Origin of the sequence: Thioclava sp. F28-4, assembly GCF_002020045.1 — a bacterium.
Taxonomy (GTDB): Bacteria; Pseudomonadota; Alphaproteobacteria; order Rhodobacterales; family Rhodobacteraceae; genus Thioclava; species Thioclava sediminum.
The window spans coordinates 1-55745 of sequence record NZ_MPZQ01000012.1 but is presented as its reverse complement, the minus strand read 5'-3'; the positions used below and the strand labels follow the sequence as shown (position 1 = coordinate 55745).

At 60.4% G+C, this 55745-nt stretch carries 51 protein-coding genes and 3 pseudogenes (1 of these 54 running past the window's edge); 27 read left to right on the top strand and 27 right to left on the bottom strand.

What is annotated here, in order from left to right:
- Nucleotides 1-622, bottom strand: the 5' portion of a protein-coding gene (locus tag BMI87_RS18840; protein WP_146681684.1) for an ABC transporter substrate-binding protein. Its footprint begins 287 nt before the window's first position; the window shows 622 of its 909 coding nt (coding positions 1-622); it begins with the start codon at nt 620-622; its stop codon lies off the left edge, out of view.
- The gene (gene pedF, locus BMI87_RS18835; protein WP_078523084.1) at nt 622-1305 is read right to left on the bottom strand and encodes a cytochrome c-550 PedF; all 684 of its coding nucleotides are present in this window, start codon (nt 1303-1305) and stop codon (nt 622-624) included. Before pedF ends, BMI87_RS18840 begins: the two co-directional genes overlap by 1 nt.
- 206 nt (nt 1306-1511) lie before the next feature.
- Between pedF and BMI87_RS18830 the strand changes: the two genes are divergently transcribed.
- From BMI87_RS18830 to BMI87_RS18820, 3 genes are all read left to right on the top strand, one after another.
- Nucleotides 1512-2489 carry an ABC transporter substrate-binding protein gene (locus BMI87_RS18830; RefSeq protein WP_078523083.1) on the top strand — a complete coding sequence of 326 codons (978 nt, stop codon included), beginning with the start codon at nt 1512-1514 and terminating at the stop codon, nt 2487-2489.
- Nucleotides 2490-2711: 222 nt separating this feature from the next.
- Nucleotides 2712-3323 carry an ABC transporter permease gene (locus BMI87_RS18825; RefSeq protein ID WP_371326893.1) on the top strand — a complete coding sequence of 204 codons (612 nt, stop codon included), beginning with the start codon at nt 2712-2714 and terminating at the stop codon, nt 3321-3323.
- Nucleotides 3320-3931 carry an ATP-binding cassette domain-containing protein gene (locus BMI87_RS18820; RefSeq protein WP_078523081.1) on the top strand — a complete coding sequence of 204 codons (612 nt, stop codon included), beginning with the start codon at nt 3320-3322 and terminating at the stop codon, nt 3929-3931. Before BMI87_RS18825 ends, BMI87_RS18820 begins: the two co-directional genes overlap by 4 nt.
- On the opposite strand, the gene BMI87_RS18815 is transcribed toward BMI87_RS18820, so the two are convergent.
- From BMI87_RS18815 to BMI87_RS18795, 5 genes are read right to left on the bottom strand one after another with little or no spacing between them, the layout of a single operon-like run.
- Nucleotides 3904-4680 carry an ABC transporter permease gene (locus tag BMI87_RS18815; protein ID WP_078523080.1) on the bottom strand — a complete coding sequence of 259 codons (777 nt, stop codon included), beginning with the start codon at nt 4678-4680 and terminating at the stop codon, nt 3904-3906. The two genes, BMI87_RS18820 and BMI87_RS18815, sit on opposite strands and share 28 nt — an antisense overlap.
- The gene (locus BMI87_RS18810; protein ID WP_078523079.1) at nt 4677-5402 is read right to left on the bottom strand and encodes an ATP-binding cassette domain-containing protein; all 726 of its coding nucleotides are present in this window, start codon (nt 5400-5402) and stop codon (nt 4677-4679) included. Before BMI87_RS18810 ends, BMI87_RS18815 begins: the two co-directional genes overlap by 4 nt.
- On the bottom strand, nt 5395-5832 hold the full coding sequence (locus BMI87_RS18805; RefSeq protein WP_078523078.1) for a hypothetical protein: 438 nt from the start codon (nt 5830-5832) through the stop codon (nt 5395-5397). Before BMI87_RS18805 ends, BMI87_RS18810 begins: the two co-directional genes overlap by 8 nt.
- Nucleotides 5833-5843: 11 nt before the next feature.
- The gene (locus BMI87_RS18800) at nt 5844-6806 is read right to left on the bottom strand and encodes a YVTN family beta-propeller repeat protein (protein ID WP_078523077.1); all 963 of its coding nucleotides are present in this window, start codon (nt 6804-6806) and stop codon (nt 5844-5846) included.
- On the bottom strand, nt 6803-7978 hold the full coding sequence (locus tag BMI87_RS18795) for an ABC transporter substrate-binding protein (protein ID WP_078523076.1): 1176 nt from the start codon (nt 7976-7978) through the stop codon (nt 6803-6805). The genes BMI87_RS18800 and BMI87_RS18795 overlap by 4 nt, the downstream gene beginning before the upstream one ends.
- Nucleotides 7979-8139: 161 nt before the next feature.
- Here BMI87_RS18795 and BMI87_RS18790 point away from each other — a divergent pair, with 161 nt between their 5' ends.
- The 6 genes from BMI87_RS18790 to BMI87_RS18765 all read left to right on the top strand — a co-directional run bounded on the left by BMI87_RS18790 (nt 8140) and on the right by BMI87_RS18765 (nt 15520).
- On the top strand, nt 8140-8697 hold the full coding sequence (locus BMI87_RS18790; protein ID WP_078523075.1) for a tetratricopeptide repeat protein: 558 nt from the start codon (nt 8140-8142) through the stop codon (nt 8695-8697).
- 174 nt (nt 8698-8871) lie between these two features.
- Complete coding sequence (locus BMI87_RS18785) at nt 8872-9252, top strand: cytochrome c family protein (RefSeq protein WP_078523074.1); 381 nt, start codon at nt 8872-8874, stop codon at nt 9250-9252.
- 197 nt (nt 9253-9449) lie between these two features.
- Nucleotides 9450-11216, top strand: coding sequence for a PQQ-dependent methanol/ethanol family dehydrogenase (locus BMI87_RS18780; RefSeq protein ID WP_078523113.1), 1767 nt, complete (start codon nt 9450-9452; stop codon nt 11214-11216).
- A gap of 185 nt (nt 11217-11401) precedes the next feature.
- On the top strand, nt 11402-12109 hold the full coding sequence (locus tag BMI87_RS18775; RefSeq protein ID WP_078523073.1) for a response regulator transcription factor: 708 nt from the start codon (nt 11402-11404) through the stop codon (nt 12107-12109).
- Nucleotides 12110-12131: 22 nt separating this feature from the next.
- On the top strand, nt 12132-13301 hold the full coding sequence (locus BMI87_RS18770) for an FIST N-terminal domain-containing protein (RefSeq protein ID WP_078523072.1): 1170 nt from the start codon (nt 12132-12134) through the stop codon (nt 13299-13301).
- Complete coding sequence (locus tag BMI87_RS18765; protein ID WP_146681678.1) at nt 13298-15520, top strand: PAS-domain containing protein; 2223 nt, start codon at nt 13298-13300, stop codon at nt 15518-15520. The genes BMI87_RS18770 and BMI87_RS18765 overlap by 4 nt, the downstream gene beginning before the upstream one ends.
- Before the next feature lie 78 nt (nt 15521-15598).
- Here BMI87_RS18765 and BMI87_RS18760 read toward each other — a convergent pair whose 3' ends face one another.
- Nucleotides 15599-15886 (bottom strand): dihydroxy-acid dehydratase, encoded by a 288-nt coding sequence (locus BMI87_RS18760; RefSeq protein ID WP_168175238.1) that lies wholly within the window; start codon nt 15884-15886, stop codon nt 15599-15601.
- Nucleotides 15880-15990: pseudogene (locus BMI87_RS22600) on the bottom strand (IS5/IS1182 family transposase); the annotation flags it as partial. The gene BMI87_RS18760 and the pseudogene BMI87_RS22600, both read right to left, overlap by 7 nt.
- Before the next feature lie 44 nt (nt 15991-16034).
- On the opposite strand from BMI87_RS22600, the gene BMI87_RS18755 reads away from it, so the two are divergent.
- The 3 genes and pseudogenes from BMI87_RS18755 to BMI87_RS18745 form a co-directional block, all read left to right on the top strand.
- A complete protein-coding gene (locus BMI87_RS18755; RefSeq protein WP_078523111.1) occupies nt 16035-16670 on the top strand; it encodes an IS607 family transposase in 636 nt (211 codons plus the stop codon).
- A complete protein-coding gene (locus BMI87_RS18750; protein ID WP_210402492.1) occupies nt 16660-17931 on the top strand; it encodes an RNA-guided endonuclease TnpB family protein in 1272 nt (423 codons plus the stop codon). Before BMI87_RS18755 ends, BMI87_RS18750 begins: the two co-directional genes overlap by 11 nt.
- Before the next feature lie 18 nt (nt 17932-17949).
- Nucleotides 17950-18558, top strand: a pseudogene (locus tag BMI87_RS18745) (Glu/Leu/Phe/Val dehydrogenase); the annotation flags it as partial.
- Nucleotides 18559-18733: 175 nt separating this feature from the next.
- Here BMI87_RS18745 and BMI87_RS18740 read toward each other — a convergent pair.
- Nucleotides 18734-19927, bottom strand: coding sequence for an ROK family transcriptional regulator (locus tag BMI87_RS18740; protein WP_246832744.1), 1194 nt, complete (start codon nt 19925-19927; stop codon nt 18734-18736).
- 162 nt (nt 19928-20089) lie between these two features.
- Here BMI87_RS18740 and BMI87_RS18735 point away from each other — a divergent pair, with 162 nt between their 5' ends.
- The 6 genes from BMI87_RS18735 to BMI87_RS18710 all read left to right on the top strand — a co-directional run bounded on the left by BMI87_RS18735 (nt 20090) and on the right by BMI87_RS18710 (nt 26195).
- On the top strand, nt 20090-21328 hold the full coding sequence (locus tag BMI87_RS18735; protein WP_078523068.1) for an extracellular solute-binding protein: 1239 nt from the start codon (nt 20090-20092) through the stop codon (nt 21326-21328).
- 122 nt (nt 21329-21450) lie between these two features.
- Nucleotides 21451-22335, top strand: a complete 885-nt coding sequence (locus BMI87_RS18730; protein ID WP_078523067.1) for a carbohydrate ABC transporter permease — start codon at nt 21451-21453, stop codon at nt 22333-22335.
- Nucleotides 22335-23180 (top strand): carbohydrate ABC transporter permease, encoded by an 846-nt coding sequence (locus tag BMI87_RS18725; RefSeq protein ID WP_078523066.1) that lies wholly within the window; start codon nt 22335-22337, stop codon nt 23178-23180. Before BMI87_RS18730 ends, BMI87_RS18725 begins: the two co-directional genes overlap by 1 nt.
- Nucleotides 23177-24199, top strand: a complete 1023-nt coding sequence (locus tag BMI87_RS18720; RefSeq protein WP_078523065.1) for an SIS domain-containing protein — start codon at nt 23177-23179, stop codon at nt 24197-24199. Before BMI87_RS18725 ends, BMI87_RS18720 begins: the two co-directional genes overlap by 4 nt.
- A complete protein-coding gene (locus BMI87_RS18715) occupies nt 24196-25119 on the top strand; it encodes a carbohydrate kinase family protein (RefSeq protein ID WP_078523064.1) in 924 nt (307 codons plus the stop codon). Before BMI87_RS18720 ends, BMI87_RS18715 begins: the two co-directional genes overlap by 4 nt.
- Nucleotides 25116-26195, top strand: coding sequence for an ABC transporter ATP-binding protein (locus BMI87_RS18710; RefSeq protein ID WP_078523063.1), 1080 nt, complete (start codon nt 25116-25118; stop codon nt 26193-26195). Before BMI87_RS18715 ends, BMI87_RS18710 begins: the two co-directional genes overlap by 4 nt.
- 383 nt (nt 26196-26578) lie before the next feature.
- Here BMI87_RS18710 and BMI87_RS18705 read toward each other — a convergent pair whose 3' ends face one another.
- The 3 genes from BMI87_RS18705 to BMI87_RS18695 form a co-directional block, all read right to left on the bottom strand.
- Nucleotides 26579-27631, bottom strand: coding sequence for a 2,3-butanediol dehydrogenase (locus tag BMI87_RS18705; protein WP_078523062.1), 1053 nt, complete (start codon nt 27629-27631; stop codon nt 26579-26581).
- A gap of 65 nt (nt 27632-27696) precedes the next feature.
- Nucleotides 27697-29496 (bottom strand): NAD(P)/FAD-dependent oxidoreductase, encoded by a 1800-nt coding sequence (locus tag BMI87_RS18700; protein WP_078523061.1) that lies wholly within the window; start codon nt 29494-29496, stop codon nt 27697-27699.
- Between the two features lie 141 nt (nt 29497-29637).
- Nucleotides 29638-31389 carry a sigma-54-dependent Fis family transcriptional regulator gene (locus BMI87_RS18695; protein WP_078523060.1) on the bottom strand — a complete coding sequence of 584 codons (1752 nt, stop codon included), beginning with the start codon at nt 31387-31389 and terminating at the stop codon, nt 29638-29640.
- Between the two features lie 345 nt (nt 31390-31734).
- Between BMI87_RS18695 and BMI87_RS22275 the strand changes: the two genes are divergently transcribed.
- Nucleotides 31735-32358 (top strand): hypothetical protein, encoded by a 624-nt coding sequence (locus BMI87_RS22275; protein ID WP_146681677.1) that lies wholly within the window; start codon nt 31735-31737, stop codon nt 32356-32358.
- Between the two features lie 138 nt (nt 32359-32496).
- Here the strand turns inward: BMI87_RS22275 and BMI87_RS18685 are convergent, their stop codons facing one another.
- Nucleotides 32497-33747, bottom strand: coding sequence for an SLC13 family permease (locus BMI87_RS18685; protein ID WP_078523058.1), 1251 nt, complete (start codon nt 33745-33747; stop codon nt 32497-32499).
- A 203-nt stretch (nt 33748-33950) separates the two neighbouring features.
- Here BMI87_RS18685 and BMI87_RS22270 point away from each other — a divergent pair, with 203 nt between their 5' ends.
- Complete coding sequence (locus BMI87_RS22270; protein ID WP_146681676.1) at nt 33951-34478, top strand: response regulator; 528 nt, start codon at nt 33951-33953, stop codon at nt 34476-34478.
- 327 nt (nt 34479-34805) lie between these two features.
- Here the strand turns inward: BMI87_RS22270 and BMI87_RS18675 are convergent, their stop codons facing one another.
- The 3 genes from BMI87_RS18675 to BMI87_RS18665 are packed head-to-tail and all read right to left on the bottom strand — an operon-like array spanning nt 34806 to nt 37746.
- Nucleotides 34806-36305, bottom strand: coding sequence for a tripartite tricarboxylate transporter permease (locus BMI87_RS18675; protein ID WP_078523056.1), 1500 nt, complete (start codon nt 36303-36305; stop codon nt 34806-34808).
- Nucleotides 36306-36318: 13 nt separating this feature from the next.
- Nucleotides 36319-36762: a tripartite tricarboxylate transporter TctB family protein gene (locus tag BMI87_RS18670; RefSeq protein ID WP_078523055.1), complete on the bottom strand. Its 444-nt coding sequence runs from the start codon at nt 36760-36762 to the stop codon at nt 36319-36321.
- A gap of 3 nt (nt 36763-36765) precedes the next feature.
- Nucleotides 36766-37746 carry a tripartite tricarboxylate transporter substrate binding protein gene (locus tag BMI87_RS18665; protein ID WP_168175241.1) on the bottom strand — a complete coding sequence of 327 codons (981 nt, stop codon included), beginning with the start codon at nt 37744-37746 and terminating at the stop codon, nt 36766-36768.
- Between the two features lie 344 nt (nt 37747-38090).
- Here BMI87_RS18665 and BMI87_RS18660 point away from each other — a divergent pair, with 344 nt between their 5' ends.
- The 3 genes and pseudogenes from BMI87_RS18660 to BMI87_RS22825 form a co-directional block, all read left to right on the top strand.
- Nucleotides 38091-38480, top strand: a complete 390-nt coding sequence (locus BMI87_RS18660) for an antitoxin Xre-like helix-turn-helix domain-containing protein (RefSeq protein WP_078523053.1) — start codon at nt 38091-38093, stop codon at nt 38478-38480.
- A gap of 788 nt (nt 38481-39268) precedes the next feature.
- Complete coding sequence (locus BMI87_RS22265; RefSeq protein WP_168175240.1) at nt 39269-40777, top strand: HNH endonuclease; 1509 nt, start codon at nt 39269-39271, stop codon at nt 40775-40777.
- Between the two features lie 364 nt (nt 40778-41141).
- Nucleotides 41142-41231 (top strand): annotated as a pseudogene (locus BMI87_RS22825) (IS5/IS1182 family transposase); the annotation flags it as partial.
- A gap of 77 nt (nt 41232-41308) precedes the next feature.
- Here the strand turns inward: BMI87_RS22825 and BMI87_RS22260 are convergent.
- The 4 genes from BMI87_RS22260 to BMI87_RS18640 all read right to left on the bottom strand — a co-directional run bounded on the left by BMI87_RS22260 (nt 41309) and on the right by BMI87_RS18640 (nt 45236).
- A complete protein-coding gene (locus BMI87_RS22260; protein ID WP_146681674.1) occupies nt 41309-42067 on the bottom strand; it encodes a hypothetical protein in 759 nt (252 codons plus the stop codon).
- On the bottom strand, nt 42064-42801 hold the full coding sequence (locus tag BMI87_RS18650) for a metallophosphoesterase (RefSeq protein WP_078523051.1): 738 nt from the start codon (nt 42799-42801) through the stop codon (nt 42064-42066). The genes BMI87_RS22260 and BMI87_RS18650 overlap by 4 nt, the downstream gene beginning before the upstream one ends.
- A 2-nt stretch (nt 42802-42803) precedes the next feature.
- The gene (locus BMI87_RS18645; RefSeq protein WP_078523050.1) at nt 42804-43361 is read right to left on the bottom strand and encodes a DUF6634 family protein; all 558 of its coding nucleotides are present in this window, start codon (nt 43359-43361) and stop codon (nt 42804-42806) included.
- A 1578-nt stretch (nt 43362-44939) separates the two neighbouring features.
- Nucleotides 44940-45236, bottom strand: coding sequence for a hypothetical protein (locus tag BMI87_RS18640; protein ID WP_078523049.1), 297 nt, complete (start codon nt 45234-45236; stop codon nt 44940-44942).
- 256 nt (nt 45237-45492) lie between these two features.
- Here BMI87_RS18640 and BMI87_RS18635 point away from each other — a divergent pair, with 256 nt between their 5' ends.
- The gene (locus tag BMI87_RS18635; RefSeq protein ID WP_168175239.1) at nt 45493-46398 is read left to right on the top strand and encodes a helix-turn-helix domain-containing protein; all 906 of its coding nucleotides are present in this window, start codon (nt 45493-45495) and stop codon (nt 46396-46398) included.
- Nucleotides 46399-46442: 44 nt separating this feature from the next.
- Here BMI87_RS18635 and BMI87_RS22255 read toward each other — a convergent pair whose 3' ends face one another.
- On the bottom strand, nt 46443-46787 hold the full coding sequence (locus BMI87_RS22255; RefSeq protein ID WP_146681673.1) for a hypothetical protein: 345 nt from the start codon (nt 46785-46787) through the stop codon (nt 46443-46445).
- A gap of 7 nt (nt 46788-46794) precedes the next feature.
- The gene (locus BMI87_RS18625) at nt 46795-46989 is read right to left on the bottom strand and encodes a hypothetical protein (RefSeq protein ID WP_075777083.1); all 195 of its coding nucleotides are present in this window, start codon (nt 46987-46989) and stop codon (nt 46795-46797) included.
- Between the two features lie 300 nt (nt 46990-47289).
- Here BMI87_RS18625 and BMI87_RS18620 point away from each other — a divergent pair, with 300 nt between their 5' ends.
- Nucleotides 47290-47499 carry a hypothetical protein gene (locus BMI87_RS18620; RefSeq protein WP_078523046.1) on the top strand — a complete coding sequence of 70 codons (210 nt, stop codon included), beginning with the start codon at nt 47290-47292 and terminating at the stop codon, nt 47497-47499.
- Between the two features lie 1131 nt (nt 47500-48630).
- Nucleotides 48631-49113: a hypothetical protein gene (locus tag BMI87_RS18615; RefSeq protein WP_078523045.1), complete on the top strand. Its 483-nt coding sequence runs from the start codon at nt 48631-48633 to the stop codon at nt 49111-49113.
- Nucleotides 49114-49883: 770 nt separating this feature from the next.
- Here BMI87_RS18615 and BMI87_RS18610 read toward each other — a convergent pair.
- The 4 genes from BMI87_RS18610 to BMI87_RS18595 form a co-directional block, all read right to left on the bottom strand.
- Complete coding sequence (locus tag BMI87_RS18610; RefSeq protein WP_078523044.1) at nt 49884-51239, bottom strand: cytochrome c; 1356 nt, start codon at nt 51237-51239, stop codon at nt 49884-49886.
- 13 nt (nt 51240-51252) lie between these two features.
- The gene (locus tag BMI87_RS18605; RefSeq protein WP_078523043.1) at nt 51253-53022 is read right to left on the bottom strand and encodes a GMC family oxidoreductase; all 1770 of its coding nucleotides are present in this window, start codon (nt 53020-53022) and stop codon (nt 51253-51255) included.
- Between the two features lie 3 nt (nt 53023-53025).
- A complete protein-coding gene (locus BMI87_RS18600; protein WP_078523042.1) occupies nt 53026-53727 on the bottom strand; it encodes a gluconate 2-dehydrogenase subunit 3 family protein in 702 nt (233 codons plus the stop codon).
- Nucleotides 53728-54030: 303 nt separating this feature from the next.
- Complete coding sequence (locus BMI87_RS18595; protein WP_078523041.1) at nt 54031-54456, bottom strand: Rrf2 family transcriptional regulator; 426 nt, start codon at nt 54454-54456, stop codon at nt 54031-54033.
- A gap of 156 nt (nt 54457-54612) precedes the next feature.
- On the opposite strand from BMI87_RS18595, the gene hmpA reads away from it, so the two are divergent.
- Nucleotides 54613-55745 (top strand): NO-inducible flavohemoprotein (gene hmpA / locus BMI87_RS18590; RefSeq protein ID WP_146681672.1); only part of this gene is annotated, 1133 nt, incomplete at its 3' end.

Genomic DNA, 55745 nt, shown 5'->3' with positions numbered 1-55745 from the left:
GATGCACCTTGTCCGCCGAAGGTCCACGGGTTACGTCGGTCATGTAGAAATCGGAAATCGAGTCATTCTCGACACCGATAGGATCATAACGGAAGACCGCCGGGGACGGCCCCTTATCGGGATAGCTCGCGGCGTCATAGGCGATGGCGATATGTTCCTCGCCGTAAATGCCGGTGAAAACGACCTGATCGAAGCGACAGGCGTAATCCACATCATAAGGAACATGCAGCATCACGTCGGAGACGCGGCCATTTACGACGGCGCCCTTGTAGACATAATTGCGCAAATCGGCGTCAAGCGTTTCACCTGCGGAGACGAGCCGGAAGCGCGGCTCGACGCCCAGAGCTCCCGCGATAATCTTGCCGATCTCGATATCGATCCCTTCGGCTTTTCCGGCGTTCTCGAAGGACCAGGGCGCATAGTCGTCATAGACAGCGAATTCGATATAGCCGTCCGTGGCAATCCTATCGAGATCGCGCCCGATATCCTGTGGCGAGGTATTCTGCAATTTCTGTTCTGGGGCCACGCCTTCGCATGCGGCAAAGGCGGGAATGGCTCCGACCATCCCGCCCAGAAATGCCAGCACGCCAAGCCCCGCGCGGGCCTGTGCGATGACGCTCATCATTCCGCAGCCGATATGCCGATCGAAAGCATATCCGCCGCTTCCTTCTGCTTGCTCGGATCCTTCTCCAGCTCATGTGCTGCGCGGGACGCAGCGCTGTCGGCGACAGGTGCTCCGGAAGCGGTATCGACCTTGCCGGAGATATCCTCGAGCGTCGCAATCACGGTGGGGACGTCGGCCTCTCCTGCGGCAAGCTGATCGCGGATCTTGTGAAGCTCATCCGAGTAGGGCTCCAATGCACCATCGTCAGGTCGCGTCTCGATATAGGTGCGGATTGCCCAGGCTGCTTTCTGACCGAGGATTTCCCCGAAGGCGGGCATCTTGGTGGTCCCGTTCTGGGTCATCCCATGGCGGAAGCGTTCAACAAACCATTCGTCGCCATATTCCTCGGCTTCGAGATAGCGCAGGTCCGGCGCCAGACCGCCCGAAACCGCACCCAGCCCGTGGCAGCGCGCACAGTTCTGATTGAAGCCGCTGTCGCCGATCTGGACGGCCTTGGCCCACACCTCATCACCGGCCGCCGCGGCGCGATAGGGGTTCTCGCTGAGCCATTCCTCGCCAACGTCGGGCAGGGCATCGGTGTTGACGGGCTGTGGGGTCACGTCGCCATGCGAAAAGGCGGTAACCGGCGCAAGTGCCAGCGCCAGAAGCGCGGCCATCAGGCCCTTACGGGTGTAGAGCATCTAAACCTCCCAAAAAGATCTCGCTTGTCTTCTGGATAACGCGAGGCTGCGTCGGGCCACCATTCGACCTTGGTATCAATCGCGGTCCCGCTGGCGGGGAGGGGCATTGTCCTTTGGTCGAATAGGCGCGCCGTCGCGACCTGATACTGTGGTCGCAAATGCGTGATCGCCGGAGGAGCGGCGGGGGGCGCAGATGGGAGGAACAGATGGCTTTTGACGGATGGAGCCGCGCAGCGGGCGCGGCGATTGCAGCTCTCGCAATGAGTGCAAGCGCATGGGCGGCGGACCTGCCAGTGCTGAAGGTGGCCGCGCTCGAAGGCGGAACCGTGAATTGGGAGCTGGACACAATCAAGCACTACGGTCTGGACCGAGAGAACGGCTTCACTCTCGAGGTGGTCCCCGTCGCAGGGAAGTCGGGCTCCGATATCATGCTGCAGGGCGGGGCGGTCGATGCCATCGTGACCGACTGGTTCTGGGTCGCGCGGATGCGCGCAACGGGCGAAGATTACCGCTTCATTCCTTATTCGAAAGCGGTGGGCGGGCTTTTGGTCGCTCAGGACAGTCCGGCAAAAACGCTGGCCGATCTCGACGGAAAGAAAATCGGCATCGCAGGCGGGCCGGTCGACAAGAGTTGGCTCATACTGCGGGCCTATGCCGAGCAGGCCGATGGCTTTGATCTGGCGGGCAAGACCGAGCAGGTTTTCGGCGCGCCGCCCCTTATCATGAAGGCGGCGCTCTCGGGCGAAGTCGATGGCGCGATCAATTTCTGGCATTTCGGTGCGAAGATGGAAGCCGCAGGGATGCGCGAATTGGTGAGCGTCGGCGATGCCGCGAGCGCGCTTGGTCTCTCTCCTGAGACACCGCTGCTCGGCTATGTTCTGTCGGGGGACTTGGTGGAGTCGAAACCGGAGCTAGCCTCGGGTTTGGTCGCCGCCTCGCGTGCGGCCAAAGGAAAACTCGCCACCGACGACGAGGCCTTTGCGCGGCTTCGCCCGATCATGAATGCCAAAAGCAACGCCCAATTCGCGGCGCTCAAGGCGGGATGGCTCGCTGGCGTCCCGGCACCCGGCCCGGTCGATGAGGCGGCTGCCGACAAGATGCTGCGTCTCATGGCGAAACTGGGCGGTGAGAAGCTGGTGGGCGGCGCGACATCGCTGCCCGAGGGCACATTCCTGACGAACTGAGCGATGGGCGCAATTTTGATCACGCAAGGGAAGAGATCTGGCGTGGAGACCGGGCGCAGCTTCGCTCTGCGAAACCGCGCCCGGCTCTGGCCCAACCTTCCTGTGGTCGTTGCCTCGCTCATGGCGCTCGTTCTGCTCTGGGCCTGTCTCGCTTGGTGGTTGGCCGATCCGCAGCTTGCTCCCGGACCACAGATAGTTTTCCCGACTCTCTGGACGGCATTGGTGAGCGGTGACCTTTGGCCAGACCTGAGCGCTACGCTCACACGGGTGACGGCAGCCTTCGGGCTGGCGATGGGCTTCGGCGTGGCGATCGGGATCGCACTTGGCGGCAGCCGTCGTGCGGATCGCTGGTTTGGGCCCTGGTTGACGGTCGCGCTGAATATTCCGGCGCTGGTGACCATCGTGCTTTGCTATCTCTGGATCGGGCTGAATGAGTGGGCGGCCATCGCGGCTGTGTCGCTGAACAAGATCCCAATGGTCGCGGTGATGCTGCGCGAAGGGATGGTGGCGCGCGACACCGACCTGTCGGACATGGCGCGACTTCACTGCATGGGCTGGTTCGCCCGGCTGCGCCACATTTTGATCCCGCAGCTCGCGCCGCATATCATGGCTTCGGCGCGCGCGGGGTTGGCACTGATCTGGAAGATCGTGCTTGTCGTCGAGTTTCTCGGCCGATCCAACGGGATCGGATTCCGCATTCATCTTGATTTCCAGATGTTCGATATCGCGGGCGTGCTTGCGAATGCGCTTGCCTTCGTCGCCGTGATGCTCGCGGTGGAATGGGGTCTCCTTGCGCCGCTTGCGCAACGCGCTGCACGCTGGAGACAAAGATGATCCGGCTGGAGCTGACAGAGAAATCCTTCAGTGGCATACCTGTGCTTGGACCTATGAAGCTCGATGTCGCGCGCGGCGAGGTGCTGGGGCTATCGGGAGCGTCAGGTGCAGGCAAGACAACCCTGTTGCGACTGCTGGCTGGGCTCGACCATCGTTTCGAGGGAAGCCTCAAGGTGGAGGGGCGCCGCGCAATGGTGTTTCAGAACCCGACCCTGATGCCTTGGCGCCGCGTGATCGACAATGTGACGCTCCCGACTTCAGCCACCGAGACACAGGCGCGTGCGATGCTGGATCGGGTCGGGCTGGCCGGCCTTGAGGATCACTGGCCCGGGCAGATTTCGGTCGGTCAGGCGCGGCGCGTGGGGCTGGCCCGGGCCTTCGTGATGCGCCCCGATGTGCTGTTAATGGACGAGCCCTTTGCCTCGCTTGACGATGCGAGGGTGGAAGGCCTGCTGGAACTGACCGCTGGCTTGATCGCGGAAACCCATGCGGCGGTGGTGATTGCGAGCCATGCGGCAGGCGAACTCGATGCGCTGGCCACACGGTTTGCCCGGGTCGAGGGACGCCCGGCACGGCTCGTTCAAGAGCGGGTGCGGGCGGGTTCGTAACCCCAGATCGCAACGGCGAAGAACACCAAGCTCGCCAATGCGGTCCAACCGAGAGCTGCGGGGTTCAGCTGGCCGTAGAGCGCGAAGCGGATCAATTCGACTGCTTGGGTGAAGGGATTGATCTCGCATAACCTGGCGAGAAGCGGAGAGCTCTCCTGCATTTTCCAAATCGGGTAGAGTGCCGAAGAGCAGAAGAACATCGGGAAGATCACGAAGTTCATGATCCCTGCGAAATTCTCCAGCTGTCTGATGCGCGAGGACAGGAGCAAGCCAAGCGCTCCCAACATGATTGCCGCAAGCAAAAGCGCGGGGACGACGGTCACATATCCCGTCGACGGTGCGCGCAATCCGAAGAGCGCCGCTATGGCAAGGAAGGCCGCGACCTGCACCATCCCGACCAGCGCGCCGGCGAGCAGTTTCGCGCCAAGCATGAACCATCGTGGCAGAGGCGCTGTCAGCATCAGCCTCATCGCACCATTCTCGCGATCGTGGACGAGGCTGAGAGAACTTTGCATTCCGGAGAACAGCAAGATCATCGCGCAGAGACCGGGCAGGATATAGGTCTCATAGGAAATATAGGTTCGGTAGGGGGGGATGATCGACAAGCCCAGTGCCGCCCGAAAGCCCGCCGCGAAGATGAAGAGCCAGACGAGCGGGCGCACGAGAGCTGCGAGGAACCGCTCGCGTTGCGTGAAGAAGCGAGCGAGTTCGCGCGAGGCGATGGCGGAGGCGGCGGAGAGCGCGCTCATGCCGTTTCGCCCATCGCCTGGGAGAACCAGTCAGCTAGGAGGCTGTTCTTGCTCAAGCCCCGGACGTCGCCTTGCTCTTTCACCTGACCTTTCTGTAGCACCACGACCTGATCCTCCGAGCGTAATTCATCGGCGAGATGGGTGGCCCAGAGCACGGCTATTCCGTCTTGGGCGAGTTGATGGACATGGGCGGTGATCGCGCTGCGGGCAGGTGCGTCGAGACCTACCGTCGGCTCGTCGAGCAAAAGGAGCCGGGGCCGATGAAGCAGCGCGCGGGCGATCTCCATCCGGCGCCGGTGCCCGCCATTGAGCGCGCGCAGTTTTTCTTCGGCACGTTCGGCCATGCCCAGACGGTCGAGCGCTTCCGAGATGCGACGATCGGCGAGTTTGCTGCCGAGCCCGTGTAGCGCTGCGAAATAGCGTAGATTTGCGCGAACCGAGCGATCGAGATCGAGAGTCGGCTGCTGGAAGACGACGCCGATCTCGGCCAGCGCCTTGCGCCGGGCGCGTGCCATGTCGTGACCGGAGATCGTGACCACGCCGGGGGCGGGCCGGATCAGTCCGGTCAAAACCGACATCAGCGTCGATTTGCCTGCGCCGTTGGGGCCAAGCAGTGCGCAGAAGCGCCCCTTCTCGACGCGGAACCCCACATCGCGCAGCGCGGGTTTGCGGCCCCAGTCATGGCTGAGGCCCGCAACATGCAGGGCAGGCGCGTCACTCAATCAAGATCTCCAGCCGCTGATCCTCACCGGTCGAGCCGGGTATGTGCAGGTCGTAGCGACCCGGCTTGATCGCGATGAACCCGATCTCCATCGTGCCTGCGCGGTCGAACTCGATGGAGGCGAGACCCATCGGGCGGACCTCCAGCCCGCGGATCACCACCTCGTCGACCCAGATCGCGCGGAAGAAGCCGTCGCTTTCGAGCCCGATTTCGCCCGACCCGTCGGCGGTGATCTCGACCTCGTAATATCTGCCCGATCGCAGCGTCCAGGGACCGCCCAGCGGCTCGCCCACCGAGAGGGTCACTTCGGGGAGGTCTTCCTTGTTGTGACCCGACAAAAGGCCCGCCAACGGGGCCGCATCGTCATCGGCCCAGGCGGGACCGGCGCAGAGCGCGGCGATCAAACTGACTTTCAGAATTTTTGAAAACATGGAAAGCCTCGTCATTTGGAGGTCGGGCGTGCGGCTGCGCCCCAGGGGAAGCGGCCGACTTTCACGGTGTCGATCGGCTCGAGCGTGGCGATATCGATCACCGTCACATCGCCAGAGACACCGTTCGTCGTGAACAGTTTCGTCTGATCCGGCGAGGTCGTCATGTGCCAGACACGGCGCCCGACGAGGATGTATTTTTCGACCTCGAGCGTCTTTGCATCCACAACTGCGATATGGTTCGCCGGCCCGAGCGCAATGAAAACCTTCGAGGCGTCGGGCGAGAACCGCATGCCGACGGGCTGGATCTTCTCGGGGCGCACGCCTTTGAGCGCGAAGGAGATCTTGCCGATCTCACTGTGGTCCGAGGTATCGAAGATCGCGACCGTGCCGCCGATTTCGGAGCTGACCCAGAGTTGCGCGCCATCAGGGCTGAACTCGGCATGGCGCGGGCGCGGGTCAACCAGAGAATTGGCGATGATCTTATGCGTTTCGGTGTCGATCCAATGCGCCATGTTGGTCGTTTCCGAGGTCGTCACCTGAACCTTCCCGTCGGGCGAAATACCCATGCCTTCGGGTTCGACGCCGACATCGATTTGCGCCACCACTTTTCGGGTTTGGGTGTCGACCACAGTGGTGATCGCGTCATCCTCGTTCGCGATGTAGAGAAGCCGGTCGTCCGGGGCGATCACGAACTGTTCGGGGTCTTCACCTGAAGGCAGATCGTGCAGGATCTCGCCGGTATCGGGGTCCATCACCTGCACCGCGTCGCTGTCCGAGGCACAGATATAGACTCGTTTGAAATCGCGGCTGAATGTGATCCCGCGTGGACGTTCCCCGGTCTCGTAGGTGTGCAGCACCTTGAAGGTCGATGCATCGATCACCGAGACCGTGTCGTCAGCTTCGTTGGTGACCCAGATTTCGTCCGCGAAGGCCGGACTCGCGAGCAGGGTCGTCAGAAGAAGGGCGCGGATCATTGGCTGTCTCCGAAGGCGGCGCAGGTGGATTCGGGGGCGTCGATGCCCAGTGTGTCGAGCTCGTTGGTTTGGTGCAGAAAGCCCTCGAGCGGGGCGAGCGCGGTCAGCGCACGCTCGGTCACCAACGGGATCGGCTGACGCAGCTGACCGTTCCAGTTGCGAAACGAGAGCGGTCGGCCGAGGAAACCCGCGAGGCGAAATTCGTCCGAGAGCATGTAGCGGCGCAGGGTCGCAGGGTCCGTCGATTGCGTGCGGGTGAAAGCCTCACCCAGAGCCGCAACCGCGACCCAAGCGGCGAAATCGCCCTGCGCCATCTCGCGGCCTGCGGCTTCGCGGAAACGGTTTTGCAGCTGCGCCGCGCCATATTGCTCGACCACGCCCGACCAGCCCACGGGCTTCAGCCCTTCGGAGCCCGCCAACGGGCGCGGAAGCCAGCTGTTATAGGCGATGTAACGCGCGAAATCGCCCGGCTCGTCGGAGACGAGAAGGAGGTCGTGATCGGGGAGGTCCTGCGTAAAGAGCGGCACCTCGGCAGCAGCCGCCCGGCGCATATCGGCATCGAAGGCCCATTCCTTCTCGCCCGCGAGCGTCAGGCCGAATTTGGTGAGCGCGCGTTTCAGTGCGGCAGTGAAGGCCAGGTCCTCGGGCAATTGCCCGGAGATCAGGGCCAGCTTGCGCCATTTCTTGAAAAGGATGAACTGCGCCAGCGCATCCGCGCGCATCGCATAGCTCGGTGCAGTATGCAGCACGTTCCCGCGGCAGTCATCACCACGCAGCGCATCGTCCTGCGTCGAGGCATCGAGGATAAGCACGTCCTTTGCTTCGGGCAGGTCGGCTAACGCCAGCAGGTCCGGGGCAGGGGCTTTGACGACGAGCACCTTCGCGCCGTTAGTCAGCACGGATTTCGCGGCACCCAGAAAATCGTCTTGGGGGGCGATGACGGTTACGTTCAATGCGTAATCCTGCCCGGTAAAGCGCCCGGTCGTGCGGATGTCGCCGATCGCAAGCTGCATGCCGTCGAGACCCAGAGTCTCGGGAACGGCCGCCATGTTCGAGAGAATCGGCGGCGGCGTGACCTGATGCTCCAGCCAGTCGATGCGCAACGTTTCCGATGACGCAGGCGCGCCAAGGAGCAGCGCGGCACAAACCCCGATGAGCCATTGGATTCGCAAAGATTTCCTCCCATGCCGGACTCCTCCGGCAACGCCATGCTGCGAAGCGGAGGTGCAAGGTGCAATACGACCAAGGTATAAGCCGCACCTGCGGGCGCACTCGCCGCGGCTATGCTAGGATCGTGCGAAGGAAGGTTTCATCGGAGCAGGAGGGGAATGCGATGCGCGCGATGATCTGCACGGCTATTCTGGTGGTGAGCCTGCCCCTTGGTGCCGTGGCCCAGCAATCGGATGAGGGCGGAGATCTCCACGGGGACCTGAACCCCGAGGAGTTGTCGCTCGACCGGGCGCTGCGCGACGTCGGGCGAGGTGAGACCTCGATGACCAATTGCGCGATGGGCTACCTGATCACCAAGTCGGGCCGTCATGCCGAGGCGCGTCAGCTCTTCGAGCGATGCTCGCGCGACGGTTGGACAGGGGCGATGACGTGGATGAGCCAGCTCGACGACAACGGTCTGGGTGGCCCCCTCGATCCGGGCGCAGCCGCTGACTGGGACAAGCGCGCCGCCGATCTGGGCGACCCGGTGGGGATGTTCAATCGCGGGCTCGACCTGATGCGCGGACGCGGCGTCGCGCGCGACGAGGCGGCGGGGCGGGCACTCGTGGATCGCGCGGCAAAGGCAGGTCTTCCCACGGCGCAGCGGCTTCAGGGAGCGGGTTACGACCTCGATGAAGTCACGCCCGATGCCGACAATTGGAAATACGCGCCGGTCTCTTGACCGGATGCGGGCGGCGGCCGGGTCTTCCTCTTCCCATACGCGACCCGGCTGCCCGAACCAGTGTGATCTACGACCAAGGTAGGGGGGTGAGCTTGATGCGGATCAAGCCCGCCGCTCGGAGACAGGGGCATTGTGCGGGGCGAAAGACAGTCGCAATGAAGAAGAGGTTCTCCGATGTTTCGCCCCGTCCTGGCCGCCACCGTCCTGATCTGCCTGAGCCTTCCGGCCGCTGCCGAGACCTATAAGAAGGTCAAGACAGATGCTGGTGGAGCTCTATTCGAGACCTCCTGCATGCGTTGCCACTCGGTCGATGCCGACAAGGCGAGCTACGGTCCGCTCTTGAGCGGTGTCGTCGGTCGTCGTGCGGGCACCTATCAAGGCTATCCATATTCCGAGGCGCTGAAGGCTGCGGGCTTTGTCTGGACGCCCGGCGCGCTGCGCGCCTGGATGGAGGACAATGACAAATTCGTCCCCGGCACCAAGATGCGCCATGTCGGGATCGAGGATCCGACAGTGCAGGATTTCATCGTCACCTATCTGACATCGTTGAATTGATCTCTTCCGCGTCGTCGTTCCTCCCGGCCGCGCGGTGGCTTTGACGGTCCGGTTCGGTCCGGGCGGGGTCGCACAGGGCGTAAGACCAATGGACAATATACGCCGCGATCCCGCCGTCGATACTTGAGCCGTGATGCATCGTGAGTGCGCGTGACCCCCGCGTCGCACCACGGGCGGGAGACCAAAGGGAGGACATGATGAACAGATTTGTATTGGCAGCCGTCGTTGCCATTTCCTGTCTCGGAACGGCTGTGAGCGCCGGTGTGACCGAGGAGGATCTGGCCAATGACCAGACCAGCACCGATAACGTGCTCACCAACGGGATGGGGCGCCATCTGCAGCGTTATTCGCCGTTGGAAACCCTCAACAAGGACAACGTGAAGAACCTCGTTCCGGCCTGGGCCTTCAGCCTTGGCGGCGAGAAGCAGCGCGGTCAGGAAAGCCAGCCGCTCGTTTATGACGGGGTCATGTATGTAACGGGTTCCTATTCGCGTATGTGGGCGATCGACCTGAAATCCGGCGAGGAGATCTGGCAATATGACGCGCGCCTCCCCGAAGGCATCCTGCCATGCTGTGACGTGATCAACCGCGGCGCCGCGATCTATGGCGACAACATTTATTTCGGCACGCTCGACGCGCGCATCGTGGCGCTCGACCGCAAGACCGGCAAGACGGTCTGGAACAAGAAGATCGCCGATTACAAGGAAGGGTATTCCTACACCGCCGCGCCCTTGATCGTTAACGGAATGGTCATCACCGGCAATTCTGGCGGCGAGTTCGGCATCGTCGGTGAGGTGCAGGCACGAGACGCCGAGACCGGCGAGCTGGTCTGGACGCGTCCGACAATCGAAGGCCACATGGGCACGCTCAATGGTGAAGAGAGCACCATGACCGGCACGCTCAACGCGTCCTGGCCGGGCGACATGTGGAAAACCGGCGGCGGCGCGACCTGGCTTGGCGGTTCCTATGACGCCGACACCGATACGCTCATCTTCGGGGCGGGCAACCCGGCGCCTTGGAACTCCTGGCTGCGCAATGCTGGCGAGAAGAATGACGGCAGCGGCGACAACCTGTATGCGGCTTCGCGTCTGGGCATCGACCCAAAGACCGGCGAAATCAAATGGCACTTCCAGACCACTCCGCGCGAGGGTTGGGATTTCGACGGCGTGAACGAAGTCGTGGCCTTCACGGACAAGGACGGCAACAAGCGTTTCGCCACCGCCGATCGCAACGGCTTCTTCTACGTGCTGAACCGCGACGATGGTAAATTTATTGCGGCCTATCCTTTCGTGAAGGATATCAACTGGGCGAAGGGCATCGATGAGAACGGTCGCCCGATCTATAATGAGGAAATGCGCCCCGGTGCGCCGAACACCAGCTCGGAGGATGGCAAAGGTCAGCAGGTCTTCGCGGTGCCTTCGTTCCTCGGTGGCAAGAACTGGATGCCGATGAGCTACAGCCAGAAGACCGGCCTGTTCTATGTGCCCTCGAACGAATGGGGCATGGATATCTGGAACGAGCCGATCTCCTACAAGAAGGGCGCGGCCTATCTGGGTGCGGGCTTCACGATCAAGCCGCTCTTCGAGGATTACATCGGTTCGCTCAAGGCGATGGACCCCGCGACCGGTGAGGTGAAGTGGGAATACAAGAATGACGCGCCGCTCTGGGGTGGCACGATGGCCACCGCGGGCGGTCTCGTGTTCTTCGGCACCCCCGAGGGCAAGTTCATGGCTCTCGACGACGAGACCGGCGAAGAGCTTTGGTCGTTCCAGACCGGCTCTGGGATTGTCGGTCAGCCGATCACCTGGGAAGAAGATGGCGAGCAATATGTTTCCGTCATGTCCGGCTGGGGCGGCGCGGTGCCGCTCTGGGGTGGCGAGGTGGCCAAGCATGTGAACTATCTCAATCAAGGCGGCATGGTCTGGACGTTCCGCCTGCCCAAGCAGTTGGCCTCGGCTAACTGATTGCTTTATCATCAACGAAATGCCTGGGCGCGAAGGGAAACCTTCGCGCCCTTTCACGTTCCATGCCGACTCTGTCGCGCGTTTCGGCGGGATAAGACTTTTTGCCAGTATGACAGGTCAGAGGGGCGCGATAGGCTAAAGAAAAGGCGGGCGAGGTTCCGCCACGCCATGCCGAAGGACGCATTATGAAGGATCGCGCTGTCAGTCCGAAGAGGGTCGAATTCAATGCGGCGATGATCGTCGAAGATCATCCGTTATTCTGCGACGCGCTGGCCATGACCCTGCAGGCCGTTGCGGGGATCGAGACAGTCGCACAGGCGGAGCGTCTGGGCGACGCGATACAAATGATTGAAGAGGGGGCCGCACCGGACGTTATCGTGCTCGACCTGAACCTGCCGGACGTTAACGGGCTCGACGGGTTGATGCGGCTCAAACAGGCTGCCCCGGACAAACCGATCGTCGTCGTTTCCTCGCTCGACGAACCGCGGGTGATCCGCTCGGCGATCCTCGCGGGTGCGGCAGGTTTCGTGCCCAAACATTCGCGGCGCGAGTTGTTCAGGGCCGCTTTCGCCGCAATCAGCCGCGGTGAGGTCTTCGTGCCGGAGACGAGTGGCGAGGCGCTGGCCGGGGGCAACGGTATTTCTCCTCAGGACGAGGCGATCCGACGTCTCAGCCAGCTCACCCGGCAACAGGCGAATATCCTCGAGCAGATCTGCGAAGGCAAAATGAACAAGCAGATCGCCTTCGACCTCGATATTGCCGAGACCACCGTGAAAGCGCATGTGACCGCGATCATGCGCAAGCTCGGCGTTTGCTCGCGCACGCAGGCAGTCCTGATCGCGCGCGAGGCGCAGAGTATGACGGGATTGCCCGAAGGCTGGAGGGCAGGCTAATCTTTCCGTTCAGGGAGGAGATATGCTGGATATTCACGACTCGCGCGCCGGCCCAGGCTGTCCGCGCTCTGCCTATGCGCCTGCGCAGGCGCCGGATTCACTGCGCCGGATCGCGGAAGATCTGGGTGAAGGCCCGTTTGCTCAGGTTTTTCTCTTTGTTGATCCCGGCGCCGATCTCGACAGTCTCGTGCAAGAAGGTCGCGCGCTCTTCCCTGGCGCTGAAGTCGTAGGCTGCACCACTGCCGGAGAGATCACCGGGAACGGCTACGATGAAGGCCAGATAGTGGGCTTCGCGCTACCGGTGAAGGGATTTTCAACTGAGACTCTGATCATCGAAGATCTAGACCGGCTTGATACGAAAGCGCTGGTGTCCGAGCTGTTGCGCGCCCGGCAAAGCCTCGGGCGTCTCGCGTTCGAGCGGGCGAATGAATTCGCGATCCTGTTGGTTGACGGCCTTTCGGGGCAGGAGGACCAGCTGGTTTCCGCACTTTCGGGTGGGCTCGGGCCGGTGCCAGTGTTCGGGGGGTCGGCGGGGGACGGCAACAAGTTCGAGCGTGCCGAGTTGTTTGCCCGCGGACGGCGTTTCGAGAATGCAGGAATCCTGACGCTTGTCCGTTCCGCCTGCGAGGTGAAGCTGTTTTCATTTAACCACTTGCAGCCCACCTCCTCGCGAATGGTGGTGACAACGGCCGATCCCGGCGCGCGTTCGGTGCTGCGGATCAATGACGAACCGGCAGCCCGCGAATACGCGAGGCTGCTGGGGCTCAGCGTCGCCGACCTTTCGCCGACAGTCTTTGCCGCGAACCCGATCCTCGTGCGCGTCGGGGGGCGTTATCACGCGCGTTCGATCCAGCAAGTCGGGCCGGGAGAATCGCTGATATTCTTCGCCGCGATCGATGCCGGCTTGGTCCTGACCCTGGGCCGCCCTGACGATATCTCCGCTCATCTGGCGCGCGAACTTGACGCGCTCTCGTCCAGTCGCAGACCTTCGGCCGTGCTGGGATTTGATTGCATCTTTCGCCGCTTCGAAGCTGAGGGCAAGCAATGCGCCCGCGCTGTTTCCGATACGCTGGCGCGCCATGGCGTGGTCGGTTTTTCGACCTATGGCGAACAGATCGGCGCAATGCATGTGAACCAGACCATGACTGGCGTGGCTTTCTTCCCGCCTGAACCATCGGGGATGGAGCCATGAGGCAGTCCCTGGCCGCTTCGCTGCTCGATCCCGGCGATACGTTGGAGCGTCAGAACGCGAAACTTCTGACCATCGCTGAGGCGCTGATCCAACATTCCGAGGAGATGAACGAGGACCGGGGAGCCGCCTTCGCCCAGTTCCAGCGCGCCGCAATGCTCGAAGAACAGGTCCGCGCGCGCACGCGTGATCTGGAACGGGCGCTCGATCTTCTCAACGTTTCGAATGCGCGATTGGCCGATGCGAACCGAGAGACCGAAACCGCGCGGCAAAACCTCGCCGCGGCGATCGAGACCGTTCAGGATGGGTTTGCGCTATTCGACGCCCAGGACGTGCTCGTGATGGCCAATTCGCGTTTCAACGCGCTTCTTGATGACGTGCGTGACGAGATCGTGCCGGGGATGCAGTTTGACGACTACCTCGAACTCGTGGCGGGATCGACGCATCTGCACATGTCCGACGGGATGAGCCGTGGCGACTGGATCGCAATGCGCCGCGCGCGCCATGCCGAGCACCACTTCATTTTGAACCAGCGGATGGGGGACGACCGCTGGATGCAGGTCAGCGAACATCGCACGCATGATGGCGGGACGGTTATCTTGCAGACGGAGGTGACGGATCTGATCCGCGCCGAAAGGGAGAAACGGGGGCGGCTCCTCGACGATCAGGCGAAAATCCTGCGCGCGACGCTGGAGCACCTGAAACTCGGCGTCTGCATCTTCGACTCGCGGTTGCAGCTTCTGGGCTGGAACGCGCGGCTTGGCGAATTTCTTCTTCTGCCGCGCAACCGGCTGCGCGAAGGGATGCATTTCGATGCGATCCTGGAACAGGTTCGCGACCAGTTCACCTTTCCCAACGGCCTCTCTGCGCATCGTCTCGGGGATTGGGTGCGGCGTGCGCTGCGCCGCGACCAGTTCGAGGTCGAGGTGACGCAGGAGGGCGGCAAGGTCTTCGAGATCTTTGCGCAGGAATTGCCTGACGGTGGCTTTGTCATGTCGCTCTCCGATGTCTCGGCGGAGCGGCACGCGATCGAAGGGCTGAGCCGCGTGAACGAGACGCTGGAGGCGCGCGTGACCGAGCGCACGCTGGAGTTGGAGGATGCGCTTGCCAGTGCCGAACGCGCCAACGCATCGCGCGCCCGGTTCGTGGCCGCCGCAAGCCACGACCTTCTCCAACCCTTGTCGGCAGCAAAACTCTATCTCGCATCGCTGGGCGAAGAGAAAACGTCAGATATCGCAGCGAGAACCGTCGAGAAGGCACAAAACGCACTCTTGTCGGTGGAAGGCATTCTCGGCGCGTTGCTCGATATTTCTCGGCTGGAATCGGGCCACGTCTCGGTCGATCTGGGGCCCGTTGCGCTGGGCCCGATATTCGCGGCGCTGCGCGATGAATTCGCCATGCATGCCCGTCTCAAGGGGCTCGATTTCCGTATCGTGTCGACTGACGCTGTCGTTGTCTCGGATCGCGCTTATTTACGGCGAATTCTGCAGAACCTGATTTCGAATGCGATCCGCTACACAGAGACCGGCGGCGTATTGATGGCTTTGCGCAACCGCCGAGATGAGCTTGTGATCGAAGTGCGCGATAGCGGAGCGGGGATTGCAGAAGATGATCAGGATAAAATCTTCTACGAATTCCATCGCCTGAACGCGAAGGCGTCCGCGTCGGAAGGCATGGGGCTGGGGCTCGCGATCGTGGAACGTGCTGCAGCGGTCCTGGGGCATCCGCTGACGCTGCGCTCGGCACCCAGGCGCGGTTCAACCTTCGCTTTGGGCCTGAAGCCCGCGCTTGGGGGGGCAGCACGGGCTGAAAATGACGTGGTGACACCGGTGCGCGACCCCGAGGGTGGCGATATCGTCGTGTTGCTAGTCGAGAACGACGCAGATCTCTCACGCGCGATGACACAACTTCTCGAGAAATGGGGAGCGACGGTGCTCGATGTCGATAGCGGCGAAGCGGGGCTGGAACTTCTCGAGGCAACGGGGCTAGAGCCGGACGCCTGCCTTATCGACTATCAACTCGGCGATGGAATGGATGGACTGCAGCTGATTGCCGCCTTGCGTCAAAAGATCGGCTCCGTTCCGATGCGCTTGGTTACTGCGGATCGTTCAGAAGAGTTGCGCAAGATGGCTGCGGCAGCGCAGGTCGAGATGCTCACCAAGCCAGTGCCGACTTCGCAGTTGGCGGCGTTTCTCTTCGGATCTCAGCGCCGCGCAGGCTGAGCGTCGCCGCGCTCGGTTGCATGGGCCAAAGGCTTCAAATGAGTCGGTATTGGCCCATGCATGGGGCGTTCCTGCGCCTCAGTGATTGTGCCGCGGCAGTCTCTTCGCAAGCTGGCGGAACTGCTCGGCGTCGCGGATCGTCGCACCGTCGGCCATCTGCGTGACGGTCTCGCGGTAGAGCTTCTGCCACGGGGTCGCTGCCTCCGGGATCGGCGGCAGGTCGCCAGCCTTGCGCGCTGCCAGTTCGTCGTCGGCAACGAGCATGTCGCAGCGCCCGGTGTTCAGATCGATCCGGATCGTATCGCCCGTGCGCAGCCATGCCAGCCCGCCGCCTGCCGCGCTCTCGGGGCCCCCCGTAGTCGGCACAGGGCGCGGCCAAGGCTTTTGGATGCGCGCAGGGCATCGTGTTGCGCGACGGCTCCGGCAGTGATGGTCTTCCACGGCTTTGCGTTTCTGCGGGGCTTTAACAGTTTCAATTTGACTTATTCTTTTCGTATCATATATCATCTAAATGATGAAGAAGCTTGTAAGTATTGGCGAGGCCGCAAAGGCCCTGGGCGTGACTCCGCTCACCTTGCGCAGATGGGATGAGAGCGGCAAGCTCAAACCCGACCTCGTAACCGAGGGTGGGCGGCGCCGCTATGACCTCGCCAAACTTCAGCCGGAGCTCCATCGGCAGCAGGATAATGCTGCCCGGCGCACGGTTGCCTACGCACGCGTTTCCTCCCATGACCAGAAAACTGACCTGGAGCGCCAGGCGCAGCTTCTCGAGGCCTATTGCGCCGGGCAGGGCTGGACCTACGAGGTGGTCACCGATCTCGGCTCTGGCATGAACTATCGCAAGAAGGGCCTCAAGCGCCTACTCGAAGACATTGTCGAGGATCGCGTCGGCCGACTGGTCATCACCCACAAGGATCGTTTGTTGCGCTTCGGCGCTGAGCTCGTCTTCGCGATCTGCGAGGCGAAGAACGTCGAGATTGTGATCCTGAACCAGGGCGAAGACACCAGCTTCGAAGAGGACCTCGCCCGGGACGTGCTTGAGATCGTCACGGTGTTCAGCGCACGGCTCTACGGTGCGCGCTCCCGCAAGAATGCGAAATTGATCGCCGACATTAAGGCCGCGGCCGAAGGAGGCGATGATGGCGCTTGATGGAGCAACGATCTCTACCCGGATCATGACAGTTCACCGCATCGCCCTCGATGTAGACAAGGCGCAGGACGCACTGTTCGCGCAATGCGCCGGCATCGCCCGGTTCAGCTGGAACTGGGCTCTCGACCGATGGAAATCCCAATATACGGCGCATTGCGAAAACAATTCCCTGCCCAAGCCTTCCGAGGCTGCGCTGCGACGCGAACTCAATGCCATCAAGCGGGCTGAATACCCCTGGATGCTGCATGCGCCCAAAGCGGTTCCACAGCAGGCGATCAAGAATCTTGGTGCCGCGTTCAAGGGGTTCTTCGAGGGGCGCACCCGCTATCCCAACTTCAAAGCAAAAGATCTCTGTCGTGAGAGCTTTCGGCCGGACAATGGCCCCGGGACATTCCGTGTCGAAGGGCGACGCCTGAAACTGCCGCGCATTGGCTGGGTGTCTATGCGCGAAGACCTGCGGTTTGGCTCTGAAGTGAATCCTACGCTGAAATCCGTCACCATCTCGCGGGAGGCGGGCCGGTGGTTCGCGGCGATTGCGGTTGAGATCGATCACAGCTTTACACCTCGCCCCGAAGGAGCGGTCATCGGCGTCGATCTCGGCGTTACGGATCTGGCCACCTTGAGCGACGGCCGCAAGTTCTCCGGTTCAAAATCCCTGGGTCGCAACCTGAAGCGGCTCGCACGACTGCAGAGATCGCATGCGCGAAAACAAAAGGGCGGAAAAAATCGGGCACGGTCTCGTGCCCGGATTGCAAAGCTCCATGCACGCATCCGCAACATCCGCCAGGATGGGTTGCACAAGCTCACGACCAAGCTGTCGCGTGAAGCCAGCACAGTGGTCATCGAGGACCTCAATGTCCGCGGCATGATGGCGAACCGGCATCTTTCCCGCGCCATTTCCGATATGGGGTTTTTCGAGTTCCGTCGGCAGCTGAGCTACAAGCTCGCACGTCTGGGCGGCACTCTTGTTGCCGCCGACAGGTTCTTTGCATCCAGCAAAACCTGTTCGGCATGTCATACCAAAGCGGAGGTTCTTCCGCTCTCGGTCCGCTCATGGACCTGCGCCAATTGCGGCGCGCAGCACGATCGCGACATCAATGCGGCGATCAACCTCAAGAATCTGGCCGGTAGCGAGGACCTCAAGGTCCGTCCGGTGTCAGCTTGTGGAGTGGAAGGCTCTGGCGGCGGGACTGATCCTGTCGTGAAACCGGCCACGATGAAGCAGGAAAATGGACCTGATCAGAAAAGATCAGGTCCATGAAAGCGGTTCGGGAATGTCGGCTTCCACTGTGCCAAGCTTCTTCATGCGGACGGGTATAAAATCGTCGCCATTTCGGATTCCCGCGGCGGCATCTACGATCCAAGCGGATTGGACCCGCTCGCCGTCATGCAGCACAAGCATGAGACAGGCGGCGTCAAAGGTGCGAAGGGGCAAGGCAAAACGAAAGAGATTTCAAACGCCGAGCTGTTGGAACTCGATTGCGATGTGCTGGTGCCTGCCGCGTCGGAGCGGCAGATCACGCTCGAGAATTGCGACAGGATCAGCGCCCGCATCACTCTGGAAATGGCGAACGGACCGGTCTCGCCCGAAGCCGACAAGAAGCTGACGGAAGCCGGGCGTATCATCGTGCCCGACATCCTCGCGAATTCCGGCGGGGTTACGGTGTCCCATCTGGAATGGGTCCAGAACAGATCGGGTTTTTATTGGGACAGCTCGCGCGTCCGGGATCACCTGAAGACGACGGTGGAGACCGAGACGCAATCGATCTGGACCTTGCACAACGAAATGGAGCTGTCGATGCGCGATGCCGCCTATATCCACGGCCTGCGGCGGATCGCGGAATCCGTGGAAGCGCGGGGCACGCCCGCTTATTTCGAGGGATCATGAGGGCCGATCCCGGCCTCAATCTGCACATCTAAAAACACGAAGTGGGATCAGCGACAGTCCATGTTGGCCCGTATCCTAACAAGGACTTGCCATTGAGTGACCCCGTTCCTCGTTTGGATAGATTGGCTGTCACTGGTTGCCCAGCGTGATATCGGCGCGGCAGTGAGCAAAGCGCTCAAGTCTTCAAAAGCGCCGAATAGTTCGGGTCGAAGCTTCTGCTGATGGGCTCCGCTGCAGCCCCGATGGCGACGATCCACGGGTCGCTGTGGCCCGTCAAAATCCTGAGACCGACCGCGCCGCCGTCAGACGTCTCGCGTATCTGGTTCACTCGCGAGACGAGCTCATCAAGCAGCGCTGCGGGCGACGTGCCGCACAGAATTATGGCCTCGGGATCAAAGATCAGCTCAAGGATCCTGGCGAGATGCGCCAGCCGATCTGCTGCCTCAGAAAGCCAGTCTTCTACATCGGAACGGCGATCGGTCAGCAGCTCCTCAATTTTGCCGAACAAGTCCTCGTCTGCATGATCAAGCCCAAATCGCGCGCAAAAGCCTCCGAGTGCCACACTTCTCTCCATGACGGCGCCGGGTGTGTTGGACGCAAGGTCGCTAATCATACCGATTTCGCCGGCATTGCCATGACGTCCGCCAAAGACTTCGCGATTCAGGATAAATCCCGCGCCAAGACCATAGCCGAGATACAAGCAGACGGCGTGACGAAGCCCATGCGCTTTCCCGGTCATTTTCTCTGCAGTGGCGGCAGCTGACGCATCGTTCTGGATACTCACGGGTAGCCCGATTGCCGTGGAGAGACGATCCACCAGCGGAAAGTCTTGCCAGCGCGCCATGGTATACTCGTCCTCGGCGCGATTTTTGAGGTCGGGGTCAAAAGGCCCGGGCATTGCGACGCCCAAGCCCACTGTCCGCTTGGCCGAGTTGGGATGCAGCTTTGCGAGATCGTCGCGAGTTTGCGCGATCAATTCGAGCAAGTGAGTGAGTCCCGCTTCAGGGTCGGTCGGACGAATGTTGGAATCTCGGCGCAAGACAATCTCGCCGACAAGGTTCATCACCGCAGTGCGCGCGACGTGGCGGTCAATCTGCAACCCGATCGAAAACGCACCATTCGGTGCAAGGTCGTAAGGTGTCGCGGGTTTGCCGCGCCCCGCCTTGACCGTTTCGCCTGCGATGACAAGCCCGTCTCTTTCCAACTCGTCGATGATGTTGGAAAGAGTCTGCTTTGCCAGTCGCGTGGCACGTGAAAGATCTGCACGCGACAGCGCCCCATTGAGGCGAATAGCGTCGATGACGACGCGTCGATTATGCACCCCCGCGGCACCAGCACTGGAGCCTGACAGGGCGCGAATTTCTGGCATTTTCGATCTCATGAAAAAGATATTGACAGGAGATGGTGCTCGCCGCAATCATTAAGTCCATCACTTGGACTAAATAGCCGAAGAGCTTTCGCCAAGCGATGTGATTCACTCAGGTCCTTTTCCGCATACTGCGGATGCGCCCTGATCCGACAGGAGAGAGAAATGAAATTTGCATTGCACGCCCCGCTTCTTGCCGCGACGGCATTGATGGGGATCACAGCCAGCGCAGCGCAGGCGGAAACCACGCTTAACGCCCTGTTCATGGCGCAGGCGGCCTACAGCGAAGACGACATCCGTTCGATGACCTCTGCCTATGAGGATGCCCATCCGGATGTGAAGGTGAACCTCGAATTCGTCCCCTATGAAGGGCTCCACGATAAGACAGTGCTCTCCATGGGCGCTGGCGGTGGATATGACGTGGTGTTGTTCGACGTTATCTGGCCCGCCGAATACGCTCAGAACAACGTGCTTGTCGATGTCACGGACAAGATCACGCCCGAAATGAAGGACGGAGTCCTGCCGGGCGCCTGGACCACTGTGCAGTATGACGGCAAGAGCTATGGCATGCCGTGGATTCTCGATACGAAATATCTTTTCTATAACAAGGCAATGCTGAAAAAGGCTGGGATCGATACGCCTCCCGCCACCTGGGCTGAACTCAAAGAGGACGCGCAGAAAATCAAGGATGCGGGAATCGTCGAGTATCCGATCGCCTGGAGCTGGGCGCAGGCCGAAGCCGCCGTTTGCGATTACACGACGCTCCTGAGCGCGTATGGCGGCGACTTCATCAAGGATGGCGCGCCCGACTTTCAGAACGGCGGTGGGCTCAAAGCTCTCCAATATATGGTCGATACCTATGACGCAGGTTTGACGAACCCGAATTCCAAGGAATTCCTGGAAGAGGATGTGCGCAACGTTTTCCAGAACGGCGACGCCGCTTTCGCGCTCAACTGGACCTACATGTATAACCTCGCCAACGACCCGAAGGAGAGCAAGGTTGCCGGGGATGTCGGCGTCGTGCCCGCGCCCGGTGTCGATGGCGTCTCCAAGGCCTCGGCAGTGAATGGCTCCATGGGCCTTGGTATTACCACGACGTCGAAGCATCCCGATGAGGCTTGGGACTACATCACCTTCATGACCTCGCAGAAAGAACAGAACGCCTATGCGAAGCTGAGCCTGCCGATCTGGAAGAGCTCCTACAGCGACCCGGACGTCACGAAAGGTCAGGAAGAACTGATTCAGGCGGCCCAAACCGGCCTCGCCGCGATGTATCCGCGCCCGATGACGCCGCATTACCAAGAGATGTCTATGGCGCTTCAGCAAGGCATCCAGGAAGCACTTCTCGGCACCAATAGCCCGGAAGACGCTTTGCAAGCGGCAGCGGAAAATAGCGGTCTCTGATTTCGCTTTTGCCCGTGAATGTGCCGCGCCAAGGTGCGGCACATTCCTTCCGCCTCGCTTCGACACTGCGACGCCACCATACGCCGTCGCGCACACTCTCCCTGACCACAAGGCTTGATGCCATGTTCACAGAACGCCTCTCTTTGCGTGTCTGGTTGCTTATGCTGCCGCTGCTTGTCGTGATGATGGCGGTCATCGGGTGGCCTCTGATCGACACGGTCCGACTGTCACTGAGCGATGCACGGCTTGTCGGAAGCGGCGGTCACTTCGTTGGCTTGCAGAACTTCACGAAAATGCTGTCGAACAGCTATTTTCACGCGGCTTTCTTCACGACCCTTAAATTCAGCGTCTGGTCGGTCACCATGGAACTGGTGATCGGGGTGCTCGTCGCCCTGTTGCTCAACCAACAGTTCTACGGTCGCACCTTCCTGCGCGCATTGATGATTTTGCCTTGGGCGCTGCCGACCGTGGTGAATGCGACGCTCTGGCGGCTCATTTACAACCCCGAATATGGCGCCCTGAACGCAGCCCTCACGCAGCTTGGTTTGATCGACGCCTATCGGTCCTGGCTCGGGCAGCCAGGCTCGGCGATGGCTGCGCTGATCGTGGCGGACGTATGGAAGAACTTTCCGCTCGTCTCGCTCATTGCGTTGGCAGCTTTACAGGCGATCCCGAATGACATCCGCGCCGCGGCAATTTCGGATGGTGCGAATGTCTGGCGGCGCTTCCGTCATGTCACTCTTCCCTACTTGCTCGGGCCGCTGATGGTGGCGCTGGTCTTGCGCACGATCGAAGCGTTCAAGGTGTTCGATCTGATCTGGATCATGACCCGCGGGGGGCCGGCCAACTCGACACGCAGCTTGTCGATCCTGGTCTACCAAGAGGCCTTTGCGTTCCAGCGGGCAGGGTCGGGCGCGTCGCTTGCGCTCATGATTACCCTGATGATTACGGTTCTTGCCGTGGCCTATCTGTTCATCATGCGGCGGCTTGCCGGGGAGGGCCGGTAATGGAACACCAATCGCCTGCTTTTCGCATTTTCATTCATGCTGCTGCCTTGCTGGTTGCACTTGTCATCCTCGCGCCGCTCGCATGGTTGTTCATCATGAGCGTGTCATCCAACGCCGACCTGTCCGCGAAGCCGCTGCACTGGTGGCCGGATACGCTCGATTTCTCCCGCTATGTTACGCTTTTCAGCCAGGCCGAGAACTCGGTCGGGGAAGCCTTCATGGCCTCGCTGGGCAACAGCATCAAAGTTGCAGGTATGGCGACGCTTGCGGCTCTGTCGGTCGGTATTCCCGCCGGTTGGGCGGCGTCGCGCCATCCTCAAATCGGCTGGACCCTCGGGGGCATCATCGCAACCTACATGTTGCCGCCCGTCGCGCTGTCGGTGCCGCTCTATCTGCTGCTTGCGAAATTCGGGTTGCTGAACAACGTTTTCGGCCTGGCGCTTGTCTATCTGAGCATCCTCGCGCCCTTCGTCACATGGCTGCTCAAGGCGGGCTTCGATCCGATCCCGCGGGAGTTGGAGCAGGCGGCAGCGATCGACGGGGCCCGTCTCGATCAGATGTTGCGGATCGTGATCCTACCGCTCGCGCTTCCAGTCATCGCGACGGCCCTGATCTTCGCATTCCTGCTTGCGTGGGACGAGTTCTTCTACGCGCTTCTTTTCACTTCAAACCAAGATGCCAAAACCCTGACAGTCGCGATCGCCGATCTGGCTGGGGGGCGGGTGTCCGACTACGGGCTGATTGCGACAGCGGGGGTTGTTGCCTCTCTGCCTCCCGTCGCCATCGGCATTCTCATGCAACGCGCCCTGATCTCTGGGCTGACCAACGGAGGTGTCAAAGGATGACCACCGCGCTCGAAACCCGCAACGAAGTGCTCGACGCTCTTTACGCAGAGATGGCCCGCCAAATGCGCGACAGCCGCGACAGCATCACGGAAAACGCCGAGCTGGCGCGGACTATCGCGGCAAGTATCAAGAAGAATCGCTCTCTTGTCCTTTTAGGGATGGGTGGCTCGCATGCTGTGGGGCGCGCGCTTGAACCCTGCTATCGCGCCATCGGGATCGATGCGGTCGCCGTGACGCTTTCCGAACAGCTTGATGCGCCTTTGCCGCTCGAACATCGCAGCGTAATCGTGACCTCGCAATCTGGTGAGAGCGCGGAAGTGCTACGGTGGTTCGACGAAGGGCATGCCCACGAGGACACGTTCGGCCTGACCATGGAACCGGCCTCTTCGCTTGCGAAACTCGCCCGTTGCTTAATTGGGGAAGGTGGATCCGAAATCCCATTTGCCGCAACCCGATCTCTCACGGTGACGCTGGCGCTTCACGCGGCTGTGTTGCGCGAACTGGGCTCCGATATCTCTGCCGCTCTCGAAATGATGGGCGCGGTCAGTCCCGTTGATGTCGCTCCAGCAATCGCCAAGCTTGCGAAGGTGCGAACCATCGTCACATCGGGTCGCACCCAGCAAGGCGTTGCGGAAGCGATCGCTCTTGGTTTGACCGAGCTATCCCGCCTTCCTTGTTTCAGCCTCGAGGGCGGCCAGTTGCGTCACGGCCCCGTCGAGATGCTTGCGTCGGATGTCGGGGTCGTCATGTTTCGAGACGCGGACGCTTCGGCGGGCTATGTCACCAGCCTTGCAGAATTCATCCTGACAACAAGCGACTCGCCCTTGGTGATCTTCGACGCCTCGGGTCTGGACCCAGTTCCCGGAGCGGAAACGATTGTCTGCCCGACCTCTTCCGGCTTGGCTGCCTGTTTCGCGCTTTTGCCGTCCGCGCAACGGTTCATGGTCGATTTCGCGGCCACGCGGGTGCCTGATGTCGGCACGCCAATTCGCTGTTCTAAAGTGACAAAGGTCGAATGAGCATGGGGACAGCGTTAGCGACCGTTGGCAACGTGAATGTGGACCTGATCATGGGGCCCGTCACACCGTGGCCGAAAACGGGCTCAGAGGTGATCTGCCCGAACAACGAATTGCGTGTAGGCGGTGCGGCCGGAAATGTCGCCCTCGCGTGGCAAGCAATGGGGCTTGATTTCCAATGCGCGGCCAATACGGGAAGCGATCACTTTGGCGACTGGCTCCGTTCGAATTTCGGGACCATCGCAGCGGGTTGGCCGCGGTGCTCTGAAAACACCACCGTCTCGGTAGGCGTCACCCATCCCGATGACGAGCGCACCTTTTTGACCACGACAGGACACTTGCCGAAGCTGGGTTGGTCCGAGGTAGATGCGCAGATCGACTGGGAGCATTTGCGCGGGGGCACGCTGGTCCTGTGCGGCAGCTTTCTCACGGAGCGCCTTAGTGCGGAATATGATCACCTCTTCGACCGGGCCGACCGGGCGGATGTCACGGTCGCGCTTGACACCGGCTGGCCGATCGCCGGTTGGACCCAGGAGGTCCGCGAACGTGCCCTGAATTGGGTGGCTCGCAGCGGCATCGTGCTGTTGAACGCGGTCGAGGCCACATGCCTGACCGATACGAATACTCCAGAGCAGGCGCTCGTCGCCCTTTCGGACCTTTTGAAATCAGACGGGGTCGCAGTGATCAAACTCGGCCCCGAGGGTGCGATCGCGCGAAAGAACGGACAGACCTTTCGCGCAAGTGCGCCGAAAGTGCCGGTGAAGGACACGATTGGGGCAGGTGACGTGTTCAATGCCGCTTTCAGCGCGGCGCTTTCGCAAGGCAGCATTTTACAAAAAGCGCTGGAGCAAGCCGTCGCGACGGCTTCTTTGGCGATCTCTAGCTCTCCGCGTCGCTACATCCCTGAGGAGGTTACCGTATGAGCACCCTCGAACTGCACGATATTCGAAAATCTTATGGCGTGTTGGAAACGCTCAAGGGGATCAATCTCTCTCTGGAGGCGGGCGAATTCCTCGTTCTGCTTGGCGCGTCGGGCTGCGGCAAATCCACATTGCTCAGCATCATATCGGGGCTCTCAGAACCAAGCTCGGGCGAGGGGGTTCTCGATGGACGCACGCTGAACGGCGTGCATCCCAAGAACCGCGATATCGCAATGGTTTTTCAGTCCTATGCGCTCTACCCCAACTTAACGGTTGCACGGAACATCGGCTTCGGTCTCGAGATGCGCAATGTCGACAAAGCGACCCGTGAAGACGCGGTTCGAAAAGCCGCGAAGATGTTGCAGATCGAAGCGTTGCTGGATCGCAAGCCCGCAGATCTATCAGGGGGGCAAAGGCAGCGCGTGGCGATCGGGCGTGCGATGGTGCGTGAGCCAAAGCTGTTCCTGTTCGATGAGCCATTATCCAATCTCGACGCCAAGCTGCGGATGGAAATGCGCAGCGAGTTGAAGCGCCTTCATCAAATGTTGGGCGTGACCATTGTTTATGTGACCCATGACCAAATCGAGGCGATGACTCTCGCCACCCGAATTGCCGTGATGAATGGCGGCAGAATCGAGCAAATCGGCACACCTTCCGAGATCTACAATCGACCCAACTCGCGGTTCGTGGCCGAGTTCATGGGCGCGCCGCCGATGAATATGCTTCCTGCCACCGCCTGCGACCAAGGGCTGCAGTTGGGTTCGATGCAAACCGTCTGGCCATGTCGCGCACCGGACGCGCGCGTCACGGTCGGCATTCGTCCCGAGGCGCTAAAGACCACCGAAATCACTGGAGGGCTCAGCCTCACCGGGACGGTCGATCTAATTGAGTTGACTGGGCCGGAGCAGATCGTCTCGCTGAATCTGGGCGAGAACAAACTCACGGCAACGCTTCCGGCTGAAGAGCCGCTATCTCTCGGGCAGTCTCTGACGGTTTACGTCGATCCGGCGCGGCTTTCAGTCTTTGATGCCGAGACGGGCGTCCGCGTGGAAGTCACGCCTGACGTTGAGCGTAGCTGAGAGCCTAAACTTGTAGCGAACATTCCCTAGAGAGAACTCGGTATTGCTTCTCTCGTCGGTTTCCGGTCACCAATCTCGATCGCGGAGGGGGGGCTCGTTTTGCTGTATTTCATAAACCCCGCTTCCAAAACATATCAATGGCTTACGGCGGGGTGGGGGAACTCGATAAAAGGTATGTCACAGCGCGAACCGCACACCCCTATGCATATTATCGAGCACCTGCACCCGCGGTGTTTTGCCTGCTCGATAATATGCATTCACAGTGTGAAACTGCATTTATCGAGCACCAAGGCTTCTCGGGCCAATAGGGCAACTTCTTGCTCTGGTGCGCTGCGCGCGCGTTTGGGGTTTTGCGTGCGCAGCGCGAAGAGGTTGTGGCTTCTTCAGTCTGGCGCTTCCACCAGGATCTTCACTTGGGATTTTTCGGCGACAAGCGCCTCGAAACCTTGCTCCACGATCTGATCGATCTTGATCCGCTTGGTCACCAGCTTGTCGGCGCTGAAATAGCCCTGCACCATCAGCTCCATCACCGCCGGGTAGACATTGCGGTATGCGATGGTGCCCTGCAGTTGGCGCTCCTTCAGAACGGCCGTATTGGGTTGGAAGGAAGCGTCTCCCTCCCAGATCGAGACGATCAGTGTCTGACCTTCGTGGCGGGTGCTGTCGATGCATTGCGGCAGAACGCGCGGCACGCCGGTCACTTCGAAAGCGACATGAACACCGCCGGTGGCGTCACGAATTTTCGCGACGGGGTCTTCCGCCGTCGGGTCTATGGCGCTGGTGGCGCCGAGTTCGAGCGCTTTCTCGCGGCGTTCAGCCGAGGGCTCGACGACATGGATCTGGGCCGCGCCCGCGACGCGCAGCGCCTCGACGACCAAAAGCCCGATCGGCCCTGCGCCGAAGACCGCAGCCGTGTCACCGGCCTTGATCTTCGACATACGCACCGCATGCAGTGCGACGGCGGCGGGCTCGACCAACGCGCCCTGTTCCATCGACAGCGCATCGGGCATCTTGTGAACCATTCGGGCGGGGACAACTGAGGTTGCAGCGAAACCGCCATGTCCCCCAGAGAGCCCGACAAAACCGAGACGGTCACAGAGGTTGTATTTGCCCTCAAAGCAGGCGGGGCAGGTGCCGCAGGCGAAGATCGGCTCGATCGCGACACGATCGCCGATGTTCAGTCCCGCGACTCCTTCTCCCAACTCCGCCACGGTCCCGCAATATTCGTGCCCCATGGTGATCGGCGCCTTATCATGGCTCAGCGGATGATCCTGCTCGACCGGGACGAAGATCGGTCCCGCCAGATATTCGTGCAGATCGGACCCGCAGATCCCGGTCCATGCGACCTTGATCGCGACCTCTCCGGGACCGGGGGTAGGGGTGTCGATTTCCTCGACGCGAATGTCTTTCACGCCGTGCCAACGTGCAGCTTTCATGGAATGTCTCCGTTCAATGGGGGAAGTTCTCCCGGCCCGTGAAGGGGCCGGGATAGGGGGCAGGGTCAGGAAAGGTGGTGGACCTCTTGGAGCCCGTAGACCGATGTCTCCAGCCCCTCGAGCCGCGCTTTCAGTTGCAGCGCGAGATAGAGCGAGTAATGCCGCGATTGGTGCAGGTTGCCGCCCATGAACCACAGATGCTCCTGTTGGGTCGGCTTCCACATATTGCGCTGCTCGCCTTCCCACGGTCCGGGGTCTTTCGTGGTGTCCGAGCCAAGCCCCCAGACCTTTCCGACCTTGTCGGCGACCTCTTGGCTGATCAGATCGGCGGCCCAACCGTTCATCGAACCGTAGCCGGTTGCGAAGACCACCAGATCGGCGGGCAAGCGCGTGCCATCGGCGAGCACCACAGCGTCTTCCTCGAAATGGTCGACCTGCCCCTTGGCCAGCTTCACCTCGCCATCGATGATTAGCTGGCTAGCGCCCACGTCGATGTAATAGCCCGAGCCGCGGCGCAGGTATTTCATGAACAGCCCAGAGCCGTCATCGCCCCAGTCCAGATCGAAGCCCGCCTTTTCTAGCCCTGCATAGAACTCCGCATCGCGCTCGCGCATCTGGTCATAAAGCGGGATCTGGAACTCATGCATGATCTTGTAGGGCAGGGAGGCGAAGATCATGTCCGCCTTCTCGGTTGTGACTCCGTTGGCGAGCGCCTCTTCCGAGTAGAGCGCGCCGAGCCCGATCTCCATCAGCGAGTCCGAGCGCACGATATGGGTGGAGGATCGCTGCACCATGGTGACATCTGCGTCCCCTTCCCAGAGCGCCGCGCAAATGTCATGAGCAGAGTTGTTCGAACCGATCACGACCACTTTCTTGCCAGTCCAGGGGTCGGGCCCCTCATGCTGCGACGAGTGTTGGATCTTGCCCTTGAAGTCTTCCATGCCGGGGAAATGCGGCATGTTCGGCTTGCCAGACATTCCGGTCGCGAGCACAAGCTGCGTCGGCTCCAGCGTCACCGTCTCGCCGTCACGATTGACCTCGACCGTCCATTTTCCGGTGGCTTCGTCGTAGCTGGCGCCGGTCACTTCGGACCGCGTCCAGTAATTGATCTCCATCACCTTGGTATACATCTCGAGCCAATCGCCGACCTTGTCCTTGGGCGTGAAGACCGGCCAATTGTCGGGGAATTTGATGTAGGGCAGATGGTCATACCAGATCGGGTCATGCAGGCAGAGCGACTTGTAACGGCTCCGCCACTGGTCGCCGGGCCGGTCATGCTTATCCAGAACGATCGCAGGCACGCCAAGCTGGCGCAGCCGCGCACCCAGCGCGATGCCCCCTTGGCCGCCGCCGACGATCAGCACATAGGGCTGAGTGCCATAGCCCAGATCCGCCTCTTCCGCCTCGCGGCGCTCCTTCCACGAGGTTCGGTTCTTGCGCGCGCCATGTTCAGCGCCCATCGGACGGCGCGTGCCGCGGTTTTCCTCGAAACCCTTGAGCTCCTGAAGCGCGGTCAGAAGCGTCCAGATGCGGCCATCTCGGATGCGCATCAGGCCCCAGCCGCGGCCCGACTTCGTCTCGAAAGTGACCCAGGCGGTGATCACGCCGCCCTCCTCGGCGGGGATCTCGCCCGACTGGATCTCAAACTTGCCGGGGCGGGTGTGCTCGAGCTGGTTTCTCAGCATGTCGGCCACGCCGTCCGGCCCTTCCACGGTTTTCAGGTTCCAGCTGACCGCAACGAGGTCGCGCCAGTAGCTGTCGGTTGCAAACAGCGCGGCCGCGCGGTCGATATCGCCGCTCTCCAGCGCGGCGTTGAGGCTGTCCAGCATGTCTTGGGTCTGGGTGTTGATGGTGGTGTCAAGCATCGCGTCTCCTCCTCTGCGCGTGTCTCTAAGAGGAGTATCGGCGCGTGATCGCTGAGCGATCCATGGTCGCGACGCGTGCAAAGGGAGGAAAAGCGCCTGCTGCGGCGCGGCATGTTGCGCGCGCAACAAGGGCGCAACAAATCACTCGGGCGGACGCAACCCGGCCTTGCGGATCCGACGCAAGATTGTCGAGCGGTTGACCCCGAGTCGCCGGGCGGCGCGCGCCATATTCCACTCGCAGGCATCCAGAACCTCTTCGAGCATGTCCCACGGGTCACTCGGTGCAGGCAGAGCCTTTTCGATATGTGGAGTGATTTCGACGGGGCTGGGCAGATCGAGCAGGTCGATCACCGATCCGACGCAGAGCGCCGCCGCCACGTCGAGAACCTGTTCGAGCTCGCGGATATTGCCGGGCCAGCTACGTCCCAGCAATTCGGCCCGTGCCGAGGGTGACAGCCGGACCGCGTCGCCCGCGTGGCGGCGCAGATGACGCGACATCAGCCAATCGAGATCACGCCGCATCCGCAGGGGCGGCACGGTGAGGACGCACCCTGCGAGCCGGTGAAACAGCGGGCGCGGCAGCGCGATCTGGCTGGGCTCAAAGCAACTCGTCGCCAGCGTGCGCAATTCGGGGCGCCGGTCGAGAAGTCCGCCGAGCGCGATCGCCGTCTCCGGGCCGATTTCCTCGATCCGGCGCAGCAGGAGTGTCGTCGGGCCCATCGCCTCGGCGCAGTTTTGCATCAGCGTCTGCGGAGCTAGCCCAGCGCATTCGAGGCTGATGAACCCTTGCGCTTTGCTGGTCATGTGGATCGCACGGGCGAGTTTCGTCTTGCCGGTGCCGGTCTCGCCACAGATCAGCAGAGGCACTGTGCCTGGCGCCAACCGCTCAGCCTGTCCGATCAAACAGTTCATCTCCGGATCGCCCGCGGTCAGCCCAGCGAGCGGTCCGCCACGACGCAGTCCCTGATGAGGGTGACGTGGCGCTTTGGGTGCGATCGCATGGCCAAACAACGCCCCGCCATCGCGCATCTCGATCACCCGCTCCTCGGTCGGGCGGTCACGCATCAGGTCGGGCAGGTCGTCGACGCTGATGCTGAGCACCTCATCGATTCCGCGCCCGAGGATCGGGGCGCCTTCGGGAAACAACCGCCGCGCGGCGCGGGTATAGCCCAGCACGCGCCCAGCCCCATCGAGCCGCACAGCGGCCTCGGGATCGACATCGAGGAATTCCGGGCTGGAGGACAGGCGCAACACCCAGTCGCGCGGGCTCTCGGCCATGAGGTTGGCCATCTCGACCCGTCGTGCCGCTGAGGTCACGAGATTCATCGCGAGGTTCTGGCTGCTTTTGGGCGTGGGCGAGCGCAAAAGCGAAATGTCGAGCACCGCTGCCAATTGCCCCAGACTGTCGAAGATCGGCGCGGCGGTGCAGGACAAAACAGTATGGGCGTTTCCGAAATGATCGTCCTGATGCACTGTCACTGGCTCTTGCGTCACAATGCAAGCCCCGACACCACAGGTTCCGGCCAGATCCTCGGACCAGTTCGAGCCGAGATAGAGCCCCGCGCTGCGCAGATCTTCGGTGAAGAGATCGTCGCCGAAGAAATCGACGCAGACCCCTTTGGCATCGGTCAGCAGCAAGACGTAATTCTGTCCTGCCACCTGCCGGAAGAGCGATTGCAACCCGGAACGCGCCGCGGCGATCATCCATTCCGCCTGCTTGCGGTGATCGCGCAGCTCTGCCTCGGTCACGATATGGGCAGGGTCGGAGCGCGTCGGATCCATGCCGTAAAGCTCGACACAACGCCGCCACGAGGCCGAAACGAAACTGTCTCGCCCGGTCTGGCTGCCATCCAGCACCCGTCCGATCTCCTCGACATGCCCTGCATCTCTCATGGCGCGTCGCCTCCCTGGAGGGACGATAGCACAGGCCGCGCGTCAAACCGGAATGGAAATTGGTCGTAGAGAATGATGCGGCGATTTGGAACTCGAGCGGGTGAAGGAGTGTGATCTCTCGCCTTTCTGCGGCGGGGCTATTCAGTCCAGCGGTCAAAAAAACCGAGGCAGAAAATGAACGCAAACTCGACTGCGCAACCTGCAGAAGTGTTCAAGTTGCAAGGGTCAGAAAGTGCATAAGCCATCACGAGTTAGTAAAAATTGATCAACTTGCGCTCAGCTCTACGTATCAGGAATACAACCTAAGGGTTATTTGACCTTGAGTAAGCGGAGGAGGCTTATAAAATGTTGATCTATAAATCTGTAATTCCGGCCCTGAGCGCCTGTGCTATTGGCACTATCGGTGGGGTCACGCCCGCTGCAGCCACAGACCTTACGGCAAACCTTGGAGTTGCGGTTGGTGGCCTCGAGGCCGGTGCAGGCGCGTCGGTTGGTGTCGGTGGACATGATTCTGGAGGAGACCCCTCTGGCGTGAATGTCGGCGTCGACGCCAGCGTTGGTTCGAGTGGCGGTGGTGCGAATGGCGGTGATGCGACCGGCGGCGGTGCGAGCGGCGGCGGTGGCGCCTCCGGGAACGGTGGGCAACAGCCAGGAGACGTCGATAATGCGTCCAATCGTTCGCCTGCCACAGGGGCAAATTCCGGAGACGCCGGGGATAACGCTTCTCAGCTCCCGCCTAATAGCGTCGTTCTCGTGGGCCTGCCTGTATTCTCGGCGGATAAGGTTTTCATCGGAACGGTCGAAGATGTGCAGGGCGGCGATCTGATCATCGACCTTCACAAAGGCGGAACGCTCCAATTGACTGGCGGCATCGGCAACAAGTCGCCTCAAGGTATTTTCCTGAGTGCAACCGAAGCGAGCCTTTCGCCCTATATCAATCGTTCATTCGTGAAGCTCGCCATCAAATAGGCTCGAACTTCACGAGCAAAGCCGAATGGTAAAGGCAACTGCGACGGTTCGCGGCTTCGGGCATCTGAGGTTTCAGATGCCCGTCCATCTCTGACCTTGCCGCGCGAACCTTTACTCACCGGCGTCGTCATCTTCGTCTTATCCCGGCAGATACAGGCGGCAAAGAAGCGCCAAAATCAGTGCTGGCGGCATGACCCTCAGCCCGACCCCCAGGAACTGGGCTGCGGAGACGTGAAGGCCGGACCTACGAAGGGTCGCGAGCCACAGGAGCGTTGCGAGTGACCCAGTCACCGAAAGGTTCGGACCCAGATCCACTCCAATCATGAGGCAGTCGCGCATGAGATCGCCGAGGTCTCCTGCTGTCGCAGCCCCGGCGGCAGCCAGTCCGACAGGCAAGTTATTGGCGAGGTTGCTCGCGATGCCGACTGCGATCCCGCTCAGTCCCGCGGTCATTCGTGGCGAGATTGCAGACATCTGCCCAAGCCATTGGCCCAGCGTCGACAGGAACCCAACGCGGTCCAGCATCGCGACCAGCACGAAAAGCCCGGCGACGAGTGGCAGCACGCCCCAAGTCAGGTGCCGGAAAAGTGGCAGGGGAGACCGCCGGGTGGTCAGCGCTACCGCCAGCGCCACGGCGGCTCCGGCACTGAGCGTCGTAAGTCCGAGCCTGCCGCCCAGGGATGAGACCGTGACCAGTGCCACGGCCGAAAGGCTCAGCCCTGTCACCGCGACCCAGCCGCCCCGTGAAAGCTCGGGCACCTCGGGCGTGATGGGCTCTTTCTCCAAATCGTGGCGCATCACCCAGCGAAGGGAGAGATAGCTGACCAAGATCGTGAGGAGAGCGGGCAGGGCGAGCCGGCGGAGCCAATCGCCGAGTGGCGGGAGGACGTCATGGTAGAGAACGAGATTTGCCGGGTTCGAGATCGGCAGGACGAAACTCGCCGCATTTGCAACGATTGCGCAGGTGAAAAGATAGGGGAGGGGTGGCACGCGCGCATGGCGCGCCACCGCGAGAACGGCAGGCGTCAGCACGACGACCGTGGTGTCGTTCGACAGGAAGGTCGTCACGCCCGCGCCGACAAAGTAGATGATGAAAAACAGGCGCCGCGCAGACCCCGCTGCCGCCTGCACCGCGCGGGCGGCAAGATGGTCGAAAAGGCCTTCGCGGCCCGCGACTTCGGCGAGAAGCATCATACCGAGCAGAAAGAAATAGACCTCTCGGCCGTCGTAGATGGCATGCAAGGCATCTGAGAGCGGCAGTGCCCCCAGAAGGACGACCGCAGCAGCGCCGCTCACGGCAAAAATCCAATCGGCCCAGCCGAAAGGGCGCAGGATCACGCCCGCCGTCGCGAGAGCCGCGATACAAAGACCGATAAGCTCAACCATCATCAGCGCGTCCGACGCATCAAGCCATTCCCTTTCGCCACTAGGCCCATTGAAATGACCGATCTGGCGAAGGCTGTCGACGGCTCGGCGCAAAGATGACGCAAAGATGTCTCAATGGCCAATTTTCGCCTTAAAGTTGTCCTAAGTATTAAACATCGAAGCACATCGATGCTTCTCAGTCTTTTTATACATTCTTTGGATTTCACATGTCTTGGAAATTTGACAGACAGACAGCTGCAAAAGCGCAATCTCCAGGCTCATTCGTCCGGGATCAAATTGATCGCGTTTCGACAAGTGAGCCACTGGAATTCGCGGCGCCCCTCCTCCTTCCGAAGCGTTGCATCATTTATTGCGGCGCAGGCGGTCTGATCAGCGCCGAGCTCTCTGAGCTTTGTGAGCGTGAGGACGCAAGATTGCTCGTATGGCCGGAAGGAGTATTACCCGAAATTTGGCTGGCGCTTCATACCGACGAAATCGACGTCCTCATGGTCGACGGAGATCATCTTGGGGATATCGAAGACACGATTGATTTCTGTATGCGTGTGAGGCGCGCTTGCCCCTCACTTCCAATGATATTGGTCTCAAGCGAAATGCGCGCGGACGACCTTACCTGCGAACGTATGCAAGCCTGCGATGCAACCCTCAAAGTTCCTGTTTCGCAAAGTCGGTTGGAACACGCGATCAAGGCCGCCCTTCAGAACAATGCGTATTTTCTGTCACGCCAGAACTTGTAGACCTCACAGAAATTGAAGATCTTTCTCGGGGGTAATGCAGCAGTCGCGCGATGAGGCGATCCATGGGCCGACTTTGGGGTTACCTGCGAATGTCTTTTCGTATGCCGAACGAAGACTCCCAGATAACTCTGCTGGCGGCGGGGCTGCACCTTCCCGATGGTATCAGAAAGGCTATGCCACGCCTGAACGTCTCGGCTTCGCCCACGACTGCGGCGGACGCGCTCGCACGATCTTTTTTTTATGCAATGGCAAGACGGTCCGCTCCGGGGCGAGGGCAGCTAGGCCTTCATGCTGTCAGCTGCTGGCCGAGCCGGCGTCAGTGAGCCTTCAGGACGTGGCAGCACGCGCGCGTCGGCGGATCACCTGCACGAGAGAGATCAAGATCAGCCCTACAGCGGCGATAATGAAGGCGGCGGCGAGCGGGCGCTCGAGAAAGACCATCGGATCGCCACGCGCGATCAGCAGGGCGCGGCGCAGGTTGGTCTCGATCAGCGGGCCCAGCACGAAGCCCAGCAGCAGAAGCGCTGGGTTGAATCGGGCCAGCGAGAGCGCATAGCCCACCAACCCGATCGCGGCGACGGCGAACATGTCGAAGCTCGACCCGCGCACGGAATAGACGCCGAGGCAGACGAAGATCAGGATCGCCGGGTAAAGCCAGCGGAATGGGATGCGAAGCATCGACACCCAGATGCCGATCAGCGGCAGGTTCAGGATCAAAAGGAGCAGATTGCCGATCCCGAAACTCGCGATCAGGCCCCAGAACATGTCGGGCCGCGCGTCGAGCATCAGCGGACCGGGCTGCACGCCGTGGATGACCAGCGCGCCCAGCATCAGCGCCATGATCGGATCGCCCGGTATGCCAAGCGCGAGCGTGGGGACGAAGGCGCTGATCGCGGCGGCGTTATTGGCGGCTTCCGGCCCCGCGATGCCCTCGATCGCGCCGGTGCCGAACTGCTCAGGACGGCGTGAAATCCGGCGTTCGGCGGCATAGGCGAGGAAGGAGGAGATTGTCGACCCGGTGCCGGGCAGCGCACCGAAGAAGCTGCCGAGGCCGGCGCCGCGCAGGGCGGGGAAGGGGATGCGGCGCAGCTCTGCCCGGCGGGGCAGCAGTTCGCGCAGCGCGACGCGCGGCGGCACGCCGGTGCGCTCGGCGACATGAATATTGGCGATTACCTCGGCCACGCCGAAGAGGCCCATCGCCAGCGCCACGAGGTTGACCCCATCCATAAGCTCGGTCTGGCCGAAGGTGAAACGTTGCACGCCGGAATTCACATCCGTGCCGATGCAGCCGAGGATCAGCCCCAGCACCACCATCGCCAGCCCCTTGGCCGGGTATTTCGCCCCCACCGTCGAAGCGGCGACGAGGCCGAGGATCATCATCGCGGCATATTCCGCCGCCCCGAAGGCGATCGCCGCCCGCGCCAGCGCGCCCGACAACAGGATCAACACGATGATCCCGATCATCGAACCGGAAAAGCTCGAGATCATCGAGGTGAAGAGAGCGACCCCTGCGCGGCCCTTCTGAGCCAGCGGATAGCCATCTTGCGTGGTGACTGCGGATTGCGGCGTGCCAGGCAGGCGCAGCAGGATCGAGGCCACGGCGCCACCATATTGCGATCCGTAGTAGACCCCTGCCAGCATCACCAGCGCCGCCTCGGGCGATAGATAATAGGTGATCGGCAACAGCAGCGAGATCGTCGCCATCGCGCCGATCCCGGGCAGGACGCCCACGAAGGTGCCCAGCAGCACACCGAATACGCAATAGATCAGCACGTCGGGTTGCGCCGCGACACTCAGCCCGTGCAGGAACCCGTCCCAACCGCTCATAGTCAAATGCCTCTCATCGTCCCGGCCAGAGCGGGACGGTCATTTTCAATCCGAAGGAGAACACTGCGACCGACAGGGCGGTGACCACGAATGCGAGCGCGATCCGCCAGCCGATCCGACGGTCGGGGGCGGCGAGCGTCGCGATCAGCACACTCGTCAGCGTCACCAGCACCAGTCCTACGCGGTCGAGGCCTGCGGCAAAGACCAAAATCGCCGCCAGCACTGCGAGACATTCTTTCCACGCGATGCGGATCGCCTCGCCGCGCCGGGCGAGGGCGGGCAGGGCGATCATCACCCCCAAGAGCGCCAGCACGCCGCCGAGGAGCGCCGGGAAGAACCCGGGCCCCATTCGGCGCAGCGAGCCGATCTCGTAGTGATCCACCGCGTAGAGGGTGACGAAGAGGCCGATGGCGGCCAGAAGGACGCCACCCGCCAGATCAGGAATGTCGCGCTTCATCGATTAGTTTTTCGCGTCGATCCGGTCGAGCACGGCGCCCCAGACCTTGGTGTCCTCGGCGATGCGCTGCTTCAGATCCTCGGGCGAGCCGCCCGCCGCCTGCCAGCCCATGTCCAGCAGTCGCTTCTGGACGGCGTCATCCGCAAGGATCGCGTTGATGTCGGTCGAGAGCGTGTCGATGATTGCCGGGTCGGTCCCTGCGGGGGCAATGAAGGCGTTCCACAGCTCGGCGCGGAAATCGTCGGGCAGACCGGCCTGACCTGCCATGACCGGAACGCCCGGGGCCTGGGCGAAGGGTTTCTCCGAGGTGATACCGAGGATCTTCAGCTTGCCCGCCTCGACATATTGCATCGCCGCCGAAGGCGCCATGAAGCCGCAATCGATCTCATGGCCGATGATCGCCGTGGTGACCTCGGCATAGGAGGTGAAGGGGATATGCAGCATCTCGACGCCCGCACGGTCGGAGAACAGCTCCGCCGTCAGATGCGCGCCCGAACCTTTGCCGACCGAACCATAGGCGAGCGCCTCGGGCTCTTTCCCGGCGGCTTTGACGAAGCCCGCGAGATCGTCGGCGGGGAAATCGGCGGCCACGACGAGCACCAGCGGGGAGGTCGCGATCAGCGTGACCGGCGCGATATCCTTGGCGACGTCATAGCCAAGGTTCGGCGTTAGGCGCGGCGCGGTGGTCAGCGGGCCATTGATCGTGGTGGCGAAGGTGTTCTTCTGATCCTGCGCGTTGAGCATTTGCTGGATGCCGATCACGCCGCCCGCGCCGGGCTTGTTCTCGATCACGATGGGCTGGCCCAGCTTGTCGGCCAGCGGCTCGGTCACGATCCGCGCCAGAAGGTCGGGCGAAGAGCCCGCGGGGAAGCCCACGAACACGTGCTGCGGTTGGCTCGGCCAGCTGGCATCCTGTGCCAGAGCGGGCTTGCAAAGCGAAACAGCGGCAGCGCCGAAAAGGGCCGCGCGGCGCGAAATGATCATAGTAAAGCCTCCCGAGGTCATAATTGGCATGAATGCCCGTATTCGCGCGCAAGATTGCGGAAAGTGTGGGCCTTGGCAAGGCGATGCCGGACGATGATTGGGGGCGGAGGCCTCCTGCGAGACTCGTTCAGCTATATGCTCTCTGCCGCGCCCAATCCCGGAGCGGCTTCCGTCGAGACTGCGGGAGCAAGCTCTCGCTAAGGGGGCAGGGACGATCAAACGGAACAAGGCGCATGATGCCGCGTCTTGAGCCTTGGCGCAGAGGGCAGAGGCTTGCACGTATAGTAGCTTTTGAACGTTGGTGCGGTGCCCTATGCTCCTCCTAATGACTAAGCGAGCCCAAAATGCAGATGAACGGCACAACCCAAGATCCGGCCAAGATCGCCACTGTCGCGCTGAAAGCTTTTGCACGCATCGCCGCGTCCTGGGGTCTCAGCGAGAAAGAGGCCGCCGGCCTCGCGGATATTTCAGAGAGCGAGTGGACGCGTGCCAGGACGTCTGATTTTGCGGGCGAACTGACGCAGGATCAGCTCCTGCGCCTGAGCGCGGTGGTAGGCATCTACCAGGCGCTCGAGCTCTATTTTTCCGAGCCGCTCGCGAGAAGCTGGTTCACGCAGCCGAATACGGATCACTTGTTTGGTGGGCGCCGTCCGATCGAGACAGCCATCGAGGGTGGCCTGCTGCAGATCCTCGCGATCCGGACCTATCTCGATGGGCTGCTGGAAGGCGCCTGAGCCCCCACAATTCTGGGCCATCGTCATGGTCTGGACCCAAGCCTGCCATAACTGGGATAGGTTAATCCCTTCGCGTTGTGTTCGTGGATCTAAGCTATTGAAGTCAAACGTTTTGTTGTCTCTGCGGTCGGAAGCTTTGCTGTGGGCGCAACAAATGTATGAAAATCAATAACTTGCGGCAATTCTGTCGCTAGACGATGCCGTCCCGGCTTGTGAGCGCCCCCTGAATCTTTATTTCTATTATCGGTCCGGCAAGGTAGCCTCATGGCGCAAGAGGAGACGGATTTGAAACAACCTACGCTAGCTGACACGGCGGAAGAAGTTCTGCTCGACTATGTCGAGCTCTATGGCTTGACGGGTAGGGCGCGACGATACTTCTTCAGCCTTGGCCAGGAGGAAGCAGCCCATGGATCACGCACTGACGGTCGAGCCCCTCGAGACGATCAGGGTTCTTCCTGAAAGACGGGAGCCCTTAAACATCCTTCAGGTATTCTCGCCAGATTGGGCTCGAGAAGAAACGGGCCGAGCCTCTTGGCGAGACCTCACGGATCCGCAAAAAAAAGGGTGACCGCTGTAAGCAGCGGCGGTTCGAGCGCGGAGTGATGCGGCCGTCGCAGCTTTAGAAAATTGACGGGCGGGGAATAGGGTAGTCCCCGCTGCCAGACATTCGTTCGCAAAAGCTAACGCGCCCTTTGTGGCGTCCGTGAAGCGGCGTTTGCATCTTCTTCTACCGTTGACAATTTCTAAGCTTACCTTAGCGTAAAGACTTTAATCAAAAGTCGATCGACGTGCGAAGATTCATCAAAGAGCCGATCTCGGAAGTGCATGCAGCGATCCATGCCCTTGTTGACGCGGCGGATGCGCATATCGAAGGGGATTTCGACACCGCTGCCGCCAAGTTCAAAGACGCGAACTGTTCAGTCACCTGGAAATGGCTGAACGATGCATGGTCCGACGTGCGCAAAAACGTTGTTTTCTGGAAGCCGGAAGGGGACAGTCAACTTGTTCCAAAATCGGAGCGCGACCCCGATCGATCGATCAAAGCGGCTATCAAGAGAGCTGTTCTTGAGCGAGATGGATACACGTGTCGCTATTGCGGTTTGCCGGTCATTCCTGCCGACATACGCAGGGTTGCCCATGGGCTGTATCCTTCTGCGGTTCCTTGGAGTTCCAGAAATCCGGCCGAACAGCACGCAGCTTTTCAAGCAAGCTGGCTCCAGTATGATCATGTCGAGCCGCATAGTCACGGTGGCATGTCATCGCTCGAAAATGTCGTGATTTCATGTGCGCTCTGCAATTTCGGAAAGGATCGCTTTACTCTCAGGCAGCTCGATATTGAGGATCCGCGTTTGCGCGAGCCTGTTCCATCCGATTTCGATGGTCTGGAGCGCTTGCGCAGGTTTGGGTTGCCGAAAACCCGGACCTCACCTCGTTCGAAAGAGAGCACGCGTGTAAATGAACCTCTTGCTTGCGAATTAGGCCCGACGTCTGAAAGTTTCTTCTTCCCCGGCTCTTATATCAGCGCGGGCTATGTCAACGTGCCCCCGGTCGCTGGCAAAGCACGCTGGTTTAAAATTGGTTCTTCAGTCGAGGCAGAGATGGTCGAGCGGGACGGTGTCCACGGTTGCATCGTGCGCTGCCCGCGCAAAATGATCGATCGGCGCGGAATAGATGCGGATGCATACTTGGCTCCCCTGCTTCCAACTCGGGGTCATAGAAAGGCTATGCAACCCGGCCCTGATCCCGAATGGAGCAAAGGTTTTTTCATGACCCCATTTTCACATGAGCATATCGAGAAGGCGATTGCGCGGCTACCGGCAACCGGTTCAAAGCAACTCAAGATACTCCTCCAACGCGCGGAAGATCATGGTATCGATAGGCTTGCGGACACAATCAAGGCTGAACTGGAGCTGCGCGGCCCTACCGATCTTGATGACAAAGCGGCACAACGCCATTTGGAATGGTCGGAGAAGGTTGCGGGTCTTGGTCTCGATGAGGCGATCCTCGCCGCCTTTCAGCACTTTCCGTTGCGGGCGGAAGAGCGGCTCTTGGTCCGTGCGATCGCGAAGACACCCGGCATCGGGTATCCCGAGCTGGTAAAGATCCGTGGCAAAGGTGATGTGGGTCTGATCCTAGGACATTTGATCTATGAGCGCCTCGGCTTCTTTCGAGGCTATCTTCCGAATGAACGACGAATGTCGGGCCTCCTCTTGCATCGCACAGAAGGTAATGGGCCGGTGACCTATCGCCTCACTTCCGAAGCCGATCGAACGTTCAAGACAATGGGCGTGTTCTGAGCGAAAAGAGTGATCCCCGGCGAAGTGCCGGGCGAGCCCGCATCTTATCGAGCAGATCGCTTCAAGTGAGTCACACTTTGCCAATATTCTTGTAGCGCTTGGGCAATTCGTGTCCGCACACATTGGCCGCGTAAACTTCGGTTTCACCATTGACTATTTATAATTGTCTATATTGCGGATCATCGCGACAGCCTCGGCGCCATGAAAACCGCGCGTCAATCGGCCAGCTTCAACGCTCTCCCAAGAAACGGCACACACGGTTTTCTCGGATAGGGCTCCAAGGTCAGTCGCATATTTGCCAAATCTTTTGAGAAACTCCCGAATTTCATTTGCCCGGTTGCTAGGTCTCGACCCAGTCAAATAAGAGAGGCTCCGGTATAAAATCCGCGACCGGATCGAGATAAAGTTCGGCAGGCTTAACGACTGGCGACGGGTGGCGATCCGCTACGAGTGATGCCCGACGGCCTTTCGCTTTGCCATCGCGTTGGCGACAACTGTGCTCTTCTGGTTAAGATTCAGGAGCCTATATGGTTAATGCGTCTTTCGGGCAGATACTTGCCAAACTTCTGGCAGGGGTGGCGTTTCTTCATTGCATTTTAAACTTAAATCAAACTTGTTTCGGCGGCTTGATGCACATCTCTTATTTTGACGAGCAAGCTCGTCTTCGCGTATTGGATCCCAGATTAGATCGCTGAGAGAGCATGCCGCGGTGTTAGTTTGGTGGTAAAGACGTTTGTCGAGGTATATTTGATATAGCCATCTGGGGTAGCCCATATGATAAAGTGCTGTCATTGCAATTTTTTCCGCTAAGGCGTGGACTGAATTTTCGTCTTTCTCTCGGGTCTCGGGAGACAAAAGGTAGACTCCCTGCTTGTTTTCAAGCTCGAGAGGCAATCTTAAGAAATGGATAGCAGTGGCCAAAACCGGAATGCAATTATCTTGTATTTCTTTAAAAAAACGTTTCTTATGCACGTCATTTTCGTTTTGCAACATGCTTGTGCTAAAACAAACAAAGCTTGTATCGCGTCCCATCCGGCGGGCACCCTCAACCACTCTGCGGTTAATATCATTTGTTTCTCCGCAATAAAAATTTCTTTTTCCATAGAGGATATAGGCTCCCGGTTCATTCGGTAGCGTAGACGCTAAGCTGTAAGGCTTGTGAAAAACCCCTTTTATATATTTAACTTTTTTACCTTCAAATTCGATCCAATCTTCTTCTGGTGTAGCGTGATTGTCGTCCCAACTTGATATTAGTTTATGCTTCATTGCATTAGATTTAATTATGCTCATTTTGGATATCCTACCGAGACATTCTTCAGCTGCGTGCGCCCAACCTGAAATTCCGCAGCATGGTGGGTATGGCCGAAAAGCCATTTCTCGGGCTGGTATTCCTCGATGAGCGCAGTCAGGTCTGAAGCGTAGCACCAAGGCAGCGGCGCGCCCGGAGGGAGCGCAGCCGGGTGCGGGGCATGATGCGTGACGACGACGGTTTCGCCATCGAAGGGGGTCGCCAATTGCCCTCGCAGCCAATCGAGATGTTCATGGTGCTTCGCGATGGTGTCGGCTGGCCGCGCCTTGCGGTAGCCGCTTCCTGCGACGCGAATATAGCGATAGTCATTCATCACCCAGTCGCTGCGGGACGACTTTTCCGCAACGCTTCCCGGCCCGAGCGCGAAGTCGGTCCAGAGCGTCACGCAGAGGAATCGCGTGCGCTCATGGGTGATCACACGTTTCTGCGCGAGATGCGCGCCGGCTTCATGCGCGAGATCTGCGAGGCGGTCGTCGCCATCGAGCCGAAAATCGTAATAGTCATGATTGCCCGGGATGATATGAACCCGATCGAGATCGACGTGCTGGCCGATCAGCTGAAGCGCCGGACGCCAACGGATCTTGGGCTTATTGGCGAGGTCGCCAGCTATGATGAGAAGCTCAGCGTGCTCGAGCTCAAGGTCGTCGAATGGGTTGCGGTTTTTCTGCATCCAGAGATCGAGATGCAGGTCCGCCAAGATAAGCACCTTGGACATGATCAGGATCTCCGATCGGCGCGCAGGAGCTTTGCGCTCGCAGAAAGGCGTCCATCTTTTTGCAGGGTTTTCAGGAAACTTGGATCGTATAAGCCCAAGCGATAGAAGCGGTTACAACTTCGAGCCCAGCCCGCCTTCGGCTGGAGATTCATGAGAGGCGAAGTTCGAACCCGCGCACCCTCACGCAGGTGCGGGTGGCCGGAGACCCGCCCGACAAGCAGGGGCACGTCGTCTTCGACTATCGGGCACCACGACTCTAAGAGAGGCGCGGCTGATTGCTCCCCGTTCGCTAGGTTATCCCCGATTGCGGGTGCCAGGTTACTGAGCGCGATCACCCATTTTATAAAGAGTGTGGCGTCGAAGGTTCCGTCTGCGCTCGATCCGCCTTGTCCGCCAAGGGCGCGATCGGCGAGATAGGTCTGCAGGAGCGGAGCAAGCGCGGGATGTTCTCGAATGCGTTGTTGCGCGCTGCCGAGATCGATCATTGCAATCGGCGTGACCGGGAGAATACCTTCAATGATCTCAAGATAAGGTTGGAGCGGGCTTGTTTCGTGAACCATTTGCTTCTTTCCTTTGCTTCGAGCCAAGCGCCCAACTGGACCATGGGCATGCGTCAGCCGTGCCCGGACAGGCGTTTGTCCGAGTGAGTTTCAATAACGAAGGGCGCAGGCCGACAGCGTGTCGACCCGGGTGCCGGGTGTGAATATTCAATATCTAGTTCGGAGCGCGTCCTTCGAGGAGGACGCGGGCCGCTAAAGCGGCGTGGTTAGGCCTGTTAGCATCGGGCTGCCTCTAACGACTAGGGAGTGAATCTTTCCCGTTCAAGCATATCCCATGACGTGGAGGAAGGCTAGGAGGAATTCGATTAAGCGCCTGTTTTCGCACGGATTTTTTAGACTTTTTTTCGCACCGCACGTCGTTGGCCGTGGGGTGGGCATTGTTCCTTGAAAAATAGGAATATCTTCGCGCTGGGCCGGGATTTGGCCGATGATTTTCGCATCGCCTGCACTCGAGCCGCATGCTGGGGCGCGGGGTCTGATACCACGAGCCAAACTCTAAATCCGGACTTTGCGTGTCATCAAACGTGGGAAATGCACGATCGCTTCTCTCCGATCAATCCTTGATTCGCGCGGGCAAATAGCAGGCGATTTCCGAACGAGTTCTAGGCCCTCGCGAGCGGAAATGGGCGCACTAAGACCGAGATGCATAGGCGCTCAGAGGTCTGCCCTGGACTGCTATCAGATCCCGGTGGTTCGGCTCAAAAAAATCCACATGACATGCGCCGGTGCCGAAACAGGAGGCCTATGCCCAAGATGGCTTGCCCAAGTAGACCGCCCGCCTCCGGCGGCCACCGATCTCCGCGCTGTTGTCGCGATCTTTTTTCGCACCGGGCCTCAAGCCAGCCAATCATCTCGCAGCGCAAGACCTTAAGTAGATTCCGTCCGCTTGGCCGGCAGCTGAAAAGCCGGGTTGAGCCTGGGATGTTATCAATTGATCTCCATCGATTGCCGGGCTCTCGCCTGCCATTACGCCTTGCAACTTCCAAAGACGCTCGGCGCGGAGCCTGAACCGTGACAAGGGGGGGATAGCAAACTGTGGCGCCGGCGAGGGCGAGAAAGATAGCCCGCGCAAGGGGGGAAGCCGCGCCCGTTCGCCGCCCGTTTTTCGCATGAGTATAGTGGGCAGGCTTTTTCGCACGGTGCGAGCGTGAATTTCCGGCGGGTCACGGAGCCGACCGCCTCGATACGCACTGCCCAGCTTCGATATTTGCGTCCGGGGCGCGGTTGCTGAGTGTCACTGCACCTTTCGTCGCTTGGGGGGGGCGATCGCTTGTGGCTGTCGAAGGCTCGCATTGTTTCCGGGGACGCCGGTCCCATTCTGTCGAAAGCATCGCCGAGTTGCCTTCGCAAAACTTTTTCACACGCGTTCGCGGATGTTCTCGATTTTCTGCATGCTTGGCGCTGCCGCCGGGTAATCAGGCGATGCTTGTTTTGAATTTTTGGATTTTTGTGCAGTTTCGCTTCATGTTTCTTGGATAGAAGGCTTTTGGGGATTTTTGCCTTTCGTTTTTCGCATGACGGCTGAACTGCCCGGTGCATTCGGGATCCTCGTCGCATCGGCAAGTGAGATCGTTTGACCTACCATGGCTCAGGCGTATCGTCTTGATCGTCTGACGGGGAGGCCGCGTCACTTGGCTGTCCACGCAGGATCGCCCTTGCGCGGGCCAGAGGATCTTCGATCCGGCGCGCCTCGACGGCCGCGATCTCGTGTTCCAGTCTCTCGAAGATCGGTGCGTAGACTAGTTTTTCGAGCATCAGCTCGGCGACGCGCTGTCGGGCTTTCACGAGCCGCTCGAGAAGCTCTTCATCGGATTTGGTGAACCCAGTTGCGCGATGAGATTTTCGCATATTTGGCGCAAAAGGACGCTGGGCCATGGCATGCATCTCCTGAGACCGCGCGAGCGAGGCTCGGCGGGGACGGGTAAGGTGATCCGGGGCGCGGATCTGCTGATGCGTTCAGTCTAAGTGCCGAGGCTGAAAAAACGGGTTCTCGATTTTTTAGGAAGTAGAGAAAATTTCGCCGGAGCTCATTGCCGCTCGTTTTCGGCAGCGCCTAGGGCGTAGCGCTAGCTGTTGCGCTCTGTCGCTTTTTCGTTCTATCTGTGAGCTTTGGATGGAAAGATTTTCGCACATGGCCTTTTCCGAGCTCCTGAGAGCCGAACGCGCGGGGCGCGGGCTCACGCAGGCCGAACTCGCCTCCCGCGCCAATATCAGCATCCCGACGGTGCGCGCCCTGGAGAGCGGGGCAGGCACGATCCTTTCGCTCGAGGCCGTCTTGCCGGTCCTTTGCCTGCGCTGGCGTGTTGCCAAGGCGGGTGAGCATATGGGACGCGTGCTCGCGGAGCGGCGGCGTGCGCGCGGTTTTTCGCAGCAGGCTCTCGCCCGCAAGATCGGCTGCAGCCGCGTGACGGTCATTGCCTTGGAAGCGGAGTTTTCCGGGCGTGTAGCGACGCTTGCCGCAGCATTGCGGCTGTTCCGCATCCGAGCGCCCCTGGAACGGAGCGATCTGGCGAAGGGGCAAGGGTTGGTGCCGCCGAAAAATGACGCGGAACAAGACCGGGTCATGACGCCGCCTGATCTGGCCGAAGCAATCATCGATCATTTTTCGCATGCGATGGCCGGGCGAGTCCTCGATCCGTCGCGCGGGGAGGGGGCATTCTACAATCACTATCCGGATCACGTGGAGCGCCAATGGTGCGAGATCAGTGAAGGGCGTGACTTTCTGTCTTGGTGGGATCGCGTGGATTGGGTCGTCACAAATCCGCCCTGGTCAGAGCTGCGGACGTTCACGCGGCACGCTATGAAGGTCTCCGAAAATATCGTCTGGCTTGCGCCGCTTACGAACCTGACGACGAAGGCGCGGTTGCGGGATCTCCAGGAGGCCGGATTCGGAATTGCGGAATTGCTCTTTGTCGACACACCGAAGAGCTGGCCACAGAGCGGCTTTCAGATCGTCGCGGCCCATTTGAAGCAAGGGTATACCGGGCATTGGAGGGTCGCCCAGCTTCGAGGGGGAGGGGGCGCAAAAGCCTCTTAGTGTGCCCTGCAATTTGTCTTCTGCTTGGCCTGGTTCGAGCGCTTTCAGATCTCGTCCAGCTCGTCCAGAGATCCCATATCTTGAGCCGTGCCCCCATGGAGCTCGCGCCATGGACGAATGTCATAGACGTCGCGTCCCTCCTGAAGCTCGATCGATATGCCGCGCTCCAGGAGCCAGGCTGTCGCAAATTTCATGAGCCGGGATCTGCGTTCGTGGTCACCCTCAACGCCATAGATATGGAGATGGGCCAATCCGGGGTCGCCATAATGGGCGCGGGCCGAGACGAAGAGATCGAGGTCCGGATTGCCTGCTCGCAGCAGTGCCTCCAGCTCGCCGAGGAGCCTTGGGCGTTGAGTTCTTGCTCGAGCAAGTTTCTGATCGATAGACATAGCAGCCTCAAAGGCTGAGGAACTTGACGGATTTTGGTTCGCGGCTCTTCACGAAGCCGACCCGGTCGGCTCGGACTTTCTTGAATACTAAATTCTGATGCTGCAACTCGCTGGGGCTGACCTCGCCTCTCGCCAGACGTTCCTCATCCTTCGCGCGGCTTCGCGCCTTTTCCTCTTGCCGTTTCCTGAAAAGATCTTCCATGCGGGGCCCTCCGTAAAGTTTTATTATAGCCTGAAAGCCCGTGCTTTGTCTCGTTTGATCGCAGACGCTGACTTCGCGTATTTGAGATGCGCGACGGCGCGCTCCTTGTAAGCAGCAATAGCAGTTCGCGCGGAGGTGCCGATACGGCAGGTGACCTGCCCTCGGCGCAGCGGCGGAAAATCCGGCAAAGATCGGCCTCCCTACGCTTCTTCTCAGAGGCGGTTCTGGTGAAGCAATGATCTCGGGCCAGTTTGACTTATTTGGCCCTATCCGGTCTAATTTCGACGGAAGGAGCGCGGTATGGACTGGAATGTGACAGCCGGTATGATCCTGATGGGCGCGTTCGCTGCGGCGGCGTTCTGGATTGTGATGCGTGAGCGCCGTCATATCAAAGATGTGACAAGCCTGAGTGCGGAAGACATCCGTTGGTTAAATTCGCGGCCTCTGTCCGGCGACGCCTATTTTGGCGAAAAGGCGGATGACGACGGCGATGACCATTCAAATGGCTAGGCTCTAAAGCAGCGCTGATCACATTAAAAGCTGGGCATTTCGACCTCTAAGGAGGGCCCCTCTCGCAGGTATCCAGCGGGCCGCAGTCGTTTCGATGCTCTCCCGAACTGCTTCGATCACCCGACGAGTATTCGCGATACGCGCGAGCCGCGTGTTCCTTGTCGATCTAGAGCTCGGCGCCATGTGGAAGCCGCAGGCGCCTCCGCCGGGCGCGATGAGCTTGAGCGTGCCGGTAGGCTCCCCAGTCATGTAGGCGGTGAACCCGACGCCTACTCAGATCTTCTGCAAGATACGGAATGCTCCGGTTTCGGAGAGTCCAGATCCGCGCAGTCATAGCCTTTGAGCGATCAGAGCGACGATGTCTCAAGTTTCCGGATCACCCGGAGGTAAAATGTCGGGGTGCCTTGCAAAGCTTCCGGCGGAGAATTTCGCCGTGCGATAGGCGGTTTTCTACAAGTCGAAGGCCCGGTATCTATAACGCGCGCTGCCTCGCAATGTCTCTTTGAGGCGGCTCAACTCTTCCGCAAGTATGTTCTAGACGAATCAAATTACACGGAGCATTTGCAATTTGCGATAACCAGACACCGAGCACCCAAGTTCCGAAAATTTTATGCACGCAATAATTGTGCGGCGATGTGTGGCTTATTGAAATACAACTCAAGGTGGTGAGGTCGCGTTGCTGGGTGTGAAAATTTAAATTACTTTTGCTATTTCTTAGAAAGCCTGCATTAACCTCTCGGGAAGTGACCTTCGACTGCTTCGGCGCCTCTCGCACAGCGAAAGTTTCTGCGTTTCGAGGCGTTCAACGTTCATAAAATCTACTAACAACACCTCGTTCGTACATTTCAGATATATCAATGCGTGAATTTCAAAAAGCCAAAGGCCGGTCGCTGCGAATTTTTACATGCGAGTCTTGTTCGCATCGGATGCGTTTCGGAGCAAACCGATGTGGGGCTTGCGGTCGAAGCGCGCCTCTCCTGAACCGATCCGGCGTGTGGGGCTTCCTGCTGATCTTTGCGATTTTCGTAGGGGTTGTGCTGATCACGCGGTGAGTTGGTCTCAAGAACGGCGCTGCGTTAGCGAAGCTTAGAGGGTGAAAACTTGAATGGTTTAGGTCTTACAAGCCCGCCCATGGTCGGTTTAGAAGCTGTTCTTCTCGTCGTAACTCTTTCCCTCTTGGCGCTCGCGTTGCGGCGAAAGTTGACCATAGCCGCTGCGTGTCTAATTATTTTTTGTTTTTCGATGTTGGGCGCTCTACTCACCTGGGGGCTCATTTATGCCCCCGATGGATCTTCTTTTCGGGAATTTGTCTGCTATCTGATCGGTGTCTGTGGTGGTTTTCTCGGGCTCTCGCTGTTCATGCTCGTCGTCTCGCCTTACGGATATTTAGTGATGTCTGGTGTTCTCGCAGTTGCGTCGACGGTGATGTTTGTTGAGGATATTTCCTACGTTTGGGAGAGCGCGGCACTGCGTGAGACGGCTCTCATCGCCTCACTTCTCATCTTTGGATTGGCAGTTTACTTGGAAGCGACGGAGGGTGCGCTTCGGCCGATGGTGCGACAATTTCGAAGAGGTGTTCTCTCTCGTTTCGCGTCGAGAGAGCCTCAGCGATAGCGCGGGGGGGGGGCAAAATTGACGAAAGGGGTAAAGGTGGTTGCGTGCCTGAGCGTCTCTAGCGCAATTGCGGCATAGCGTTTGCCGCGCATTCGGCGCTTCGGCGCAGCGACCATGCGGGATTGATGCCCAATTGCTGAAATCGAACGCAGGTCTGCTCACTCTCGCGAACGGAACTTCCGAGTAAGTATAATAACTGGTCGCGGCGGGTTTCGGGTGTCGTTCCCCATGCTAAATTCGGTCCGAGCTGTGATCTTAGACAGGCTTGAAGACATGCGTCACGTCTTCCAGAAAATGGCGGCTCAGTGTGTTCGCAAGCGTTCTCCGCACTAAGACCGCGAACGCTTCAGGCTCCTCTGCGGCTGACGAACTGAAGTTCGTCGCCTCGACACAAGGCGAAGTTGCTCCGTGGCCAAGACGCGACGGGGATCGACGGAGGCGGAGCTTGCAGCGATTTCCGTAACGCGCGCATTCGCACGTCATATTCGCGAGGCTGATCTTCCAACGCGGCAAATCGTAGAGCGAGCTCACGTTCGATGCTCTCGCAAGACAGATGGCCGTAGGTCCGGCTCCCTGGAGGGACGATCGCACAGGCTGCGCGTCAGACCGGAATAGAAATTGGTCGTAGAAAATGATGCGGCGATGTGGAACTCGGGCGGGTGAAGGAGCGTGACCTCTCGCCTTTCTGTGGTGTCACTCTGCAGCTCGACCCGACGATCCTCGTCGGCGCTCCGGGGTGCGGGGCCGGAGAACGCCGGCCCCGCAAATCGTTATTGGCGCAGATCCGTCACCGCCGAGGCGTCGACGCTGCCTGCATCATTGCCCCAAGCTCCGCGCAGGAAGCTTGCGATCTGGGCGACGTCCTCGTCGCTCAGACGATGCGCGAAGCCCGGCATCTTGAACGCTTCGGGACGCGATGCGGTGGAGGGCAACGCCGCTCCGTTCAGGATCACGTCGATCAGGCCCGTGGTCTGGTCCGCCGTCACGAGAGAGTTGCCCCCAAGCGAGGGGAACACGCCCGGCGAGCCTTTGCCGTCGCTGAAGTGACAGGCCGCGCAATTGTCCATGTAGAGACGCGCGCCAGGGCTCAGGTCCTTGCCCGCGACCAGCATGGCCGTGGTGTCGTCCTTGGCACTGTCCACCCGCTCGACACGGTTCGGCAGTTTCGTCGGGTCTTCGGCGGGGATTTCCGTCTTCGAACCTTCCGAAGCCTGGCCGAGCCGGATCTTGTGGAGGTAAGCCACCATCGCGTCGGCATCCTCGTCGGTCATGTATTGCAGCGAATGCTCGACCGCGAGAGCCATCTCACCCGTGACCGCGCTATGCGCATTGCGCCCCGTCGTGAGATAGGCCTTGAGCTGATCGGCCGACCACATCTGCGCGGGCGTTCCCGCATCGCGCAGATCGGGCGCGCTCCAGCCGGCGATCTCGCCCCCGCTGAGGAAGCTGTCGCTGGAGGCTGTCTTGCCGTCTTCCGACATGATCGCGGTGCGCGGGCTGTGACAGGCGGCGCAGTGTCCCGGCCCCTGTACGAGATAGGCCCCGCGTGCGAGCTGAACGTCGCCGGAAACTGCATCCGAGGGGTGGAAGCCCGGATCGTCCAGCGCGGCCCAGTTCCACGCCCGGATGCCCCAGCGTTGGTTGAACGGGAAGGACAGCGACGTTTGCTGCACCTCGTTCTCGACCGGCTTCACGTCGTTCATGAAGTAGTCGTAGAGCGCGCGAATGTCTTTCTCGCTCAGATGGCGATAGTTCTCATAGGGCATCGCCGGGTAAAGATGACGTCCCTCATCGTCCACCCCGTCAACCAGCGCGGCGCGGAAGTCGGCAAGCGTCCAGTTTCCAATGCCGGTTTTCTTGTCGGGTGTGATGTTCGAGGCGTAGATCGCCCCCATCGGGCTTTCGATGGCCTTGCCGCCTGCGAAGGGCTTGCCGCCCTCGGAGGTGTGACAGGCGGCACAATCGCCCATCCGCGCGGCATAAAGCGGCGCGCCCTTGTCGGGCGTCCAATCCGCCGCGAGGTCTTCAGTCGGTTTGGTGCGCTGCACCGGCACGAAGATAATCGCCAGCAGGACGATAAGGCCGAGCACGATGAGCGCGGCAATGATGCGGAGGAAGGTTTTCATGATCTCTCTCCTCTCACATCAACGGCCGGGGGTTCTTGAGATAGTCGTTGCGCAAGGCATCGACCGCCCAATAGGCCAGCGCCCCCAGCGGTCCCGTCGGGTTGTACTGGGTGTTTTGCGGATAGGCCGACGCGCCCATGACGAACACGTTGTGGCAATCCCAGCTTTGAAGGTAGCGATTGATCACCGAGGTATTGGGATCGGTGCCCATCACTGCGCCGCCGACATTATGGGTGCTCTGATAGACCGTGGTGTCGTATTGCGACCCGTCTTTCTTGTAGCCCGACGCCATCTTGTCGGGATTCATGCTGGTCGCGACATCTTCGATCTTGCTCTTCATGAACTGCGTCATCTTGATGTCGTTGGCCTTCCAGTTGAAGGTCATCCGCATCAGCGGGCGCCCGTGCCGGTCCGTGTAGGTCGGATCGAGGTCGAGGTAGCAGTCGCGGTAGGACATGTTCGACCCGTGCGAGCCGATGGACATCTTGTGGTTATACCACTCGCCCGCGGCTTCCTTCCAACCCTGACCCCATTTCGGCGTGCCGGGTGGCGTGGAGAGCTGTCCGATCGGACGCCCGCCAGTGTGACCCGCCGTGATGTAAGACCCACCGATGAAGCCTTCCTTGGCGAAGTCGATCTGGCTGATCGAGTAGTCGTCGATCGACATCCCGCCCGAGCCGGTCCCGATGAAAGGATTGAACTTCTTGTCCTTGAAGTAGAGCGAGGTGCCCCCGGTCATCTGGTAGCAATAGTTGCGCCCGACGACGCCTTCACCGGTTGAAGGATCGTAGGGCTGGCCGATATCGGACAGAAGCAGCAGATGAACGTTGTGCAGCGAATAGGCGCATACCAGCACGAGATCGGCGGGCTGGTAGACCTCTTCGCCGCTTTTCTCGTCGAAATAGGTCACGCCCTTGGCCGTCTTGCCATCAGCGGCCTTCTCGATCTTGAGCACTTCCGAATTCGTCTTGTAGCGGAAATTCGGCATCCGCTTCAGCGCGCCCAGTACACAGGTCTGCGGCGACGCCTTGGAGTAGTTCAGGCAGCCGAAGCGCTCGCAGAACCCGCAATAGTTACAGGCCCCAAGCTGCATTCCATACTCGTTCGTATAGGCGCGGCTCGCATTCGCCGCCGGGCGCGGGAACGGGTGGAGACCCTTCTTGCGCGCAGCATCGGCAAACAGCTCGGAGTCGTAGGTGTTGGCCAGCGGCGGGTTGGGGTACTCGCTGGAACGTGGCCCCTCGAACGGGTTGCCGCCGTCCTGAATTTCGCCGTTCAGATTGCCCGCCTTGCCCGAGATGCCCAGCAGCTTCTCGAAACGGTCGTAATGCGGCTCAAGCTCCTCGTAGGTCACGCCCCAGTCTTGGATCTGCATATCCTCGGGGATGATATCCGCGCCGAAATTCTCTTCGACATAGGATTTCAGACGCAGTTCGGCCGGTTGCGTGCGCCACGTCTGGCCGTTCCAGTGGATACCGGCCCCGCCGACGCCATCGCCGGGCAGGAACGAGCCCAAGTGCCGGTAGGGCAGGGCGGTATCGTTCACGCCGTGGCGGATCGTCAGGGTCGACTTGCGCGGCTTTTGCATGAAGCCGTAGCGGATCGCGTATTTCAGCTCGTCGATGACGCCGGGATACTGGAAGTCCGGGACCGTATCGCGGTCGTCGCCGCGCTCGAGCGCCAGCACTTCCAGCCCTTCCTTGGCCATCTCCATGCCGAGGATCGAGCCGGTCCAGCCGAGACCGATGATAACCACGTCTTTTTTCGGATCAGTTCTAGCCATGGTTTACGCCCTCTCGCCTGCGATATCGACCGCGCTGAGCGGATAGGTCTCGTTGAAGCGCGACACCCATTCGGTATAGGCGCCCCGCGCGCCGGGGAAGCCGACGTAAGTCCAGGCCTTCATGCCGTGATTGCCGCCATACATCGGGTCGGCGAAGTAGCCTTCCTTGGTGTTCTGCAGAAGAAGCGAGAAGAAATCGCGCTGTTCGGGCTTGAGCGAAACCTCGCCTTTCTCTAGCGACGTCAGCGCGGCGTCCTGCGTCTTCGCATCGAGATCGGCGAAGCCTTTCCCGTGGTTGTCCTGGCACCATTGCTCGAACACCGGGATGGCCGCGCGATAAATTTCGGCAGGGGTCAGCGGGCTTTGATAGCCCAGAAGCGGGTCGGCATCGGGCTGGAACGGGCCTTCCATATACCAATCCGCAGCCGCGCCGAAATCTCCGGCAAGCTGGCGGTCGATGAAGACTGGCACGCGCGTCTCGAGCGCGCCGGGCCCGTCGCCATCCGCCGGGATCAGCCGGTCGCAGGCGGCCATGACGAAGGCATATTCCTCGGCTGTGAAATAGCTGGGTTCATAGTCCTCGAGCGGCGGTAGCTCTTCCTTGGTCTGCGCCTCAGCCGAGGCGGCAATCACCGCCAAGGCCGCACCGGCTGCAGAGCCTTTGAGGAAACCACGCCGAGAGGGACGTCCTGGCAAATCGGTCAAATGGAAACTCCTGTCTCTATGCGCCGGGTGGCTATAGCGGTAGGAAAAGGCAAATCCATGCATTCGAAGCCATGCCGACGCCGGTAGCTCACGGGTGCGACGTAGGGTCGCATCTCAGGATTCACTTAACATGAGGCAGGCGTGAGCAAAGCGGTGTGGCGTCACGTTCTCGTGACTAGTGAGCTGGAAGAGGCCTCTCGCCGTATGCGCGCGGGAAGAATTTCCTACGGCATTGTTTTGCAGGTCAACGTCGTAATCGAAGTGCCCATTAGCGATAGATATCGTGCCAGCTTCAAAAGCATCTTACGAGATCGCCAGCCCGAAATCGCGCGGCGAGATCGCGATATCGGCAATTGTGTAGTTGTCGAGCGTCGCCAAGAAAGCCGCGCGGGCTTCCGCCAAGGGAGAAATCAAACGGCAGGACGCTGTGATCGCGCAATCGCCGCCGCTGCGCATACATTCGACGAGATCGAAATCCGTCTCCATGTGGCGCACAATTGTCCCGACGCCGATCTCTTGGGCGGCACGTGCAAGCCCCAGGCCGCCGGACCGACCGCGTTGTGCAGTCAAAAATTCGCCCCGGGTCAGCGCGTTGACAACTTTCATGACCGTGCTTCGAGGCGCGTGATAGGCCTCGACGAGATGATCGATCGTGAAACGGCGGTCTTTCATCGACGCCGCATAGATCATGACGCGCAAGGCAAGGTCCGTAGTGTCGTTCAAGCGCATTCGCAGATCTCTCCTGATCGGGCTCCCAAGCGACGCGTCTCGTATCACGAGGCCGGACAGAATGTCGCACAAGAAAAACATACCTGTGATTGGCATCTTAATTCCCGGGAGAATAGATGCGGATCATTGGTATGTTTTATAGCCCAGGAGACAATGATGGCCAAGCCGCTCTCGGAAAACACACTCATGATCATCGAAGCCACTGCACCCGTCGTCGCCGAGCACGTCGATCAGATCGTGCCGGTCATGTATCGCAGGCTGCTCGCCGCTCCCGAAATCCGGGCGCTGTTCAACATGTCGCATCAACATGGAAACTCGCCGCAGCACAAAGCGCTCGCGGGGGCGCTGGTGGCCTATGCGACCCATATCCGGAATCCCGGGGTCTTGGCCGATGCGCTGGAACGGATCGCACAGAAACATGTCGGTTTGCAGATCCTCCCCGAGCATTACCCCCATGTCGGCGAAGCGCTGCTGGGCGCTGTCGCCGAGGTGTTGGGCGAGGCCGCGACCCCCGAGATCCTGAATGCCTGGGGCGAGGCCTACTGGTTCCTTGCCAATACGCTCATCGAGCGAGAAGAAGAGATCTACGCCGGTGCGGAAGAACAGGACGGCGGCTGGCGCGGGTGGCGGCGCTTCAAGGTTGGCGCGAAGGACAGCGAAACCTCCGAGATCGCGTCCTTCACGCTCTATCCCGTGGATGGGTTGCCTGTTCTCAAGCATCGCCCCGGTCAGTATCTGAGCTTCCGCTTTGCACCTGCGGAAGGCGAGGAGTATCGGCGCAACTACTCGATCTCCTCGGCGCCGGATGGTCAGTCCTACCGCATCACTGTCAAGCGCGAGCCCGGCGGGCGGATCTCCAACTGGCTGCATGATGCGGTCGAGGTCGGCGCCGAGTTCGACGTGGCCGCGCCCGCTGGCGAGTTCTTCCTCGATCCCGCAGACAAGCGAGAGGTGGTTCTCTTGTCGGGCGGCGTTGGCCTCACTCCGATGATTTCGATGCTGGAGAGCTATGGCGGCGGCGATCTGCGGATGGTCTATGTCCACGCGACGCGGAATGGCCAGTCCCATGCGCTTGCAGCGACCTCCCGCGCGAAGGCACATGAGAGTCACGTCTTCTATGAGGTGCCGGAAGAGAATGATGTCGCGAATGGTGTCCATACCGGCCGCGTCGATCCGAACTGGCTCGTGCAGATCAGCGATCCCGCCAGGGCAGACTACTTCATCTGCGGCCCGACGGGCTTCATGCAGGAGATGGTTTCCGGTCTGAAGGCAGCAAACGTTCCGGACGC

Excerpts from the sequence above, each read along its gene's own strand:
- pedF (WP_078523084.1), bottom strand. The coding sequence starts at position 1,305 with ATGCTCTACACCCGTAAGGGCCTGATGGCCGCGCTTCTGGCGCTGGCA.
- BMI87_RS18830 (WP_078523083.1), top strand. The coding sequence starts at position 1,512 with ATGGCTTTTGACGGATGGAGCCGCGCAGCGGGCGCGGCGATTGCAGCT.
- BMI87_RS18820 (WP_078523081.1), top strand. The coding sequence starts at position 3,320 with ATGATCCGGCTGGAGCTGACAGAGAAATCCTTCAGTGGCATACCTGTG.
- BMI87_RS18815 (WP_078523080.1), bottom strand. The coding sequence starts at position 4,680 with ATGAGCGCGCTCTCCGCCGCCTCCGCCATCGCCTCGCGCGAACTCGCT.
- BMI87_RS18805 (WP_078523078.1), bottom strand. The coding sequence starts at position 5,832 with ATGTTTTCAAAAATTCTGAAAGTCAGTTTGATCGCCGCGCTCTGCGCC.
- BMI87_RS18800 (WP_078523077.1), bottom strand. The coding sequence starts at position 6,806 with ATGATCCGCGCCCTTCTTCTGACGACCCTGCTCGCGAGTCCGGCCTTC.
- BMI87_RS18790 (WP_078523075.1), top strand. The coding sequence starts at position 8,140 with ATGCGCGCGATGATCTGCACGGCTATTCTGGTGGTGAGCCTGCCCCTT.
- BMI87_RS18785 (WP_078523074.1), top strand. The coding sequence starts at position 8,872 with ATGTTTCGCCCCGTCCTGGCCGCCACCGTCCTGATCTGCCTGAGCCTT.
- BMI87_RS18780 (WP_078523113.1), top strand. The coding sequence starts at position 9,450 with ATGAACAGATTTGTATTGGCAGCCGTCGTTGCCATTTCCTGTCTCGGA.
- BMI87_RS18775 (WP_078523073.1), top strand. The coding sequence starts at position 11,402 with ATGAAGGATCGCGCTGTCAGTCCGAAGAGGGTCGAATTCAATGCGGCG.
- BMI87_RS18770 (WP_078523072.1), top strand. The coding sequence starts at position 12,132 with ATGCTGGATATTCACGACTCGCGCGCCGGCCCAGGCTGTCCGCGCTCT.
- BMI87_RS18765 (WP_146681678.1), top strand. The coding sequence starts at position 13,298 with ATGAGGCAGTCCCTGGCCGCTTCGCTGCTCGATCCCGGCGATACGTTG.
- BMI87_RS18755 (WP_078523111.1), top strand. The coding sequence starts at position 16,035 with ATGAAGAAGCTTGTAAGTATTGGCGAGGCCGCAAAGGCCCTGGGCGTG.
- BMI87_RS18750 (WP_210402492.1), top strand. The coding sequence starts at position 16,660 with ATGGCGCTTGATGGAGCAACGATCTCTACCCGGATCATGACAGTTCAC.
- BMI87_RS18740 (WP_246832744.1), bottom strand. The coding sequence starts at position 19,927 with ATGCCAGAAATTCGCGCCCTGTCAGGCTCCAGTGCTGGTGCCGCGGGG.
- BMI87_RS18735 (WP_078523068.1), top strand. The coding sequence starts at position 20,090 with ATGAAATTTGCATTGCACGCCCCGCTTCTTGCCGCGACGGCATTGATG.
- BMI87_RS18730 (WP_078523067.1), top strand. The coding sequence starts at position 21,451 with ATGTTCACAGAACGCCTCTCTTTGCGTGTCTGGTTGCTTATGCTGCCG.
- BMI87_RS18725 (WP_078523066.1), top strand. The coding sequence starts at position 22,335 with ATGGAACACCAATCGCCTGCTTTTCGCATTTTCATTCATGCTGCTGCC.
- BMI87_RS18720 (WP_078523065.1), top strand. The coding sequence starts at position 23,177 with ATGACCACCGCGCTCGAAACCCGCAACGAAGTGCTCGACGCTCTTTAC.
- BMI87_RS18715 (WP_078523064.1), top strand. The coding sequence starts at position 24,196 with ATGAGCATGGGGACAGCGTTAGCGACCGTTGGCAACGTGAATGTGGAC.
- BMI87_RS18710 (WP_078523063.1), top strand. The coding sequence starts at position 25,116 with ATGAGCACCCTCGAACTGCACGATATTCGAAAATCTTATGGCGTGTTG.
- BMI87_RS18705 (WP_078523062.1), bottom strand. The coding sequence starts at position 27,631 with ATGAAAGCTGCACGTTGGCACGGCGTGAAAGACATTCGCGTCGAGGAA.
- BMI87_RS18700 (WP_078523061.1), bottom strand. The coding sequence starts at position 29,496 with ATGCTTGACACCACCATCAACACCCAGACCCAAGACATGCTGGACAGC.
- BMI87_RS18695 (WP_078523060.1), bottom strand. The coding sequence starts at position 31,389 with ATGAGAGATGCAGGGCATGTCGAGGAGATCGGACGGGTGCTGGATGGC.
- BMI87_RS22275 (WP_146681677.1), top strand. The coding sequence starts at position 31,735 with ATGTTGATCTATAAATCTGTAATTCCGGCCCTGAGCGCCTGTGCTATT.
- BMI87_RS18685 (WP_078523058.1), bottom strand. The coding sequence starts at position 33,747 with ATGATGGTTGAGCTTATCGGTCTTTGTATCGCGGCTCTCGCGACGGCG.
- BMI87_RS22270 (WP_146681676.1), top strand. The coding sequence starts at position 33,951 with ATGTCTTGGAAATTTGACAGACAGACAGCTGCAAAAGCGCAATCTCCA.
- BMI87_RS18675 (WP_078523056.1), bottom strand. The coding sequence starts at position 36,305 with ATGAGCGGTTGGGACGGGTTCCTGCACGGGCTGAGTGTCGCGGCGCAA.
- BMI87_RS18670 (WP_078523055.1), bottom strand. The coding sequence starts at position 36,762 with ATGAAGCGCGACATTCCTGATCTGGCGGGTGGCGTCCTTCTGGCCGCC.
- BMI87_RS18665 (WP_168175241.1), bottom strand. The coding sequence starts at position 37,746 with ATGATCATTTCGCGCCGCGCGGCCCTTTTCGGCGCTGCCGCTGTTTCG.
- BMI87_RS18660 (WP_078523053.1), top strand. The coding sequence starts at position 38,091 with ATGCAGATGAACGGCACAACCCAAGATCCGGCCAAGATCGCCACTGTC.
- BMI87_RS22260 (WP_146681674.1), bottom strand. The coding sequence starts at position 42,067 with ATGAGCATAATTAAATCTAATGCAATGAAGCATAAACTAATATCAAGT.
- BMI87_RS18650 (WP_078523051.1), bottom strand. The coding sequence starts at position 42,801 with ATGTCCAAGGTGCTTATCTTGGCGGACCTGCATCTCGATCTCTGGATG.
- BMI87_RS18645 (WP_078523050.1), bottom strand. The coding sequence starts at position 43,361 with ATGGTTCACGAAACAAGCCCGCTCCAACCTTATCTTGAGATCATTGAA.
- BMI87_RS18640 (WP_078523049.1), bottom strand. The coding sequence starts at position 45,236 with ATGGCCCAGCGTCCTTTTGCGCCAAATATGCGAAAATCTCATCGCGCA.
- BMI87_RS18635 (WP_168175239.1), top strand. The coding sequence starts at position 45,493 with ATGGCCTTTTCCGAGCTCCTGAGAGCCGAACGCGCGGGGCGCGGGCTC.
- BMI87_RS22255 (WP_146681673.1), bottom strand. The coding sequence starts at position 46,787 with ATGTCTATCGATCAGAAACTTGCTCGAGCAAGAACTCAACGCCCAAGG.
- BMI87_RS18625 (WP_075777083.1), bottom strand. The coding sequence starts at position 46,989 with ATGGAAGATCTTTTCAGGAAACGGCAAGAGGAAAAGGCGCGAAGCCGC.
- BMI87_RS18620 (WP_078523046.1), top strand. The coding sequence starts at position 47,290 with ATGGACTGGAATGTGACAGCCGGTATGATCCTGATGGGCGCGTTCGCT.
- BMI87_RS18615 (WP_078523045.1), top strand. The coding sequence starts at position 48,631 with ATGGTCGGTTTAGAAGCTGTTCTTCTCGTCGTAACTCTTTCCCTCTTG.
- BMI87_RS18610 (WP_078523044.1), bottom strand. The coding sequence starts at position 51,239 with ATGAAAACCTTCCTCCGCATCATTGCCGCGCTCATCGTGCTCGGCCTT.
- BMI87_RS18605 (WP_078523043.1), bottom strand. The coding sequence starts at position 53,022 with ATGGCTAGAACTGATCCGAAAAAAGACGTGGTTATCATCGGTCTCGGC.
- BMI87_RS18595 (WP_078523041.1), bottom strand. The coding sequence starts at position 54,456 with ATGCGCTTGAACGACACTACGGACCTTGCCTTGCGCGTCATGATCTAT.